The organism is Kitasatospora sp. NPDC051705, assembly GCF_044453265.1.
In the GTDB taxonomy this organism is placed as follows: Bacteria; Actinomycetota; Actinomycetes; order Streptomycetales; family Streptomycetaceae; genus Kitasatospora.
Window position 1 is genome coordinate 115,344 of record NZ_JBITCO010000015.1, and the last position, 57,671, is coordinate 173,014.

43 protein-coding genes, 1 pseudogene and 1 riboswitch (2 of these 45 cut by a window edge) are annotated in these 57,671 nt (G+C 73.0%); of the genes and pseudogenes, 33 read left to right on the forward strand and 11 right to left on the reverse strand.

Going from position 1 to position 57,671, the window contains the following annotated elements; all coding sequences use genetic code 11:
* The 3 genes from ACIA8Q_RS20540 to glgX all read right to left on the reverse strand — a co-directional run.
* Positions 1–1,097, reverse strand: partial view of an ABC transporter ATP-binding protein gene (locus ACIA8Q_RS20540; protein WP_360204723.1) — the 5' portion only. Its footprint begins 736 nt before the window's first position; only the first 1,097 of its 1,833 coding nucleotides appear in the window; the start codon lies at positions 1,095–1,097; its stop codon lies off the left edge, out of view.
* Positions 1,094–2,941: an ABC transporter ATP-binding protein gene (locus tag ACIA8Q_RS20545; protein WP_360204726.1), complete on the reverse strand. Its 1,848-nt coding sequence runs from the start codon at positions 2,939–2,941 to the stop codon at positions 1,094–1,096. The genes ACIA8Q_RS20540 and ACIA8Q_RS20545 overlap by 4 nt, the downstream gene beginning before the upstream one ends.
* A 124-nt stretch (positions 2,942–3,065) precedes the next feature.
* Positions 3,066–5,282: a glycogen debranching protein GlgX gene (gene glgX / locus ACIA8Q_RS20550; RefSeq protein ID WP_396317521.1), complete on the reverse strand. Its 2,217-nt coding sequence runs from the start codon at positions 5,280–5,282 to the stop codon at positions 3,066–3,068.
* Between the two features lie 399 nt (positions 5,283–5,681).
* On the opposite strand from glgX, the gene ACIA8Q_RS20555 reads away from it, so the two are divergent.
* From ACIA8Q_RS20555 to ACIA8Q_RS20575, 5 genes are all read left to right on the forward strand, one after another.
* Complete coding sequence (locus tag ACIA8Q_RS20555; RefSeq protein WP_360204730.1) at positions 5,682–6,956, forward strand: Ig-like domain-containing protein; 1,275 nt, start codon at positions 5,682–5,684, stop codon at positions 6,954–6,956.
* Between the two features lie 332 nt (positions 6,957–7,288).
* A complete protein-coding gene (locus ACIA8Q_RS20560; protein WP_360204733.1) occupies positions 7,289–8,506 on the forward strand; it encodes an Ig-like domain-containing protein in 1,218 nt (405 codons plus the stop codon).
* Between the two features lie 322 nt (positions 8,507–8,828).
* Positions 8,829–9,326 (forward strand): ATP-binding protein, encoded by a 498-nt coding sequence (locus ACIA8Q_RS20565; RefSeq protein WP_360204735.1) that lies wholly within the window; start codon positions 8,829–8,831, stop codon positions 9,324–9,326.
* Positions 9,327–9,914: 588 nt separating this feature from the next.
* A complete protein-coding gene (locus ACIA8Q_RS20570) occupies positions 9,915–10,907 on the forward strand; it encodes a DMT family transporter (protein ID WP_396317522.1) in 993 nt (330 codons plus the stop codon).
* 791 nt (positions 10,908–11,698) lie between these two features.
* Positions 11,699–11,929 (forward strand): hypothetical protein, encoded by a 231-nt coding sequence (locus ACIA8Q_RS20575; protein ID WP_396317523.1) that lies wholly within the window; start codon positions 11,699–11,701, stop codon positions 11,927–11,929.
* Here the strand turns inward: ACIA8Q_RS20575 and ACIA8Q_RS20580 are convergent.
* The 7 genes from ACIA8Q_RS20580 to gcvT all read right to left on the reverse strand — a co-directional run bounded on the left by ACIA8Q_RS20580 (position 11,904) and on the right by gcvT (position 20,049).
* On the reverse strand, positions 11,904–12,650 hold the full coding sequence (locus tag ACIA8Q_RS20580) for a hypothetical protein (protein WP_396317524.1): 747 nt from the start codon (positions 12,648–12,650) through the stop codon (positions 11,904–11,906). The two genes, ACIA8Q_RS20575 and ACIA8Q_RS20580, sit on opposite strands and share 26 nt — an antisense overlap.
* 184 nt (positions 12,651–12,834) lie before the next feature.
* Complete coding sequence (locus ACIA8Q_RS20585; RefSeq protein ID WP_396317525.1) at positions 12,835–13,380, reverse strand: hypothetical protein; 546 nt, start codon at positions 13,378–13,380, stop codon at positions 12,835–12,837.
* 70 nt (positions 13,381–13,450) lie between these two features.
* Positions 13,451–15,274 carry a hypothetical protein gene (locus ACIA8Q_RS20590; RefSeq protein ID WP_396317526.1) on the reverse strand — a complete coding sequence of 608 codons (1,824 nt, stop codon included), beginning with the start codon at positions 15,272–15,274 and terminating at the stop codon, positions 13,451–13,453.
* Between the two features lie 269 nt (positions 15,275–15,543).
* Complete coding sequence (locus tag ACIA8Q_RS20595) at positions 15,544–16,911, reverse strand: L-serine ammonia-lyase (protein WP_387902195.1); 1,368 nt, start codon at positions 16,909–16,911, stop codon at positions 15,544–15,546.
* 158 nt (positions 16,912–17,069) lie between these two features.
* A complete protein-coding gene (gene glyA, locus ACIA8Q_RS20600; RefSeq protein ID WP_360204752.1) occupies positions 17,070–18,338 on the reverse strand; it encodes a serine hydroxymethyltransferase in 1,269 nt (422 codons plus the stop codon).
* Positions 18,339–18,464: 126 nt separating this feature from the next.
* Entirely contained in the window at positions 18,465–18,839 is a 375-nt protein-coding gene (gene gcvH / locus ACIA8Q_RS20605) for a glycine cleavage system protein GcvH (RefSeq protein WP_360204755.1), read from the reverse strand.
* Positions 18,840–18,927: 88 nt separating this feature from the next.
* Positions 18,928–20,049: a glycine cleavage system aminomethyltransferase GcvT gene (gcvT, locus tag ACIA8Q_RS20610; protein WP_396317527.1), complete on the reverse strand. Its 1,122-nt coding sequence runs from the start codon at positions 20,047–20,049 to the stop codon at positions 18,928–18,930.
* A 232-nt stretch (positions 20,050–20,281) separates the two neighbouring features.
* Positions 20,282–20,387: riboswitch (glycine riboswitch) on the reverse strand.
* A gap of 188 nt (positions 20,388–20,575) precedes the next feature.
* Between gcvT and ACIA8Q_RS20615 the strand changes: the two genes are divergently transcribed.
* From ACIA8Q_RS20615 to ACIA8Q_RS20650, 8 genes are all read left to right on the forward strand, one after another.
* Positions 20,576–21,379, forward strand: a complete 804-nt coding sequence (locus tag ACIA8Q_RS20615) for an enhanced serine sensitivity protein SseB C-terminal domain-containing protein (protein WP_360204760.1) — start codon at positions 20,576–20,578, stop codon at positions 21,377–21,379.
* A 116-nt stretch (positions 21,380–21,495) separates the two neighbouring features.
* Positions 21,496–22,425, forward strand: a complete 930-nt coding sequence (locus ACIA8Q_RS20620) for an enhanced serine sensitivity protein SseB C-terminal domain-containing protein (RefSeq protein ID WP_360204763.1) — start codon at positions 21,496–21,498, stop codon at positions 22,423–22,425.
* Positions 22,426–22,897: 472 nt separating this feature from the next.
* On the forward strand, positions 22,898–23,887 hold the full coding sequence (locus tag ACIA8Q_RS20625) for an ABC transporter permease (protein ID WP_360204765.1): 990 nt from the start codon (positions 22,898–22,900) through the stop codon (positions 23,885–23,887).
* A gap of 52 nt (positions 23,888–23,939) precedes the next feature.
* Complete coding sequence (locus tag ACIA8Q_RS20630) at positions 23,940–25,706, forward strand: ABC transporter substrate-binding protein (RefSeq protein WP_360204767.1); 1,767 nt, start codon at positions 23,940–23,942, stop codon at positions 25,704–25,706.
* A 98-nt stretch (positions 25,707–25,804) separates the two neighbouring features.
* Positions 25,805–26,815, forward strand: a complete 1,011-nt coding sequence (locus ACIA8Q_RS20635; RefSeq protein WP_360204770.1) for an ABC transporter permease — start codon at positions 25,805–25,807, stop codon at positions 26,813–26,815.
* Positions 26,812–27,888: an ABC transporter ATP-binding protein gene (locus ACIA8Q_RS20640; RefSeq protein WP_387902190.1), complete on the forward strand. Its 1,077-nt coding sequence runs from the start codon at positions 26,812–26,814 to the stop codon at positions 27,886–27,888. Before ACIA8Q_RS20635 ends, ACIA8Q_RS20640 begins: the two co-directional genes overlap by 4 nt.
* A 34-nt stretch (positions 27,889–27,922) precedes the next feature.
* Positions 27,923–28,969, forward strand: coding sequence for a dipeptide ABC transporter ATP-binding protein (locus tag ACIA8Q_RS20645; RefSeq protein WP_360204772.1), 1,047 nt, complete (start codon positions 27,923–27,925; stop codon positions 28,967–28,969).
* Between the two features lie 212 nt (positions 28,970–29,181).
* Positions 29,182–29,841, forward strand: coding sequence for a trimeric intracellular cation channel family protein (locus tag ACIA8Q_RS20650; RefSeq protein WP_360204775.1), 660 nt, complete (start codon positions 29,182–29,184; stop codon positions 29,839–29,841).
* Here ACIA8Q_RS20650 and ACIA8Q_RS20655 read toward each other — a convergent pair.
* Positions 29,747–30,535 (reverse strand): IclR family transcriptional regulator, encoded by a 789-nt coding sequence (locus ACIA8Q_RS20655; RefSeq protein ID WP_360204777.1) that lies wholly within the window; start codon positions 30,533–30,535, stop codon positions 29,747–29,749. The two genes, ACIA8Q_RS20650 and ACIA8Q_RS20655, sit on opposite strands and share 95 nt — an antisense overlap.
* Positions 30,536–30,799: 264 nt before the next feature.
* Here ACIA8Q_RS20655 and ACIA8Q_RS20660 point away from each other — a divergent pair, with 264 nt between their 5' ends.
* The 20 genes and pseudogenes from ACIA8Q_RS20660 to ACIA8Q_RS20755 form a co-directional block, all read left to right on the forward strand.
* Positions 30,800–31,981 (forward strand): cysteine desulfurase family protein, encoded by a 1,182-nt coding sequence (locus ACIA8Q_RS20660; protein WP_360204780.1) that lies wholly within the window; start codon positions 30,800–30,802, stop codon positions 31,979–31,981.
* Positions 31,982–32,043: 62 nt separating this feature from the next.
* Complete coding sequence (mnmA, locus tag ACIA8Q_RS20665; RefSeq protein WP_360204783.1) at positions 32,044–33,180, forward strand: tRNA 2-thiouridine(34) synthase MnmA; 1,137 nt, start codon at positions 32,044–32,046, stop codon at positions 33,178–33,180.
* Between the two features lie 95 nt (positions 33,181–33,275).
* Positions 33,276–33,701: pseudogene (locus ACIA8Q_RS20670) on the forward strand (GlxA family transcriptional regulator); the annotation flags it as partial.
* 143 nt (positions 33,702–33,844) lie between these two features.
* A complete protein-coding gene (locus tag ACIA8Q_RS20675; protein WP_360204786.1) occupies positions 33,845–34,369 on the forward strand; it encodes a TIGR00730 family Rossman fold protein in 525 nt (174 codons plus the stop codon).
* Between the two features lie 12 nt (positions 34,370–34,381).
* Positions 34,382–35,071: an SDR family oxidoreductase gene (locus tag ACIA8Q_RS20680; protein WP_360204788.1), complete on the forward strand. Its 690-nt coding sequence runs from the start codon at positions 34,382–34,384 to the stop codon at positions 35,069–35,071.
* 35 nt (positions 35,072–35,106) lie between these two features.
* Positions 35,107–36,117 carry a methionine synthase gene (locus ACIA8Q_RS20685; protein ID WP_360204791.1) on the forward strand — a complete coding sequence of 337 codons (1,011 nt, stop codon included), beginning with the start codon at positions 35,107–35,109 and terminating at the stop codon, positions 36,115–36,117.
* Positions 36,118–36,136: 19 nt separating this feature from the next.
* Positions 36,137–38,434 carry an NAD-dependent DNA ligase LigA gene (gene ligA, locus ACIA8Q_RS20690; protein WP_360204793.1) on the forward strand — a complete coding sequence of 766 codons (2,298 nt, stop codon included), beginning with the start codon at positions 36,137–36,139 and terminating at the stop codon, positions 38,432–38,434.
* 295 nt (positions 38,435–38,729) lie between these two features.
* Positions 38,730–40,724 carry a bifunctional diguanylate cyclase/phosphodiesterase gene (locus ACIA8Q_RS20695; RefSeq protein WP_360204795.1) on the forward strand — a complete coding sequence of 665 codons (1,995 nt, stop codon included), beginning with the start codon at positions 38,730–38,732 and terminating at the stop codon, positions 40,722–40,724.
* Between the two features lie 163 nt (positions 40,725–40,887).
* On the forward strand, positions 40,888–41,184 hold the full coding sequence (gene gatC / locus ACIA8Q_RS20700; RefSeq protein WP_360204798.1) for an Asp-tRNA(Asn)/Glu-tRNA(Gln) amidotransferase subunit GatC: 297 nt from the start codon (positions 40,888–40,890) through the stop codon (positions 41,182–41,184).
* Between the two features lie 14 nt (positions 41,185–41,198).
* Positions 41,199–42,698 carry an Asp-tRNA(Asn)/Glu-tRNA(Gln) amidotransferase subunit GatA gene (gene gatA, locus ACIA8Q_RS20705; RefSeq protein ID WP_387902331.1) on the forward strand — a complete coding sequence of 500 codons (1,500 nt, stop codon included), beginning with the start codon at positions 41,199–41,201 and terminating at the stop codon, positions 42,696–42,698.
* The gene (locus ACIA8Q_RS20710; protein ID WP_360204803.1) at positions 42,695–42,934 is read left to right on the forward strand and encodes a hypothetical protein; all 240 of its coding nucleotides are present in this window, start codon (positions 42,695–42,697) and stop codon (positions 42,932–42,934) included. Before gatA ends, ACIA8Q_RS20710 begins: the two co-directional genes overlap by 4 nt.
* 77 nt (positions 42,935–43,011) lie before the next feature.
* Positions 43,012–44,523 carry an Asp-tRNA(Asn)/Glu-tRNA(Gln) amidotransferase subunit GatB gene (gene gatB / locus ACIA8Q_RS20715; protein ID WP_360204806.1) on the forward strand — a complete coding sequence of 504 codons (1,512 nt, stop codon included), beginning with the start codon at positions 43,012–43,014 and terminating at the stop codon, positions 44,521–44,523.
* A gap of 309 nt (positions 44,524–44,832) precedes the next feature.
* Positions 44,833–44,991: a hypothetical protein gene (locus tag ACIA8Q_RS20720; RefSeq protein ID WP_360204809.1), complete on the forward strand. Its 159-nt coding sequence runs from the start codon at positions 44,833–44,835 to the stop codon at positions 44,989–44,991.
* Positions 44,992–45,125: 134 nt separating this feature from the next.
* A complete protein-coding gene (locus ACIA8Q_RS20725) occupies positions 45,126–48,182 on the forward strand; it encodes an AAA family ATPase (RefSeq protein ID WP_396317528.1) in 3,057 nt (1,018 codons plus the stop codon).
* 474 nt (positions 48,183–48,656) lie between these two features.
* Positions 48,657–51,590 (forward strand): EAL domain-containing protein, encoded by a 2,934-nt coding sequence (locus ACIA8Q_RS20730; RefSeq protein ID WP_360204873.1) that lies wholly within the window; start codon positions 48,657–48,659, stop codon positions 51,588–51,590.
* A gap of 333 nt (positions 51,591–51,923) precedes the next feature.
* Positions 51,924–53,777 (forward strand): acetolactate synthase large subunit, encoded by a 1,854-nt coding sequence (locus tag ACIA8Q_RS20735; RefSeq protein ID WP_360204813.1) that lies wholly within the window; start codon positions 51,924–51,926, stop codon positions 53,775–53,777.
* 76 nt (positions 53,778–53,853) lie between these two features.
* Positions 53,854–54,378 (forward strand): acetolactate synthase small subunit, encoded by a 525-nt coding sequence (ilvN, locus tag ACIA8Q_RS20740; RefSeq protein WP_030302941.1) that lies wholly within the window; start codon positions 53,854–53,856, stop codon positions 54,376–54,378.
* A gap of 114 nt (positions 54,379–54,492) precedes the next feature.
* Positions 54,493–55,491, forward strand: coding sequence for a ketol-acid reductoisomerase (gene ilvC, locus ACIA8Q_RS20745; protein WP_360204818.1), 999 nt, complete (start codon positions 54,493–54,495; stop codon positions 55,489–55,491).
* Positions 55,492–55,720: 229 nt separating this feature from the next.
* Complete coding sequence (gene serA, locus ACIA8Q_RS20750; RefSeq protein WP_360204821.1) at positions 55,721–57,304, forward strand: phosphoglycerate dehydrogenase; 1,584 nt, start codon at positions 55,721–55,723, stop codon at positions 57,302–57,304.
* A 282-nt stretch (positions 57,305–57,586) separates the two neighbouring features.
* Positions 57,587–57,671, forward strand: partial view of a hypothetical protein gene (locus ACIA8Q_RS20755; protein ID WP_360204824.1) — the 5' portion only. Its footprint extends 77 nt past the window's final position; only the first 85 of its 162 coding nucleotides appear in the window; the start codon lies at positions 57,587–57,589; the stop codon falls past the right edge of the window.

A 57,671-nucleotide genomic window follows, 5' to 3' on the forward strand; every position in this document is an offset into this window, starting at 1 on the left:
TTGCCGGCGGCCGGCGGCAGGTCGGCGGGCTCGGCGGGCTCGGCCACCGTCGGCTCGTGGGCGAGCAGACCGGCGATCTTCTCCAGCGCGGCGGCGGCCGACTGGTAGCTGTTCAGGAACATCGCCAGCTGGTCGATCGGGTCGTAGAGCCGGCGCAGGTAGAGCACGAAGGCGGTGAGCACGCCCAGCTCCAGCGTGCCGTCGGTGACCAGGTAGGCGCCGAGCAGCACCATGCCGGCGGTCCACACGTTGGCGGTGGCGCGGGAGAGGCCGACGTACCGGGCGATCTCCAGCAGGCCGTCCGCGGTCGCGGTGGCGGAGCGCTCGTTGACCACGGCGAAGGCCGCGTCGTTCGCCCGCTCGCGGCGGAAGGCCTGCACCGGGCGGATGCCGTTCATGGTCTCGGTGAAGCGGACGATCAGCGAGGCCGCCGAGGTGCGCGAGCGGCGGTAGACCCGGCGGGAGCGGCGGCGGAAGGACCGGGCGATCAGGGCCAGCGGCAGGATCGACACCAGGGACACCAGACCGAGGCGCCAGTCCAGCACCAGCAGCAGCACCGAGATGTAGCAGAGCGACAGGAAGACGGTCAGCAGCTCCTGCAGGCCCTCCGAGAGCAGCTCCCGCAGCGCGTCCACGTCGCTGGTGGCGCGCGAGATGATCCGGCCCGAGGTGTAGCGCTCGTGGAAGTCCAGGCTGAGCCGCTGGGCGTGCCGGAAGATCCGGCCGCGCAGCTCCAGCAGGATGTCCTGGTTGACCCGGGCGCTGATCTTGATGAACGCCCACTGCAGCAGCGGGCTGAGCAGCGCGCAGCCCAGGTAGGCGCAGACCACCGCGACCAGCGGCCCGGCGTCGTGGCCGCGCAGCGCCGGGATGCCGCGGTCCATCGCGACGGCGACCAGCAGCGGGCCGGACTGCAGGGCGGCCTGCTGGACCAGGATCACCACCATCGCGACGGCGATCCGGGCCCGGTGCGGGCCCAGCAGCGAGCGCAGCAGTGCCCCCGGCGCGCCGGGCGGGACGGGGATGTCCTCCTCGTCGGCCGGGGGAGGCGGCAGTTCCTCCTCCGCGACCGGCGCGGGCTCGACGGTGGTGGTCATCGGGCAGGCCCCTTCTCCAGCACGAGGGGGCCGTCCGGCAGGAGGGCGGCCTCGCCCGACATCAGTTCGCGGTAGTGCGCGCAGTCGCGCAGCAGGTCCTGGTGGGTGCCGACGGCCTCGATCCGGCCGTCGGCGAGCACCGCGACCCGGTCGGCGAGCAGCACGGTGCTCGGGCGGTGGGCGACCACCAGGGCGGTGGTGGAGCCGAGGACCTCGCGCAGCGCCCGCTCGACCAGCGCCTCGGTGTGCACGTCGAGCGCGGAGAGCGGGTCGTCCAGCACCAGGAAGGCCGGGTCGCCGACCACGGCGCGGGCCAGCGCCAGCCGCTGGCGCTGCCCGCCGGACAGGCTCAGGCCCTGCTCGCCGACCTCGGTGTCCACCCCGGCCGGGAGCTTGTCGACGAAGCCGGCCTGGGCGGTGGACAGGGCGGAGCGCAGCCGTTCCTCGCCGGCGCCGGGGGCGCCCATCAGGACGTTCTCCCGGACGGTGGCGGAGAACAGGGTGGGCTCCTCGAAGGCGACGGCGACCAGCTCGCGCAGCCGCTCCCGGGACAGCTCGCGGATGTCCCGGCCGTCCAGGGTGATGGTGCCGCCGGTGGCCTCGTAGAGGCGGGGGAGCAGTGCGGTGAGCGTGGTTTTGCCGCTGCCGGTGGCGCCGACCAGGGCCATCGTCTCGCCGCTGCGGACGTGCAGGTCGATGCCGGCCAGCAGGTCGGGGGTGTCGTCCGGGGCGTCGGGGTAGCGGAAGCGGACGCCGCTGAACCGGATGCCGTCGGCGGTGGGGCCGGAGCCCTGTCCGGAGGTCGGGCCGGGGCCGTCGGCGGTGTGGCGGTCGGCGTCCTCGGGCTCGTCCAGCACCTCGAAGAAGCGGTCGGTGGCGGTGGCGGCTTCGTTGGCATAGGCGAGCAACCAGCCGAGCGACTCGACCGGCCAGCGCAGCGCGAGCGCGGTGGAGAGGAAGGCGACCAGGGTGCCGGCGCTCAGCTCGTCGTGGGCGACCAGGTAGGCGCCGGCGGCGAGGGCGCAGCCGAGGGCGAGCTCCGGCAGGCCGACGATGACCGCCCACAGGTTGGCCAGCAGCCCCGCCTTGCGCAGCTCGGTGCGGCGCAGCTCGTGGGACTGCGCGCGGAAGCGCTCGGCCATCGAGCGGTGCCGGCCGAAGGCCTTGAGGATGCGGATGCCGAGGACGGACTCCTCGACGACGGTGGCGAGGTCGCCGTTCTGGTCCTGGGCGAGCCGGGAGGCGCCGGAGTAGCCGTGCTCGAAGCGCCGGGTCAGCAGGAACAGCGGGACGGCGGGCAGCAGGGTGATCAGGGCCAGGCGCCAGTCCTGGGTGAACATCACCGCCGTGCCGGCCAGGAACATCACCGAGTTGACGATCAGGAAGACCAGCGGGAAGGCCAGGAACAGCCGCATGGTGTACATGTCGGCGGTGGCCCGGGAGAGCAGCTGGCCGGATCCCCACCGGTCGTGGAAGGAGATCGGCAGCCGCTGGAGCTTGGCGAAGAGGTCGCCGCGCATGGCCGTCTCCAGCCCGGCCAGCGGGCGGGCCAGGACCACCCTGCGGGTGTAGAACAGCGCGGCCTCGACCAGGCCGAGGAGCAGCAGCAGGCCGACCAGGGGCCAGAGCCCGGCGAGGTCGTGGTGGGCGAGCGGTCCGTCGACGATCCGGCCGAGGACCAGCGGGACGGCGAGGACGCTCAGCATGGCCAGCACGGCGGAGCCCACCGAGACGGCCAACCGGCGCCGCACGGCCCGCGCGTAGGGCCACAGGCGCAGCAGGGAACGGACCGTGGAGCGGCGGCGCCCGGTCGTGGTGTCGTCGTCTTGTCTGTTCTCGGCCATCGTCGTGAGGGTAGGACGAGGCGGCGTCATTTCTCATCCGGTTTTTCACCCCTGTCAGGGCGGTGCGGCGAGAACCGGCCACCCGTGCCCGCGGGCACGGGGCGCCGGACGCCGACGACCGGCGCTACGCGTGCGGGGCGGGGGCGCGCAGCAGGTGCAGCGAGCGCCCGCCCAGCACCACCGCGCCCCGCGGGAACCGCTCGCCGGAGCCCGCGGCGGCCGTGTCGACCACCGTCTCGTACGCCTCCTCCGGGGCGGCCCAGGGCTCCCCGGGCAGCGTGAACACCACCGGTTCGTGGCCGGCGTTGAGCAGCAGCAGGAAGCTGTCGTCCCGGGCCGGGCACCCGGTGCCGTCCCGCTCCGACATCGCGGCGCCGGACAGCAGCATGCCCAGGCAGGCCGTCGGGGAGAACCAGTCGGCCTCGGTCATCTCCTTGCCGAGCGGGGTGAACCAGGCGAGGTCCGGCTGGCCGCCCGGGGCGGTGGCCCGGCCGGAGAAGAACGCCCGCTGCCGCAGGACGGGGTGGGCCCGGCGGAGCCGGATCAGCCGGGCCGTCAGCCCGCACAGCTCCCGCCAGCCGGGATCGGCGTCCTCGGCGAGCAGCGACCAGTCCAGCCAGCTCGTCGGGTTGTCCTGGCAGTAGGCGTTGTTGTTGCCGCCCTGGGTGCGGCCCAGCTCGTCCCCCGCCGTGATCATCGGGACGCCGGTGGAGAGCAGCAGGGTGGCCATCAGGTTGCGCAACTGGCGCAGCCGCAGGGCGTTGACCTCGGGATCGGTGGTCTCGCCCTCGGCGCCGTGGTTCCAGGAGCGGTTGTCGTCGGTGCCGTCCCGGTTGGCCTCGCCGTTGGCCTCGTTGTGCTTGCGGTCGTAGCTGACCAGGTCCCGCAGGGTGAAGCCGTCGTGCGCGGTCACGTAGTTGACGGAGGCGTACGGGCGGCGCCCGCCGCGCTGGTAGAGGTCGGAGGAGCCGGACAGCCGGTAGCCCAGCTCGCGCACGTCCGGGCGGGCGCCGCGCCAGAAGTCCCGGACGGTGTCCCGGTACTTGTCGTTCCACTCGGCCCACAGCGGCGGGAAACCGCCGACCTGGTACCCGCCCGGGCCGACGTCCCACGGCTCGGCGATCAGCTTCACCCGGCTGAGCAACGGGTCCTGGGAGACGGCGGCGAGGAACGGGTGGTCCATGTCCACCCCGTCGGTGCCGCGGACGAGGGCCGCCGCCAGGTCGAAGCGGAAGCCGTCCACGCCCATCTCGGTGACCCAGTACCGCAGCGAGTCGGTGACCAGCCGGACCACCTGCGGTCGGCGGGTGTCCAGGGTGTTGCCGCAGCCGGTGTAGTCGGCGTAGCCGCGCGGCCGGTGCGGGGCCGTCCGGTAGTAGGCGGCGTTGTCGATGCCGCGCAGCGAGAGCGTCGGGCCGAGCTCGGCGCCCTCGGCGGTGTGGTTGAACACCACGTCGAGGATCACCTCGATCCCGGCGGCGTGCAGCGCGCGCACCATCCGCTTGAACTCGCCGACCTGGCCGCCGCGCGAGCCCGAGGCGGAGTAGCCGGCGTGCGGGGCGAAGTAGCCGACCGTGTTGTAACCCCAGTAGTTGACCAGGCCGCGGGACTGCAGGTGGTCCTCGCTGGCGAACTGGTGCACCGGCAGCAGCTCGACGGCCGTCACGCCGAGTCCGGTCAGGTGGGCGATCGCGGCGGGGTGGGCCAGGCCCGCGTAGGTGCCGCGCAGCTGCGGCGGGACGTCGGGGTGGCGCATGGTGAAGCCGCGCACGTGCAGCTCGTAGAGCACCGTCTCGGCCCAGGGCGTCTTGGGGCGGTGGTCGTCGTACCAGTCGTCGTCGTCGTGGACGACCACGGATCTGGGCACGTAGCGGGCCGAGTCGCGGTTGTCCCGGACGGTGTCGGCGACGTCCCGCTCCGGCCAGTTGCGCACCGCCGCGCAGACCGCGTCGTGACTGGTGTAACAGCCGTCGACGGCGCGGGCGTACGGGTCGAGCAGCAGCTTGGCCGGGTTCCAGCGGGCGCCCGTCCACGGGTCCCACCGGCCGTGCACGCGGAAGCCGTACCGGGCGCCGGGGAGCACGCCGGGCAGGAAGCCGTGCCAGATCTGGAAGTCCTGCTCGGCCAGGCGGTGCCGGCTCTCCCGGCCCTCCTCGTCGAACAGGCAGAGGTCGACCGCCTCGGCGCCGGCCGCCCAGAGCGCGAAGTTGGTGCCGCGGCGGCCGAGGTGGTCGGTGCGGTGGCGGGCGCCGAGCGGCTGCCAGCTGCCGGGCCACGGTGGTTCGGCGGCGACCCCGCCGGACGCCCGCGCACCGGCTTCCAGCTCCTGCCCTGACGCCATGGCCGTACCCTCCCTGGCGGGGTGTCCCGGACCCCGTGCACTTCCTCTTTCCCGGATTGCGCTGATCGGAAGCAGCTGAACGGCGGCTTACCGGCGGATGGCGGTCGGGATGCGCGTGTCCGCCCGGTGGCGCCCTCGGTGGTCCGGCTGTCGGGCCTGCGGGCTTGTGGGCCTGCGGGCGCCCGGGTGCCGCGCCCGGGCGCGGCGCCGTGCCGGTGGCTTCGGACGATCGTCACCGCCGGTTCACCGCGTCTCCACCCACCTCCGCTCGGGATTCCCTCATACGGCCCGGCTATCCTGCTCCGGCGCACCGCACACCGGTGCGAAAGATCGGCGTCCGGTGCAACTCATGGGGGCACTCAGCGCGTCAAGAGAGTGGACACCGGGAGGGGAGAAACCGTGAAGACGGGTAAGACGGCCGACGCCGCGATACGCACCGCCAGCCGCTACGGGCGCAGGGGGGCGATGGCGTTGGTCATGGGCGGGGTGCTGCTGCTCACCGCGGCCTGCAACGACGACAAGGGCGGCTCGGGCGGTTCGGGGGGCGGCGGCGACAACGCCGCGCCCGCGGCGACCGCGGGCGCGAACGGGACGGCGGCGCCGGCCGGCTCCTCCGCGGAGCCCAAGACCTCGGCCGCGGTGCTCGCCGTGGAGCCGAAGGACGGTGCCCAGGACGTCGCCCCGAGCAACGCCCTGCAGGTCTCCGTCTCGAACGGAAAGCTCACCACGGTCGAGGTGACCGACAAGAACGGCAAGCCGGTCGAGGGCGCGATCACCCCGGACGGCACCGGCTGGAAGCCCGCCGCGACGCTCGCCGTCGGCATGGCGTACAAGGTGAACGCGCAGGCCAAGGACGCCGAGGGCCTGGTGGCCGCGTCCACCACCTCGTTCACCACGCTGACGCCGGACAAGAAGGTCTCCACCAACGACAACATCAGCGACGGCTCCACCTACGGCGTCGGCATGATCGTCTCGGTGAACTTCAGCAAGAACGTGAAGAACAAGGACGCCGTCCTCAAGGGCATCACGTTCGAGACCAACAACGGCACCGAGGTGAAGGGCCACTGGTTCGGCGACAACCGGCTGGACTTCCGTCCGGCCGAGTACTGGAAGCCGGGCACCAAGGTCACCATCAAGTACCGGCTGAAGAGCGTCGAGGTCGCCCCGGGCGTCTACGGCGACGTGGACAAGGACGAGCCGTTCACCATCGGCCGCTCCCAGATCTCCACCGCGGACGCCAAGTCGCACCAGATGACCGTGGAGCGGGACGGCAAGTCCACCACCGTCCCGGTCACCCTGGGCGCGGACGCCACGCCGTCCTGGGGCGGGACGATGGTGATCATGTCCAAGGAGAAGGTCACCCGGATGAACTCGCAGACCGTCGGTCTCGGCGGCGAGTACGACATCCAGGACGTCCCGCACGCCATGCGGCTGACCACCTCCGGCACCTTCGTGCACGGCAACTACTGGGCCAACCCGTTCGGCAAGACCAACGCCAGCCACGGCTGCGTCTCGATGGCGGACGAGAAGGGCGGCAGCGACGCCTCCGTCGCGGGCAAGTTCTTCAACGACTCGATGGTCGGCGACGTCGTCAAGATCGTGAACACCAAGGAGAAGACCGTCTCGCCCTCCAACGGGCTGGGCGGCTGGAACGTCAGCTGGGCGAACTGGTAACTCCTGCCCGCCGGCGGGCCGGGTAGTCCCGGTTCGTCAGCACAGTTCGGACGAGCGGCCCGATCCTCACCCGTTGGGGTCGGGCCGCTCGCGTTCCCGGGGCGCACCGGCCCCCGGATGGCGCAACCTTTCCGGTGGCCGGTGCGTGTAGTGGTCAGGTCCGTCGTGTTCGCGCGGCTTCCGCCGTGCGTACGGGGTGTCAGGCTCGGGGCCTTCCGGCCCGGGGTCTCCGGGGCCGGTGGCTCCGGGGTCTCCCGGGCCGTGGCTCCGGGTGCGGGGTCTTCATCGCGGGGTTTCAGAGGGAGGGATCGACGTTGAGGTCGATACGCAGAATGCGCAGGGTGGCCGCCGTCGGTCTGGTCGGCGGGGCGATGGCCCTGACGGCCGCGTGCGGCGGCGGGGGCGGCGGGAACGCCGCGGGCAGCGCGGCCAAGGCCGACCTGGGGGCCGGCGCGGCCGCCTCCCCGTCCGCGGCGGCGCCCACCAGCACCGTGCCGAAGGTGTCCAGGGCCGTGGTGGACATCCAGCCCAAGGCCGGCTCGGTGGACGTCGCGCCGAACGCGCTGAAGATCGGGGCGACCGGCGGCAAGCTCACCACCGTCAAGGTCAGCGACAAGTCCGGCAAGGAGGTGCCCGGCACCATCGCCGCCGACGGCTCCAGCTGGACCCCGTCGGCCGCCCTGGCGGTCGGCACCGCCTACCAGGTGAGCGCGATGGCCGCGGACACCGACGGCGCGGTCGCCACCGCGGACAGCAGCTTCACCACGCTGACGCCGACGGCCCTCGCCAAGGCCTCCGACAACGTGGACGACAACGCGACGTACGGCGTCGGCATGATCGTCTCGGTGGACTTCAGCAAGGACGTCAAGAACAAGGCCGACGTCGCCAAGGGCATCACCTTCGAGACCGACAACGGCACCGAGGTGAAGGGCCACTGGTTCGACGACCGCCGGCTGGACTTCCGCCCCGAGAAGTACTGGAAGCCCGGCACCAAGGTGGTCGTGCACTACCGGCTCAAGAACGTCGAGATCGCCCCCGGGGTGTACGGCACCGACCGGGACGAGCCCTTCACGATCGGGCGATCCCAGGTCTCGACGGTTGACGCCGCCGCGCACACGATGACCGTCGACCACGGCGACGGCCAGCCGTCCCGGATCGACATCACCTCCGGCTCGCCCGACCACCCCACCTGGAACGGGACCATGGTCGTCATGGCCAAGGAGGGCGTGGTGCGGATGCAGTCCAGCACCCTCCCCGGCATGACCGGCGCCCCCTACGACCTCCAGGTCCCGCACTCCATGCGGCTGACCACCTCCGGCACCTACGTGCACGGCAACTACTGGAGCGACGCCTTCGGCGAGGACAACGTCAGCCACGGCTGCGTCGGCCTCAAGGACGTCAAGGGCGGCGGGGACTCCACGTCGATGGGCAAGTTCTACGACAGCTCGATCGTCGGCGACGTGGTGATCGTCAAGAACTCCACCAAGAAGGAGACGCTCGACCCGGCGAACGGCCTGAGCGGCTGGAACCTCGCCTGGAGCGCCTGGTAGCAGCGCCGGCAGGAACCCGCCGGTGGGCAACGTCCCGGTCGGAACTGCCTGGCCGGAGTGCGTTCGTGGCAACCCGGGCTTGACGCGCGAGCGGCCCGGGTCGCCCGCTCCACCGGCCCGGGGCGGCCGGGGCGGCCAGGGGCCGCGGGTCTCCTCCCGGCGGTGCGGCGCCCCCCGTCCGGCCGTCGGCTTGCACCCGGCATATGCCGACGCGGGGGAGATCGTTTGCTCATTGTCCGTACGCGGCTGCTTGCGTTCCGCAATGATGGACCGCATGGCGGGTTGGGGCGAAACAGATCAGTCATCGGTTCCCGGGGCCGGCTTGGTCGCCGAGACGTCGTGGATCGATGTCCAGGGCGCGCTGGCGGCACTCGAGCGGCTCAGCTCCGAGGAGCTCGAGGAGATGTACTGCGGCAGGCTGTGCGACCCGTCCGCGCCGAACGAGGTGCGGCTGCCGTCCCGGCCCGAGTCCGGCCCGGTGGCCCGCCGGCTGGTGCTCTCGGCCCTGGAGGCCTGGGACCTCCACCAGCACCTGGAAGCCGGTGAGTTACTCACCAGCGAACTCGTCTCCAACGCCGTCCGGCACGCCGCCGGCCGCACCATCGGCCTCCAGGTCAGCCGCAAGCCGGGCTGGCTGCGCGTCGAGGTCCGCGACTCCTCCCGGGCCCTGCCCTGCATGATCCTCGCCGAGCCGCGGCCGGTGAACGAGCGGGGGCGGGGGCTGCGGGTCATCGACGACCTCGCCGACCGCTGGGGCGCCGACCTGCTGCCGCGTGGCAAGGGCGTCTGGTTCGAGCTGAAGGTCCGCGAGCGGCACTGAGCCGGTCCTGGTCCTGGCGCGGCCGTGGTCCCGGCCCCGGCGCGGCAGGGCCGGACGGGCGTGCGGGGGCTGCGCGAGGGCGCGTGGGGCGGAGCGCTCGAGCCGGAAAACACGCGGGGCCCCCTGCGTCGCCGTGGTCCGGCGTGTGGGGGCCCCTGCAAGTCATCGCGCCGGCCAAGGGGGTGCGTGCCGCGCGATGGGCGTCGACTGCGCCAGGTCGGGCCAGTCGAAGTTCGATGCCCTGACTATCGCACGGATCTCAGCATGTGGGCAAACCGGGCGTCTTGGATTACAAGGTTTGTAACCTAGTTCACCTTTGGATTTTGCATAGGTTAACGCTGTTACCTGTGAATATTCATGATCGACCCACTCCTGCCGCCCGGCGACCGCCGACTGGGTAGCATCGGGCCCGTGAACCCGTACTGGCGCGTCTCGCTGCCACCGCTGTCCACCTGAGCGGGCGCCCGCGCTGGTGGTCCCAGCCCGACGAAACCCCGTGCCCGGCTTCCGCCGGCGCCGGGTCGACGACGTGCGCCCGTTCCGCATCCGACTCCTCCTGACGGATTCCGACGACGGAAGTTCACGATCGTGCCGAACCGCACCAGCGCTCCCGCGCGCCTCGTTTCCCGCACCTCCCGCACCTCCCGCACCGGCGCCACCCGCCGGAACCGGCCCCTCGACGGGCCGCTGCCGATCCTGACCGCCGCCCTGATCTGGGGCACCACCGGCACCGCCGCCTCGCTGGCCCCCGCGGGCGCCTCGGCGGTCGGCATCGGCGCCGCCGCGCTCGTCCTCGGCGGACTGCTGCTCCTCCTCTCCACCCGCAGCGCCAGGAACCTGCCCCGGGCGTGCGACCGCCGCGAACGCCGGCTGCTCGCGCTCGGTGCGGTGGCCGTCGTCGGGTACCCGGTCGGCTTCTACCCGGCGGTGACCCGGACCGGCGTCGCCGTGGCCACCGTGATCGCCCTCGGCAGCGCACCCGTCTTCGCGGGCCTCCTCGGCTGGCTCGCCCGGCAGGGGCGGCCGAGCAGCCGCTGGGCCGGCGCCACGGCCACCGCCGTCCTGGGCTGCGCCGTCCTCGTCCTCGGGCCCCAACTCGACGGCGGCGCAACGACCGTGGACCTCGTCGGCGTGCTGCTGGCCGCACTCGCCGGGCTCTCCTACGCCGCCTACTCGCTCGTCGGCAGCGAGCTCATCACCCGCGGCCACCCGTCCGCCGGTGTGATGGGGGCGATGTTCGGCGGGGCGGCGCTGCTGGTCCTGCCGGTGCTGCTGCTCGGTGACCTGGGGTGGCTCGCCACGGCTCGGGGTGCGGCCGTGGTGCTCCACCTCGGCGTCGTCACCACCTTCCTCGCCTACCGGCTCTTCGGTCACGGCCTGCGCCACACCTCCGCCCGGACCGCCACCACCCTCACCCTCGCCGAACCCGCGGTCGCCGCCCTCCTCGGCGTCGTCGCGCTCGGCGAACGCCTCCCCGCCGCCTCCTGGGCCGGCCTCGCCATCCTCGCCGCCGCCATCACCGTCCTCACCCTCCCCACCTCCGGCCGCCGGCGCCGCCCCGACCGCTCACCCACCACCTGACCGCCGCCTCCGCCGCCGGCCCCGGCGCGCGCCTGGCCGTGACCCCGCCCCGCCTCTGCCGCCGGTCCCGGCGCGCCCGGCCGTAACCCCGCCCCGCCCGTGAGGCCCCGGTCCCGGCGCGCCCCCGGCTGTGACCCCGTCCCGCCCGTGAGGCCCCAGCATGGGAAGTCGGACTGATCGACTTCCCATGCGGCCGCCTGTCGGCTCAGGCGGGCAGGGCGGAAGGAATATGTAGACCGGTCTAGAGAAAGTCTGCCGCCAGCGGAGATCGACGTGCACGGGAAGTCGACCCGGCAGACTTCCCGTGCGCGCCAGGGGTGAAATATGCCGACCGGTCTACATGTGGGGTGGGGCCTTGTGCGGCAGGTCGAGGCGCCGCACAGGAAGTCGGCCCGGCCGACTTCCTGCACGGTCGGCGCGCGCCGACGGGCCTCGGCCGCGTCGTCGGCCGAGGCGTCGGGCGTGCCGGCGCCGGGGTCCGTGGCTCCGGCGCCCGTGAGGTCATGGCCCGGCCGCTCTGCACGGGAAGTCGGTTAGGTCGACTTCCCATGCGGCCGCCTGGCGGCCTGGTGGGAGGGTGGGAGGAATATGTAGACCGGTCTAGAGAAAAGCTCCCGGGCGGCGGGTTCGGTGCGCAGGAAGTCGGGCCGGCCGACTTCCTGCGCCGCGAGGGTGATGTGTAGGCCGTCTACGTGTGGGGCGGGGCGTGGTGCCGCATGGTGGGCCTGGGGTGGCTGAGGGGGAATATATCGACCGGTCTACATAGTTTTCGGCGGCGCCGGGACTCGGGCGTGTCCGCGGGCACTCACCCGTCTCGCATCGCTGTTCCGGACGCCGATCCGGAGGACCCGCTTCACCGCCTCCACCGCCTCGACCGCCTCGACCGGACGCGCTGGACGGGGCCGGACCGGGGCGGCCAGTTCGCTGCGGTGGAGGAGCCGGACCTGCTGATCGCCGACATCAGGGCCTTCTTCGGGGACCTGACGGCGGTGGGAGTCAGCCCGACGGGCAGTGCCCGGTGAGGCAGAAGGAGCCGACCACGGAGTGCAGCAGGTCCCCGGACGGGCTGGGCCAGCTCGCCTCAGGCCCGGCCACCAGCAGGGCGTGGGCCTGCCCGTCCGGGCCGACCAGGATGTGGTCGACCACGCGGCGCACTCCGCCGCCCAGGTTGTAGGCGTACTCGAGTTCGGCCCCGCCGCCGGGCGTCTGCTCCAGCCGGATCCGGTGGTAGCCCGGGAAGCCGGACGGGTTCCGGGCGAGGTCGGCGTCGGTGGCCACGGCCCGGTCGTACGGGGTGAACTCGCCCATCGGGAACACCTGGATCAGGCCGGTGCCGTCGGGGGAGTCGTAGAAGACCGAGGGGTCCTTCGTGCGCCGCTTCCAGCCGTCCGGTACGAGGAGGTCGAAGCCCGCCGGGTCCTGGACGAGTCTGAGCTGCGGTCCGGTGGGGGTCGGCGTGGGAGCTGGTGTGGCGGTGGCCGGGTCGGTCGGCGCCGCCGACGGGGAGGCTGCCGACGGGGAGGGCGTGGACGGGGCGGGCGCCGCCGGTGCCGCGGTCGTGGCCGAGCCCGGCCCGGCAGCCGCGCCCGAACCCTCGTGCCGCGTCAACAGGTACCCGGCGCCGCCCCCGAGCGCTCCGATCAGCACCCCGAGGACGGCCGCCAGCACGATCGTCCGCCGCTTCCGCAGCCCCGGGGGCCCGCCGCCCTCGGCGCGCGGACGGCGTTTCGGCGGCTTCGGCACGGTCGGCGACTTCGAAGGCCCGGACGTCGTCAGCGGGGGAGGCTCGGCCGGCGCCTGCGGAGGCAGTGGCGGTGGTGGTGGCGGTGGCGATGGCGCACCCCCGTCGGGCACCGTCACCCACTGCTGCCGGTCCGCGTCCCAGTGGATCCCCACGCCCGCTCCCCCCGTCGTCCCTCGTCCCGGTTCAGCCCAGCAGTCCCTCGATCGCCTGCACGACGGCGAGCGCCGAGGCGAGGCCGGACACCACGGTGGCCGAGCCCCGAAGGAGGTCCCGCAGCCGTTCCAGGCGGGTGCGGGGGGCGGTGCCCGTCTCCTCGACGGCCGTGCGGACGGCGTCGAGCTCGTGTGCCACTTCGTCCACGCCGTCGCCCTCGACCCTTGCGAGCAGGGGGAGTTGGGCGCTCAGTTGCCGGACGGAGGTGAGCAGCAGGCGGGTCTGCGGGTCGAGGTGGACGGAGGAGTCGACGGCCCGCGCGCCGGGGCCGGAGGCGACCGCGCCGCCGCTCATCGCGCCGACCGCGATCCCGCCGGGGACCGCGGTCGGCACCTCCACGCCCGCCGGAGGCCCGGCGGCGGGTGCGGCCGCTCCGGAGTGCTGGGACCGGTCCTCCGCACTCGCCCGGTCGCCGGCCGCGACGGCCCCGCCGGACAGGTGCCCGATCGACACCCCGCCGCTCACCCCGCCCTGCTCGGCCTGCCCGGGCTGTCGCCCGTCCGTTCCACCGTTCATCGCCGGTCTCCCCGCTCCCTCGTCAAGCCGTCCACTCGTCAAGCCGTTCCCTCGTCACGCTGTCCACGCGTCACGCGGTCTTCTCCCCGTGCGGTGCCTCGGGCGTGGGGCTGTGCCGGGCGGTGGCGCCGGGGCCGGAGGCGACCGCGCCGCCGCTCATCGACCCGATGTGGATCCCGCCGTCCAGGACCTGGACGACGGTCTGTTCGAAGCGTCCGGTCTCGTAGCCCTCGGAGTGCAGTGCCTCGCGGACGCCGTCGATGATCCGTTCCTCGATGGTCTTCACGTAACGGTTGACGTCCAGTTCCTGGAAGAGCGAGACCGTCGGCTCGGCGGCGAGCTCGCGTACGGAGACGACCGGCCGGGCGGCCACCACGGCCTCGCCGTCCCCGCCGGCCGCGCCGCCCGGGTGCCGGAGCGCGCGCAGTGCGGCGGGCCCCGCGGTGAACGCCGACACGGCGGGGCGTCCGCCGTTCAGCCGGGTGCCGCGCAGGGCGGCCGCGTCGGCGAGCAGCTCGTAGTCGCGGCGGACGGGGCCGAGGACGTGCGGCACGACCTCCACCACCAGCAGCCGGCCCTGGGTGTGCACCCGGAGCAGGACGGACAGCACGACCTGTTCGTCCCAGGCGCCGACCCGCACCCGCAGGAAGTGCCGGCGCCGTTCGGCGCCCTCGTCGACCGCCGCGGCCAGGTGCCGGGCGACGGTCTCCTGGTCGCGCGGGACGTCGGCGCGGCGCGGGCCGTACGGCAGGAAGACCAGTTCCTGGACCTCCATGTCCCGCAGCCGGTCCAGGCTGGTCGAGGCGGCGGCCTGCCGCAGGGCGAGCAGCCGCGGGACGATCAGGTCGAGGACGGCGCGGGCGGTGAGCTCCCCGGCCGGGGAGGCCGCGGCGGCAGCGGTCGGGGCGGGAGCGGCCGTGGCGGGATCGGGCGTGGCGGAGGCCGACCCGGTCCTGCGGCGCTTCAGCTCCAGGACGAACGACCAGGGCTGGTACGGGGTCCCCGCGCCGAGGAACGGGTCGGCGGGGTCGTAGACGACGAGCGGCGAGTACTGCTCGGCGCCGATCGCGGCGCCGATCCGGGCGTAGCGCGGTCCGGCGGGTAGTTGTCGTGGCCGGAGCCGGAGGAAGTCCTCGCGGTTGAGTTCCCGGCGCACGGTGCCGGCGACGAGCAGCCGGTGCACCCAGACGGTGGCGGCGAGCGCCAGCGGGAAGAGCACGCCGAGGAGGTGGGAGTCCCGCAGCGCGAGCAGGGCCACCACCCAGTAGAGGGCGTGGGCGACGCCGGCGGCCAGCGACAGCAGCCCGTTGGCGGGGCGCCGGGCGGCGGGCCGGGCGACGGCGGGGGCGGCGGGCGCGTACAGGGCGTCCTCGCGGACGTCCGGGGACTTGGCGTACCAGGACAGCAGGCAGGCGAGGGCGTACAGGAGGGCGGTGTTCGCCAGGTAGGGCGTCGCGTACCGGGTGAGGTCGTCGAAGGTGTTGCCCGCGGAGGAGTCGCCGACGACGCGGTACGGGCGGGAGGAGCCGTAGCCGGAGGACGGCGGGTGGGTGAGCAGCGGCAGGTAGGCGGTGACGAAGAAGCCGGCCCAGACGGCCGCCAGGACGGCGCCGGTGCGGAACTCCAGCGCCCGGGCCCGGAGCGCATGGGCGAGGACGGTGACGAGGTCGAAGCCCAGCGAAGGCGGGACGGAGCGCTCCTCGTGCTCGACCAGTTCGGAGACGACGCGCCGGCGCAGCTCCGGGTCCAGGTACACCCCGGCGGACAGCAGTCTGGTGGCCTCGGAGAAGGCGTGGCCGGGCGGCCCCTGCGTGGCTGTGGCGGCTTGCGCGGCTGTGGTGGCCGGTGCGGTCGCGGTGGCCCGCGCGGCGGCGTGGTACGGCTGGTAGGTCATCCACTCCCCCCGGTGGTGAACCAACTCGCGCAGATTATGGCCCAGTTGTCCGCGGCCGGCCAGCGGTACGGCGGTATTTCCGGCAGCGCACCAGAGGCCCGCGAGAACCGGCGAGACACCCGTGAGGGGCCCACGAGGAGCCCACGAGCGGCCCTGCCGAGGGGGAGGGCGAGAGGGGGAGGGCAAGAGAGAGGGCGAGGGAGCCCCCGGAACGCCCGAGCCCCCGGACGGTTCCCGTCCGGGGGCTCGGCGCTGCGGTGGTAAGCCGCTCAGCACTCGATGACGTTGACGGCGAGGCCGCCGCGCGAGGTCTCCTTGTACTTGATCTTCATGTCGGCGCCGGTCTCCTTCATGGTCTTGATCGCCTTGTCGAGCGAGACGTGGTGGCGGCCGTCGCCGCGCAGCGCCATCCGGGCCGCGGTGACGGCCTTGACCGAGGCCATGCCGTTGCGCTCGATGCAGGGGATCTGGACCAGGCCGCCGACCGGGTCGCAGGTGAGGCCGAGGTTGTGCTCGATGCCGATCTCGGCGGCGTTCTCGACCTGCTCGGGGGTGCCGCCGAGGACCTCGGCGAGGCCGCCGGCGGCCATCGAGCAGGCGGAGCCGACCTCGCCCTGGCAGCCGACCTCGGCACCGGAGATGGAGGCGTTCTCCTTGAACAGCATGCCGATGGCACCGGCCGCGAGGAGGAAGCGGACGATGCCGTCCTCGTCGGCGCCCGGGATGAAGTTCAGGTAGTAGTGCAGGACGGCGGGGATGATCCCGGCCGCGCCGTTGGTCGGCGCGGTGACGACCCGGCGGCCGGAGGCGTTCTCCTCGTTGACCGCCATCGCGTAGAGGGTCACCCACTCCATCGCGTTGGCCGGCCCGATGCCCTCGGCGCGCAGCGCCCGGGCGGCCGCGGCGGCCCGGCGGCGGACCTTGAGGCCGCCGGGCAGGATGCCCTCGCGGGACATGCCGGCCCGCACGCACTCCTGCATGACCTGCCAGATCTCCAGCAGGCCGGTCCGGATCTCCTCCTCGGAGCGCCAGGCCTTCTCGTTCTCCAGCATCAGGCCGGAGATCGACAGCCCGGTCTCCCGGGTGAGCCGCAGCAGCTCCTCGCCGGTGCGGAAGGGGTAGCGCAGCGCGGTGTCGTCGGGCTTGACCCGCTCCGCGCCGATGGCGTCCTCGTCGACGACGAAGCCGCCGCCGACCGAGTAGTAGGTCTTCTCCAGCAGGGTGGTGCCGTCCGCCGCGAAGGCCCAGAGGGTCATGCCGTTGGCGTGGTAGGGCAGCGAGCGGCGGCGGTGCAGCACGAGCTGGGTGTCGGGGTCGAAGTCGATCGGGTGGTCGCCGAGCAGGTTGATCCGCTTCTCGGCGGTGATCCGCTCGACGTCCTTGTCCGCCTGGTCGACGTCGACCGTGCGGGGGGAGTTGTTCTCCAGGCCCAGCAGGACGGCCTTCGGCGTGCCGTGTCCGTGGCCGGTGGCGCCCAGCGAGCCGTACAGCTCGGCACGCACGCTCGTCACCCCGTCCAGCATGCCCTCGGACCGCAGGCGGCGGGCGAACATCCGGGCCGCGCGCATCGGGCCGACGGTGTGGGAACTCGACGGGCCGATGCCGATGGAGAAGAGGTCGAAGACGCTGATGGCCACGGGGGACGTCCTTGTCTGGTCTCGTGGAAGTACGGGCGGGCGGGGGACGACACGGGTCGGGGCACCGCGCGCACCTACCAGTGTGCGCGGTGCCCCGGGGTCCCAGGTGCCGTGGCGGGGTGAGGCCGGTCACCCCGCCCGGGCGATCACCGGAGTGATCAGAGGTTCGGGTACAGCGGGTACTTCTCGGCCAGCGCGGTGACGCGGGCCTTGAGCGCGGCGGCGACGGTCTCGTCGAAGGCGGGCTTGAGCGCCTCGGCGATGATGTCGGCGACCTCGCGGAAGTCCTCGGCCTGGAAGCCGCGGGTGGCGAGGGCCGGGGTGCCGATGCGCAGGCCGGAGGTGACCATCGGCGGGCGCGGGTCGTTCGGGATGGCGTTGCGGTTGACCGTGATGCCGACCTCGTGCAGCCGGTCCTCGGCCTGCTGGCCGTCGAGCTGGCTGTTGCGCAGGTCGACCAGGACGAGGTGGACCTCGGTGCCGCCGGACAGCACCGAGGCGCCGGCCTCGGCGACGTCGGCCTGGAGCAGGCGCTCGGCGAGGATCCGGGCGCCGTCCAGGGTGCGCTGCTGGCGCTCCTTGAACTCCTCGGACGCGGCGACCTTGAAGGCGACGGCCTTGCCGGCGATCACGTGCTCCAGCGGGCCGCCCTGCTGGCCGGGGAAGACCGCGGAGTTGATCTTCTTGGCCCACTCGGCCTTGGACAGGATGACGCCGCCGCGCGGGCCGCCCAGGGTCTTGTGGGTGGTGGTGGTGACCACGTCCGCGTAGGGCACCGGGTTGGGGTGCAGCCCGGCGGCCACCAGGCCGGCGAAGTGCGCCATGTCCACCATGAGCAGGGCGCCGACGGCGTCGGCGATCCGGCGGAACTCGGCGAAGTCGAGCTGGCGCGGGTAGGCGGACCAGCCGGCGATGATCAGCTTCGGCTGGTGCTCCTTGGCGAGGCGCTCGACCTCGGCCATGTCGACCTGGCCGGTCTTCTCGTCCACGTGGTACGCGGCCACGTTGTAGAGCTTGCCGGAGAAGTTGATCTTCATGCCGTGGGTCAGGTGACCGCCGTGGGCCAGGCTCAGGCCCAGGATGGTGTCGCCCGGCTGGATCAGCGCGAACATCGCGGCGGCGTTGGCCTGCGCGCCCGAGTGCGGCTGGACGTTGGCGTGCTCGGCGCCGAACAGGGCCTTGATCCGGTCGATCGCGATCTGCTCGACCACGTCGACGTGCTCGCAACCGCCGTAGTAGCGGCGGCCGGGGTAGCCCTCGGCGTACTTGTTGGTGAGCACCGAGCCCTGGGCCTCCATGACCGCCACCGGGGCGAAGTTCTCGGAGGCGATCATCTCCAGCGTGGTCTGCTGGCGGTGCAGCTCGGCGTCGACCGCGGCGGCGATCTCCGGGTCGAGGGAGTGCAGGGACTGGTTGAGAACCGTCATGGTGTGGTCTTCCCGGTGGAGGAGGATCAGGGGTGCCGTGCGGAGCGCGCCCTCGGAAGGGTGGCGGGCGACGGGTGGTCGGCGCGGGCGGGCCGCCGCGCTGCGGCCCGCCCGGTCACGAGCGGGTCAGGCCTTGATGAAGGCGTTGTACTCGTCCGCGGTGAGCAGCTTGCCGGTGGACGCGACGCGCACCTTGAACAGCCAGCCGCCCTCGAAGGGGGCGCTGTTGACCAGGCCGTTGTCGTCCAGGACGTCCTGGTTGGTCTCGACGACCTCGCCGGTCACCGGGGAGTACAGGTCGCTGACCGACTTGGTGGACTCCAGCTCGCCGCAGGTCTCGCCGGCGGTCACTTCGTCGCCGACCTCGGGCAGCTGCACGTAGACGATGTCACCGAGCGCGTCGGCGGCGTGCTGGGTGATGCCGATCGTGGAGACACCGTCCTCGGCGGCGGTCAGCCACTCGTGCTCCTCGGTGTACTGCAGGTGCTGGGGGTTGCTCATGGCGTCATTCTCCAGGATGGGAAGCGGGTACGACGAAGCGGGCCGCCGCGCGGACGGCTTCGACGTGGGTCTTCGGGGGAGTGGGGGTTCAGCGGGCGCGCTTGTAGAACGGCAGCGCCACGACCTGGACCGGCTCGTGCTTGCCGCGCACGTCCACCGCGACGGTGGTGCCCGGGGCGGCGTGGGCCGCGTCCACGTAGGCGATCGCGATCGGCTGTCCCAGGGTGGGGGACGGCGCGCCCGAGGTGATCCGGCCGATCGGCGCACCGTCGGCGGAGACCACGGTGTACTCGGCGCGCGGCACCCGCTTGCCCTCGGAGACCAGGCCGACCAGCACCCGCGGCGGGTTGGCCTCGGCCTCGGCGGCGGCCTTCTCCAGGGCCTTGCGGCCGACGAAGGCGCCCTCGTTGGTGGTCTTGTCGAAGCGGACGACCCGGCCCAGGCCGGCGTCGAACGGGGTCAGGTCGGTGGAGAGCTCGTGCCCGTACAGCGGCATGCCCGCCTCCAGGCGCAGCGTGTCCCGGCAGGACAGGCCGCAGGGGACCAGGCCGTGGGCCTCGCCGGCGGCGGTCAGCGCCTGCCAGACGGCCTCGGCGTCGCCCGGGTTGCAGAAGATCTCGAAGCCGTCCTCGCCGGTGTAGCCGGTGCGGGCGAGCAGCACGTCGCGGCCGGCGACCTGGGCCGGGAGGATCGCGTAGTACTTCAGGCCGGGCAGGTCGGCCTCGGTGGTCTTCGCCAGGATCGCGGTGGACTCCGGGCCCTGGACGGCGATCAGCGCGTAGGTGTCGCGGTCGTCGGTGACGACGGCGTCGAAGCCCTTGGCGCGGGCGATCAGCTCGTCCAGCACCAGCTGGGCGTTGGAGGCGTTGGCGACGACCAGGAAGGCGTCCTCGCGCAGGCGGTAGACGATCAGGTCGTCCAGGATGCCGCCGTCCTCGGCGCAGATCATGGTGTAGCGGGCGCGCAGCACGCCCAGCGCGGAGACGAAGCCGACCAGCGCGTGGTCCAGCATCTCGCCGGCCTGCGGGCCGGTGACGGTGATCTCGCCCATGTGGGAGAGGTCGAACAGACCGGCGCGGTTGCGGACGGCGAGGTGCTCCTCGCGCTCGCTGCCGTAGCGCAGCGGCATGTCCCAGCCGGCGAAGTCGGTCATGGTCGCGCCGAGGGCGCGGTGCAGCGCGTCGAGCGCGGTCAGGCGGAGGGACGACATGGCCAGGAACTCCTCGGTCGGGGCACTCAGGGGTGCACGCGCCGGAACCGGGCCCGCTCGGGGACCGACCCCTGCGCGCGGGCATGCGGCGGCGTGGGTCTCCCCATCTGTCGTCGAACCTGAGAGCTTCACCGCCCACCTGCCCGCAGCTGTTTCCAGCATCCAGGACAGCATGGCGGCTTGCACCGTGGGTGGGCGCGCGACAGGGCCGTGCGCCGCTTTCCAGATGTGCCTAACCCGTGCGGTAGGGGGGCCTGAGAGATTCCGGGGAGGACTTGCTCCTTCGGCGCCGGCTGTACCACCTGAGGGGGTACTCCGGGCTCTCCCGCGCGGGTTCGAGCGGCCGGTATGGAGTTGTGGGGCCCGGCGGCCCACTGCGCCGTCGAACGCGCACATCATGGCACGTCCGGGCCGCGGGCGGGAGAGGGGCCCCGGTCACGCCGCGTGATACCGAACACGGGCCCTAAACTGCTCCGCGTCGGCGTAGCACAGGGCGGCCGAGCGGCAGAGGGCGGATCAGGCGCGCATGGGGTACCCGGTGGAGCAGCAGCAGGGGTGGGGCGGGCCGGAGTCGGCGCCGCCGGGCGGCGGGTGGCCGGCCAACGAGCTGGAGCAGGTGCTGACCGCCGCGCTGGGCGACCCGGGCGCGACGCCCCGGGTGATCGAGGTGCTGGCCCGCAGCCAGGTGTGGATCCCGCTGCCGGCCGGCGGCGACCCGCAGGGGCAGTCGCTGGACCTGCCGACCGTCGAGCTGGCCGGTGACCCGTACGTCCCGGTCTTCTCCTCGCAGGAGGTCTTCCTGCAGCAGGCGCCGGGGATGGCGTTCGCGGTGGCACCGGCCTGGGAGTTCGCCCGCGGCCTGCCGCTGGGCGTCGGCATCGCCGTCAACCCGGAGGCCGCGGTGGGCATCCCGGTGCCGCCGCAGGGCGTGGCGGAGCTGCGCCGCGGTCCGCGGGAGGACCGCTGGGACGCCGCCGGCGAGGCCCTGGCCCCCACCGGCGGCCGGGTGGCGCTGCGCGAGCCGGTGCCGGGCGAGGACCCGGAGCACTTCCTGGCCGCCTGCCGCGCGGAACTGTCGCTCCTCCCCGGAGTGTTGACCGCCCGCCGGGCGCTGGCCAGCATCGAGGGCGAGCCGACCGTGATGTTCGTGGGCGTCCAGTTGGATCCGGCGGCCCCGGCCGACCCGGCCGCGGTCAACGAGGCGCTCGGCCGGGCCCTGGGAACCGCACCGCTGCCGGGGGGCGTCCACCTCGTACTGCTCGATCTCGCCGACGATCCGGTGGTCGAGTGGCTGCTCGCCCGGGTACTGCCTTTCTACGCGCGGGTGTGAGCGGCGTTCGTTCGTAGGCACGTCGCCGTGGCGGTGGCCGGTGCCGCGCCATAGGGTGCGTGCAGACGGCCGACGGGCCGGCTGGGTTGAGGAAAGAGGCGCGGCGAGGTGGGCGCATGAGTGCGGGAGCGGTAGCGGGCGGTGCACCGGGGCCCTGGGGCCAGGCGTCCGCCGGGCGCCCCGGGGCGGATCCGGGCGCGCTGGAGCGTGCCCTGCGCGAGGTCGTGCCGGAGCGCTACGACGCGTACGAGCAGCTGCTGCACGCGCTGGCCGACGGGCAGGTGTGGATGCTGCTCTGGCACGGTACGCCGGGCAGCCCGGACGCCCAGTACGGGAACATGGAGATCAGCGGCCACGGCTACGCGCCGGCCGTCACCTCGCCCGAGCAGCTGGCGGCCTCCGGCTGGGCCCGGGCCCACGAGGTCATCTCCGGGCGGGAGATCGCGGCCTCGCTGTACCGGACGCGCTGGGGTCTGTGGCTGAACCCGCACGCGCCCGGCGGCGGGGTGGGCGTGCCGTGGGCGGACCTGCGCCGGATCGCGGCGGGCCTGGACCGGCTGCCGGCCGGTCCGCTGAAGCTGAGCGAGCCGCAGGTGAACGCCCAGCCGTTCTTCGCGCTGCTGGAGCGCCAGGCGGGTGAGGTGCGCGCGGTGCGCGCGCTGCGCCGGGCCTGGGTGCAGCCGGCGGTGGGGGAGCCGTACCTGGCGATCGGTCTGGACCTGTACGAGAGTTCGCCGCCGGCGGTGGAGGCGGTGCGCGCGCTGATGCAGCGGGCGATCGCGGTGGCCCCGGAGGGGCTGGCGGTGTCCACCGTGGCGATGGCGGACGAGTACGACCCGGTGGCGCTCTGGATGCGGGCCAACGCCCGCCCGTTCTACGACCGCGAGGGCGGCCGGCCGCCGGCGGCGACCGGGCCGTACCCGCCGGTGCCGCCCCCGGCGTACCACTCGCAGCAGGCGCCGGGCTACGGCTACGGCACCCAGCCGCCCGGGCCGGGCTGGCACGGGCAGCCGCAGCAGCCGTGGCCGGGCTACCCCGGGCGCTGATTGCCGGAGCGACTGCGGTCAGCGACTCCGGTCGAAGTCATTTCCGCGAAGCCGACTTGATTGTCCGTCAAGTCGGCTTCGATGCTTTCCGGACGAATTTCCGATTCGGCCGTCCGGTCATCTTGACATGCCTGCTGCAGTCGTGTGAAGAGCGATATGCCGCAGATCGATGACGTGCATGCCAGCAGATCACAGTTGGGCATCTGTCGGTTGTCAGGTCTGGCGTAAGCCAAGTCGCATGGCAGAGAGTTCTGCGCAACGCACCGCGCATTGGAACCCCACAAAGGTGAGCGCGTACGCCGACCCGCTCGTCCACGCGAAGCCCATCCCGCGTGGTGGCAGTGCCTGTGCACGACGCACTGCCGCGAACACCCGCTCCTGCTAGCACCTTTCGCACGTCCGCAGCCGCACCGCCGAAGCCGGCGACCGGCACCCGTGGGCCGGCCACCGTCGGCGAGGGGACCAACTGACCATGACCGCATCCGTGACCACCGCCGGGAACGAACCGGAGGCAGCAGCCCCCGCCGGCCCGGCCAAGAAGATCGAGGGCCGCTCCCTCGGTCAGATCGCCTGGACCCGCTTCAAGCGGGACAAGGCCGCCGTCGTCGGCGGCGTCGTGGTGATCCTGCTCATCCTCCTCGCCGTACTGGCCAAGCCGATCGAGTCGCTGTTCGGGCTCGACCCGGACGCCCTCCACCAGGACCTCCTGGACGCCGACCTCGGCGGTCTGCCGTTCGGCGACTGGGGCGGCATGAGCTGGGACCACCCGCTCGGCGTCGACCCCCTGCAGGGCCGTGACCTGCTCACCCGCGTCATCGAGGGCTCCTGGGTCTCCCTGCTGGTCGCCTTCGGCGCGACCGTGCTGTCCAACACCATCGGCACCGTGCTCGGCATCATGGCCGGCTACTACGGCGGCTGGGTGGACACGCTGATCAGCCGCGTCATGGACGTCTTCCTCGCCTTCCCGCTGCTGCTGTTCGCCATCGCGATCTCGACCTCGCTCCAGGGCGGCGCGTTCGGCCTGCACGGCCTGCCGCTGCACATCCTGGTGCTGATCTTCGTGATCGGCTTCTTCAACTGGCCCTACATGGGCCGGATCGTGCGCGGACAGACGCTCTCGCTGCGCGAGCGGGAGTTCGTCCACGCGGCCCGCAGCCTCGGCGCCCGCGGCCCGTTCATCCTGTTCAAGGAGCTGCTGCCGAACCTGGTCGGTCCGATCCTGGTCTACTCGACCCTGCTGATCCCGACCAACATCCTCTTCGAGGCGGGGCTGAGCTTCCTCGGTGTCGGCATCCAGCCCCCGCAAGCCTCCTGGGGCGGGATGCTCCAGGACGCGATCCGGTACTACCAGGTGGACCCCCAGTACATGGTGGTCCCCGGTCTGGCGATCTTCATCACCGTGCTCGCCTTCAACCTGCTCGGCGACGGGCTGCGCGACGCCCTCGATCCCAAGAGCAACTGACGTTGCGTCAGGACCCTCCCTCCTCCACATCCTCAAGGGGTTGATCTCACCCATGCGTAGGTCCCGTACCGTCGCCCTGACCGCGGCGGCCGCCGCCGCGGTCCTGGTGGTCACCGGTTGCTCCAGCTCCTCCAAGAGCGGCGACTCCTCCTCCTCGTCCTCCTCCTCCGGTGGCGGCGGAGCCAACGCGGCCACCAAGAACATCGTCAACGCCTCGGACAAGAAGGGCGGGACGGTCACCTTCGAGATGAAGGGCACCCCGGACTCGCTCGACCCGGGCAACACGTACTACGCGTACATCTACAACTTCTCGCGCCTGTACGCCCGTCCGCTCACCACCTTCAACCCGGCCGCCGGCGAGGAGGGCAACAAGCTCGTCCCGGACCTCGCCGAGTCGCTCGGCGCGCCCAGCGCGGACGGCCTGAGCTGGACGTACAAGATCCGCAAGGGTCTGAAGTACGACGACGGCACCCCGATCACCTCGAAGGACGTCAAGTACGCCGTCGAGCGCTCCAACTTCGCGCCGGACGTGAACTCCAACGGCCCGACGTACTTCCACGACCTGCTGGTCGACAACGACACGCCGTACGCCGGCCCGTACAAGGACAAGACCGGCGACCTGAAGTCGATCGAGACGCCGGACGACACCACCATCGTCTTCCACCTGAAGCACCCGTTCGCGGACTTCGACTACCTGGTGAGCGCCCCGCAGACCGCTCCGGTCCCGCAGGCCAAGGACACCGGTGCCGACTACGTCAAGCACATCGTGTCCTCGGGCTCCTTCAAGTTCGAGTCCTACGAGGACGGCAAGCAGGCCGTCCTGGTCCCGAACACCAACTGGGACAAGAGCACGGACCCGATCCGGAAGCAGCTGCCGGACAAGATCCAGCTCAAGATGAACATCGACCAGGCCACCATCGACAAGGACCTGCTGGCCGGCAACGCCCAGGTCGACCTGGTGGGCGGCGGCGTCGACCCGCAGACCCAGGCGCAGATCCTGCAGAACCCGAAGCTGAAGGCCAGCACCGACAACGCCTACGGCGGCCGTCTGGTCTACCTGGCGATCAACTCCAAGGTCGCGCCGTTCGACAACGTCGACTGCCGCAAGGCCGTCCAGTTCGCGATCGACAAGGTCTCGGTCCAGACCGCCGAGGGCGGCCCGATCCGCGGCCAGATCGCCAACACGGTGCTCCCGCCGGACATCCCGGGCCACCAGGACTTCAACCTGTACGAGACCAAGGACAACAAGGGTGACGAGGCCAAGGCCAAGGACGCCCTGAAGGCCTGCGGCAAGGACGGCATCAACACCGTCATCTCGGCCCGCACCGAGCGCGCCACCGAGGTCGCCGCCGCCACCTCGATCCAGGCCGCGCTGAAGAAGGTCGGCATCAACGCCGAGATCCAGCAGTACCCGCAGGGCAAGTACCTCACCGACAGCGCCGGTGCCCCGCAGTTCACCCAGGACCACAACATCGGTCTGATGATGATGCAGTGGGGTGCGGACTGGCCGACCGGCTACGGCTTCCTGCAGCAGGTCGTCGACGGCCGCGCGATCAAGCCGTCCGGCAACAGCAACCTGTCCCAGCTGGACGACCCGGCCGTCAACAAGATGATCGACGACGCCGCGATCAACCCGGACAAGAACGCCCGCGAGAAGATCTACGGCGACATCGACAAGAAGGTCATGGAGCAGGCGGTCATCGTCCCGCTGACCTACTTCAAGGTCTTCCTGTACCGCCCGGACAACGCCACCAACATCGCCTCCACCCCGGCGTTCTCGGGTGAGTACGACTACCTGAACATCGGCACCACCAAGTAAGAGCCTGGCTCCGCATCCCTGAAGGCAGGTGAAGGCAGCGGCGCCCGCCGCCGTCCGGAGGATCCCGGACGGCGGCGGGCCGCCGGAGCCGCCCAACTGTGTTTGCCTACATCATCCGCAGGATCCTCGCGGCGGTGATTCTGCTGCTGGTCGTCAGCGCCGTCACCTTCGCGATCTTCTTCCTGCTCCCGCGCATCGCCGGCGAGACGGCCGACCAACTGGCCGCCCAGTACATCGGGAAGAACCCCTCCCCGGAGGCGATCGCGGCGGTCAAGCAGAACCTCGGCCTCGACCAGCCGCTGTACACCCAGTACTGGAACTTCCTCAAGGGCCTCGTCAGCGGCGCCGAGTACAAGTTCGGGCCGGAACCGGCCACCTGCCACGTCCCCTGCTTCGGCTACTCCTTCAAGAACCACCTGGAGGTCTGGCCCGAGCTGTCCAAGCGGATCCCGGTCACCATCTCGCTCGCCACCGGCGCGGCCGTGCTGTGGCTGGTCTCCGGCGTCGCCACCGGCGTCGTCTCCGCCCTCAAGCCGCGGTCGATCTTCGACCGGCTCTCCATGGGCGTCGCCCTCGCGGGCGTCTCGCTGCCGGTCTTCTTCACCGGCGCGCTGCTGCTCACGCTGTTCAGCTACGAGTGGCCGATCCTGGACAACCTGCAGTACGTCGACTTCACCGACAACCCGCTGATGTGGGCCCGCAATCTGATCCTCCCCTGGATCTCGCTGGCCTTCCTCTACTCCGCGCTCTACGCCCGGCTCACCCGCGCCGGAATGCTGGAGACCATGAGCGAGGACTACATCCGCACCGCCCGGGCCAAGGGTCTGGCCGAGCGCAAGGTCGTCACCCGGCACGGGCTGCGCGCCGCGCTCACCCCGATCGTCACCATCTTCGGCATGGACCTCGGGCTGCTGCTCGGCGGCGCGCTGATCACCGAGCAGGTCTTCTCGCTCCAGGGCGTCGGCCAGTTCGCCGTCCAGGCGATCTCCGACAACGACCTGCCCAAGATCCTCGGCGTCACCCTGCTGGCCGCCTTCTTCATCGTCGCCTGCAACCTCGTGGTCGACCTCCTGTACGCCCTCGTCGACCCCCGGGTGAGGCTCTCGTGACCGAGCTCCAGAAGACCACGGCAGCCGCCGCCCCGCAGTCGGCACCGACCGGCGACCCGTTCCTGTCCGTGCGCGACCTGCGGATCCACTTCGACACCGACGACGGCCTGGTCCGCTCGGTCGACGGGGTCAGCTTCGACCTGCACAAGGGGCGCACCCTCGGCATCGTCGGCGAGTCCGGCTCCGGCAAGTCCGTCACCTCGCTCGGCATCATGGGCCTGCACCGCTCCAAGCGGGCCCGGATCAGCGGCGAGATCCTGCTCAACGGCGAGGACCTGATCGCCGCCGGCCCGGACCGGGTGCGCCAACTGCGCGGCCGCGAACTGGCGATGATCTTCCAGGACCCGCTGACCGCGATGCACCCCTACTACACGGTGGGGCAGCAGATCGTCGAGGCCTACCGGGTGCACCACCCCGAGGCCAGCAAGAGGCAGGCCCGGGCCCGCGCGATCGAGATGCTCGACCGGGTCGGCATCCCGCAGCCCGACCGCCGGGTCGACGACTACCCGCACCAGTTCTCCGGCGGCATGCGCCAGCGCGCGATGATCGCCATGGCCCTGGTCAACGACCCCTCGCTGCTGATCGCCGACGAGCCCACCACCGCCCTGGACGTCACCGTCCAGGCGCAGATCCTGGACCTCATCCGCGACCTCCAGGAGGAGTTCGGCTCCGCCGTCATCATCATCACCCACGACCTCGGGGTCGTCGCCGAACTGGCCGACGACATCCTGGTCATGTACGGCGGCAAGTGCGTCGAGCGCGGACCGGCGGAAACCCTCTTCGACGCGCCCGAACACCCCTACACCTGGGGCCTGCTGGGCTCGATGCCGCGCCTGGACCGGGAGCTGCAGGACCGGCTCGTCCCGGTCAAGGGCACCCCGCCCAGCCTGATCAACGTGCCGACGGGCTGCGCCTTCCACCCGCGCTGCCCGTACGCCGCCCTGACCGACGGGCGCTCCGGCAGCGAGCTCCCGGTGCTGGCCGAGGCCGCGCCCGGGCACTACGCGGCCTGCCACCTGCCGGCCGCCGAGCGGCACCGCATCTTCGCCGAAGAGATCGCGCCCCGGCTGTGAGCCCGGCCTCGTACCACCTTTCTGGAGAGAACCGATGACGGACACCCAGACGGCGCCGATCCCGTCGCCGGCCCCCGCCCCCGACCGCGAGCCGCTGCTCCGGGTGACCGGCCTGACCCGGCACTTCCCGATCCGCAGCGGGCTGATGCGGCGCCAGACCGGTGCGGTCCGGGCCGTCGACGGCATCGACTTCACCGTCAACGCCGGCGAGACGCTCGGCGTCGTCGGCGAGTCCGGCTGCGGCAAGTCGACCATGGGCCGACTGGTCACCCGGCTCGACGAACCGACCGGTGGGAAGATCGAGTTCGAGGGCACCGACATCACCCACCTGAGCGTCGGGGCGATGCGGCCGCTGCGCCGCGACATCCAGATGATCTTCCAGGACCCGTACTCCTCGCTGAACCCGCGGCACACGGTCGGCACCATCGTCGGCGCCCCGTTCAAGCTGCAGAACGCGGTGCCCGCGGGCGGGCTCAAGAAGGCCGTCCAGGAGCTGCTGGAGCTGTGCGGCCTCAGCCCCGAGCACTACAACCGCTACCCGCACGAGTTCTCCGGCGGCCAGCGCCAGCGCATCGGCATCGCCCGGGCGCTCGCCCTCAAGCCGAAGATGATCGTCGCGGACGAGCCGGTCTCCGCCCTCGACGTCTCCATCCAGGCCCAGGTGGTCAACCTGCTGGACGACCTCCAGCAGGAGCTCGGCCTGACCTACCTGATCATCGCGCACGACCTCTCGGTGGTCCGGCACGTCTCCGACCGGGTCGCCGTGATGTACCTCGGCAAGGTCGTGGAGATCGCCGACCGGGACTCGCTCTACCGCAGCCCGATGCACCCGTACACCAACGCGCTGATGTCCGCGGTGCCGGTCCCCGACCCGCGCCGCCGCCAGCGCGCCGGCCGCGAGCGGATCCTGCTCACGGGCGACGTCCCCTCCCCGATCAACCCGCCCAGCGGCTGCCGCTTCCGCACCCGCTGCTGGAAGGCGCAGGACGTCTGCGCCAGCCAGGAACCGCCGCTGACCGCGCTGAAGACCGGGCACCAGGTGGCGTGTCACTTCCCCGAGCAGGGCGAGGGGAACGACTAGCGGGGTCCCGAGCAGGGCGAGGGGAACGACTAGCGGGGGTCCCGAGCAGGGCGAGGGGAACGAGTAGCGGGGTCCCGAGCAGGGCGAGGGGAACGAGTAGCGGGGTCCCGAGCAGGGCGAGGGGAACGGCCGGCCGGGGCCCGCCCCCCCTGCCGGCCGTTCCCGCACCCGCCCGCGGAGGGGAGGGTTCCGCACAGGTCATAGTTGTTCCCGTGACCTCGCAGATCTTCCCCTCCGACGTGCAGCAGTCGCTCGACCTCGCCGGCATCTTCGTCTTCGCCCTCTCCGGAGGGCTGCTCGCCGTCCGCAAGAACATGGACATCTTCGGCATCTGTGTCCTGGCCGAGGTCACGGCCCTCGGCGGCGGCGTGATGCGCGACCTGGTGATCGGCGCGACGCCGGTCGCCGCCTTCAGCAACTTCGGCTACTTCGTCACGCCGCTGGTGGCCGCGTCCGTGGTGTTCTTCCTGCACCCCGAGGTCGAGCGGATCAACCGGGCCGTCCAGACCCTCGACGCCCTCGGCCTCGGCCTGTTCTGCGTCACCGGCACCGCCAAGGCCCACGACTACGGCCTCGGCGCCGTCGCGGCCGTCGCCCTCGGCATGGTCACCGCGGCCGGCGGCGGCGTCATCCGCGACGTGCTGGCCGGCGAGATCCCCTCGCTGCTGCGCTGGGACCGCGAGATCTACGCCGTCCCCGCCCTCGTCGGCGCCGCCCTCGTCGCGGTGCTGATCGGCGCCGACCGGCTCACCGGCCTCACCGGCACGGCCGCCGCGCTCACCGCCTTCGTGCTGCGGATGCTCGCCCTGAAGTACGGCTGGCGCGCCCCGCGGGCGTGGCACCGCAACGGTTCTCGCACCAGCGAGGAGTAGGCGAGCCGCCGTACGCGAGCGAGATCGCCTCCGCCGTGCAGAGCAGCTCCGGCACCATCCGGGCCAGCTCGGCCGGCGGCACCCGGCTGGCTGGGGCGCTCAGCGCGCAGGCCGCGACCGTCCGGCCGCCGCTGCCCGCCACCGGCGCGGCCACGCACGTCACCGGCTCCCGGTGCTCGGCCGACTCGGCCGCCCAGCCCCGCCGGCGGACCGCCGCCAGCTCGGCCGGCAGCTCCTCCTCGGGGGTGCCGTCCTCCGGCAGCCCGGCCAGCAGCACCCGGCCGATCGCCGTCCCGCCGGCCGGCGCCCGGCGCCCGATCCGGGACGTCCAGCCGGCGCCGGGGGCCGCCCAGTCACCGGCCACCTCGTCCAGGTACAGCACCTCGCCGTCCTGCAGCACGGCCAGCTGGACGGTGACCCCGCAGCGCGCGTTGAGCGCAGCCAGGTACGGCGCGGCGACCTGCCGGACGTCGATCTCCTCCAGCGCCCGGTGCGCCAGCGAGAGCACCCGGCCGCCGACCCGGTAGCGCAGGTCCGGCAGGCGCTGGGCGAAGCCGTGCTCCTCCAGGGTGCGCAGCAGCCGCAGCGCCGTGGACTTGTGCACCCCGATGCTGGTCGCCGCCTGCTCCAGGGTGACCGGGCCGTCGCCGAGCGACCCGAGCAGCGTCAGGGCGCGATCGACCGACTGCGACATGGCGCCCCCGCTCCTGTCCGCGCCGATGGTTCCGCGCCGATGGTGAAGTGCCCCGCGACGCGTCCGTCGGACCGTCCGCGGGAGGTGTCCGTCAGGCTAACCGCTCGGGCACACAACGGGTCAAACGGGGACCGGACGCCACCGTCCGCTGGCCGCGGCCGCCCGGGCCGGCGCGGAGGTGGCCGGATCGGTGCGCACGCGGGTGGCCGATAGGTGCGCACACCGGGACGGGCCCGCGGGCGGGCCCACTACAATCGGGGGGTTATGCCATACCTGGACCATGCGGCGACCACGCCGATGCTGCCCGAGGCGTTCGCCGCGATGACGGCGCACCTGGGGGTGGTCGGCAACGCCTCGGCCCTGCACGCGGCCGGCCGCCGCGCCCGCCGGGTGGTCGAGGAGGCCCGCGAGTCGCTGGCCGACTCGCTCGGCGCCCGCCCGAGCGAGATCGTCCTCACCGGCGGCGGCACCGAGTCCGACAACCTGGCCGTCAAGGGCCTGTACTGGGCCCGCCGCGACGCCGACCCGGGCCGAACCCGGGTGCTGTGCAGCCCGGTCGAGCACCACGCGGTGCTGGACGCGGTGCACTGGCTCTCCGAGCACGAGGGCGCCGACGTCGAGTACCTGCCGGTCGACGCGTACGGCCGGGTGCACCCCGAGGTGCTGCGCGCCTCGATCGAGCGCGACCCGGCGTCCGTCGCCCTGGTCACCGTGATGTGGGCGAACAACGAGGTCGGCACCGTCCAGCCGGTGCGCGAACTCGCCGCCGTCGCAAGCGAGTACGGCATCCCGATGCACGCCGACGCGGTGCAGGCGCTCGGTCAGGTCCCGGTCTCCTTCGCCGAGTCGGGGCTCACCGCGCTCACCGTCACCGGGCACAAGATCGGCGGCCCGTTCGGCATCGGCGCGCTGCTGCTCTCCCGCGGCGCCTCGCCCGTCCCGCTGCTGCACGGCGGCGGCCAGGAACGCGACGTCCGCTCCGGCACCCTGGACGCGCCCGGCGCGGCCGGCTTCGCCGCGGCCGCGGCCTCGGTCGTGAAGCACCGCGAGGAGCACGCGGCGACGCTCGGCGCGCTGCGCGACGAACTCGTCGCCGAGGTGCTCGCCGCCGTGCCGGACGCCGTGCTCAACGGCGACCCGTCGGCCGGCGGCAGGCTGCCCGCCAACGCCCACTTCTCCTTCCCCGGCTGCGAGGGCGACGCGCTGCTGATGCTCCTCGACGCCCAGGGCATCGAGTGCTCCACCGGCTCCGCCTGCTCGGCCGGGGTGCCCCAGCCCAGCCACGTGCTGCTCGCCATGGGCGTCGACCCGCTGCTCGCCCGCGCCTCGCTGCGCTTCTCGCTCGGGCACACCTCGGTGCGGGAGGACGTGACGGCGCTGGCGGAGGCCATCGGGCCGGTCGTCCAGCGGGCGCGCAACGCCGGGCTGGCGTCGGTGCGCAGGTAGGCGTTCCCGGGCGGGCGTTCCCGGCCGGGCATGTTCGGCGGCCCCGTACTCTTGTAGTCACCATGACTGACTTCCCGGGTGCCCCGACCACACCGTCCACCGGCCGCCTGCGCGTGCTCGCGGCGATGTCCGGCGGAGTCGACTCCGCCGTCGCCGCCGCCCGCGCCGTCGAAGCGGGTCACGAGGTGACCGGCGTCCACCTGGCGCTCTCCGCCAACCCGCAGTCCTTCCGGACGGGCGCCCGCGGCTGCTGCACCATCGAGGACTCCCGGGACGCCTGGCGGGCCGCCGACGTCATCGGCATCCCGTTCTACGTCTGGGACCTCGCGGAGCGCTTCCGCGAGGACGTCATCGACGACTTCGTCGCCGAGTACGCGGCCGGGCGGACCCCGAACCCGTGCCTGCGCTGCAACGAGAAGATCAAGTTCGCCGCGCTGCTGGACAAGGCCGTGGCCCTGGGCTTCGACGCCGTCTGCACCGGCCACTACGCCCGGATCGTCGACCTGCCGGACGGCTCCCGCGAGCTGCACCGGGCGGTCGACGGCGCCAAGGACCAGTCCTACGTCCTCGGCGTGCTGGACGCGGACCAGCTCGCCCACTCGCTCTTCCCGCTCGGTGACACCACCAAGGAGGAGATCCGGGCCGAGGCCGAGCGCCGGGGCCTCGCGGTGGCGAAGAAGCCCGACAGCCACGACATCTGCTTCATCGCCGACGGAGACACCCAGGGCTTCCTGGCCAAGCACCTCGGCACCGCCACCGGCGACATCCTGGACACCGACGGCACCAAGCTCGGCGAGCACGACGGCGCGTACGGCTTCACCATCGGCCAGCGCAAGGGCCTGCGGATCGGCCGCCCGGCCGCCGACGGCAAGCCGCGCTACGTCCTCGACATCTCCCCGGTGAACAACACCGTGACCGTCGGCCCGGTCGAGGGGCTCGACGTCACCGGCCTCACCGCCATCCGCCCCCGCTGGTGCGGCACCGAGCCGCTCGCGGACGGGCGTTACACCGCCCAGCTGCGCGCCCACGGCGAGGAGGTGCCGGTCTCGGCCTCGGTGGTCGACGGCGAACTCCGGGTCAGCCTCGACACCGCCGTGCGCGGCATCGCCCCCGGCCAGGCCGTGGTGCTCTACGACGGCACCCGCGTCGTCGGCTCCGCCACCATCGCCACCACCGAACGCCCGGCCGTCACCGCGTAGGCGGGCCTCCCGGGCGCGGGGGTTCCCCTCCGGGGCGGCACGGTCAGAGCGGCGGGTTGGCGTCGGCCGTGAACGGGGCGCCGTGGCCGGGGACGAACCGCATCGCCCGCGACATGGTGCTGCCCTCGCACCGGGACGGCGGGCAGGCCCAGTACCTGGCGGCCCCCGTCCCGGAGGACGGCGAGGACGAACGCCTGGCCGGGGTGCTGGCCTGGGCCCGGGAGCACCTCCACGAGCCGCTGCCGGTGGCGGAGTTGGCCCGGCGGGCGATGATGAGCAAGCGTTCCTTCGCCCGCCGATTCGCCGCGGCCACCGGGACCACCCCGCACGCCTGGCTGCGGGAGCTGCGGCTGGGCGCCGCCGAGGAACTCCTGGAGACGACGGGCCTGCCGGTCGAGGAGGTCGCCCGTCGGGTCGGCTACGGCAGCGCGGCCGTCCTGCGCGAGCAGTTCGTCCGCCGCCGCGGAGTCCCGCCCCGCACCTACCGCCGGGCGTTCACCCGCGTCGCGCACGAGGACTGACCTCCCGCCGCGGCCGCCAGCGCACCTCGCCGTACCAGCGGCGGTGCACCGGCGGTCGCGCCGACCGGCAGGGCGGGTGGTCCGCCGTCGGCGGGTAATGCCGGTGAGCCCCGGCCGCGGGCCGTGATAGACCAGGGAGCACTATGAACATCACCGTCTTCTGCTCCGCGTACTCGCTCGACGACCGCTACTCGGCCCCCGCCGCCGAGTTCGCCCGGCTCCTGGGGGAGGGCGGGCACACCCTCGTCTGGGGAGGGTCGAACGCCGGGCTGATGGGGCTGCTCGCCGACGAGGTGAAGGCGGCCGGCGGCCGGCTGGTCGGCGTGATGGTCGAGATGCTGAAGCACAAGGGCTACGTCGGTGCGGACGAGCTGGTGATGACCGCCGACCTCGCCGCGCGGAAGGCGGAGCTGGCCGCGCGGGCGGACGCGATCGTCGTCCTGGTGGGCGGGCTGGGCACGCTGGACGAGGTCACCGAGGTGCTGGAGCTCAAGAAGCACGGCATGTTCGAGAAGCCGGTGGTCGTCCTGGACACCGAGGGCTTCTACACGGGCCTGCGGACCCAGCTGGAGCGGATGGACGCCGAGGGCTTCCTGCCCCGCCCGCTCGCCGAGCTGATCGGCTTCGCCGACACCCCGGCGCAGGTCTTCGAGCAGCTCAAGGCCTGAGAGGATCGGGCCATGGCTGCACATCTGATCACCGGCGCCGGCTCCGGCATCGGCGCCGTCCTGGCCGGGAAGCTCGCCGAGCGCGGGGACGACCTCTGGCTGCTGGCCCGTGACGCACGGCGGGCCGCCGAACTGCGGGAGCGCTTCCCCGGGGCGCGGACCCTGGTCGGCGACCTCGGCGACCCGGCGAAGCTGTCCTGGGCCTTCGGCCACCAGGCGCTGCCCGGCGAGCTGGACTCGCTGCTGCACGTGGCGGGCGTCGTCGAGCTGGGCACGGTGGGGGACTTGCCGGTGAAGGCCTGGCAGGAGACGCTGAACGTCAACCTGGTCGCCCCCGCCGAGCTGACCAGGCTGCTGCTGCCCTCGCTCCGGCTGGCCAAGGGCCACGTCGTCTTCGTCAACTCCGGCGCCGGCCTGAACGCCCACGCGGAGTGGTCGGCGTACGCGGCGAGCAAGCACGGCCTGAAGGCGCTGGCCGACGCGCTGCGCCAGGAGGAGCACGCGGGCGGTGTCCGGGTCACCTCCGTCTACCCGGGCCGCACCGCGACCGCGATGCAGGTGAAGGTGCACCAGCAGGAGGGCCGGGAGTACGACGCCGGCCGCTGGATCGAGCCGGAGTCCGTCGCCAGGGCGGTGCTGGCCGCCCTGGACGCCTCCCGGGACGCGGAGATCACCGACATCACCGTCCGCCCCGGGCGCTGACCGCGGGGCCGGCGCCGCGCACTAGGCTCGGACGGGTGAGCACCCCACACCCCTTCCCCGACCTGCGCGGCGCCGCCACCGGCGTCGGTTCGCTGCCCGGCACCGACGCCCGGGAGGCCGCCAAGACCTCCACCGGGGCGCTGGAGCACCTGCCGTTCCTGCCCGAGCTGCCGGCGCGCGGCCCGGGCGCCGACATGATCGGCCGCGGCGCCGGCTTCCTGGTCGAGCTGTTCGCGCAGACCGAGCCCAGTGGCTGGCGGTTCACCGACCGCCCCGGCCGGGACACCCGGCGGGCCCACTCCTGGCTGGGCGAGGACCTGGACGCCCTGGAGGAGTTCACCCAGGGCTACCGGGGCGCGCTCAAGGTGCAGGCCGTCGGCCCGTGGACGCTGGCGGCGAGCATCGAGCTGAAGCACGGCGAGAAGGCGCTCTCCGACCACGGCGCCTGCCGGGACGTCGCCGGATCGCTGACCGAGGGCCTGCGCCGCCACCTGGCCGACGTCCGCAAGCGGATCCCGGGCGCTGAGGTCGTCCTCCAGCTCGACGAGCCGTCGCTGCCGGCCGTGCTGGCCGGTTCGGTGAGGACGGCCAGCGGGTTCCAGCGGCTGCGCTCGGTGGACCGGCAGGTCGCCGAGGAGGTGCTGCGCGAGGTGGTCCGCGCCCTGGACGCACCGGTCGTCGTGCACAGCTGCGCGCCCGACGTCCCGATCCCGCTGCTGCGCCGCGCCGGAGTGGCCGGGATCTCGCTGGACTTCTCCCTCCTCACCGAGCGCTCGGACGACGACCTGGGCGAGGCCGTGGAGGCGGGCACGACCTTCCTCGCCGGTGTCGTCCCCTCCACTGACCAGGGAGTGTCCGACCCGGCCGGTAGTGTCCAGGGTGTCAGGACCTTGTGGCGCAGGCTCGGGTTCGCCCCGGAGCTCCTGGGCCGCCGCGTGCTGGTGACGCCGACCTGCGGGCTGGCCGGGGCCTCCCCGGCGTACGCGCGCAGGGCGCTGTCGCAGAGCGTGCGGGCGGCGCAGAGCCTGGTGGACAACCCGGAATGAGATCGTAGGAGGGCTTGCGGTGGAGGCTGTCGAGGGCTGGGAGGACGTCGCGGCGGAGGTGCGCCGCCGGCACGCCGAGCTGGCGCAGGAGATCACCGACCACCGGGTCCGCTACTACGAGCAGGACGCCCCGGTCGTCAGCGACTCCGAGTTCGACGTCCTGATGCGCGAGCTGGAGGCGCTGGAGGCGGAGCACCCGGCCCTGGTCACCCCGGAGTCCCCGACGCAGCGGGTCGGCGGCGCGCCCACCGGGCTGTTCGCCGCGGTCGAGCACCGCGAGCGCCTCCTCAGCCTCGACAACGCGATGGACGACGAGGAGCTCGCGGCCTGGGCCGAGCGCGTCGCCACCGAGCTGCACGGCATCGACTACCACTACCTGTGCGAGCTCAAGGTGGACGGCCTGGCCGTCAACCTCACCTACGAGAACGGCCAGTTGGTGCAGGCGGCGACCCGCGGCGACGGCCGGGTGGGCGAGGACATCACCGCGAACGTCCGGACCATCAAGGAGATCCCGCAGCAGCTGAAGGGCGAGAACGTCCCCGAGCTGGTGGAGATCCGCGGCGAGGTCTACTTCCCGACCGAGGCCTTCGAGGCGCTGAACGCCTCCTTCGTGGCGGAGAACGAGCGCCGGCGCCTGGAGAACGAGGAGCGCGCCCGGGAGGGCAAGCGGCCCCGGGCCCTGATCCGGCTGTTCATGAACCCGCGCAACGCCGCCGCCGGCTCGCTGCGCCAGAAGGACCCGCTGGTCACCGCCTCCCGCCCGCTGCACATGGTGGTGCACGGCATCGGCGCCCGGGTCGGCTTCGACATCGACAACCAGTCGCACGCCTACCGGCTGCTGCACGACTGGGGCCTGCCCACCGCCCGGCACAACGAGGTGGTGGGGACGCTCGACGAGGTGCGGGCGTTCATCAAGCACTTCGGCGAGCAGCGGCACTCGGTCGAGCACGAGATCGACGGCGTGGTCGTCAAGGTGGACGAGATCGCCCTGCAGGGCCGGCTCGGCGCCACCTCCAAGTCCCCGCGCTGGGCGATCGCCTGGAAGTACCCGCCGGAGGAGGTCACCGGCAAGCTCGCCGAGATCAAGGTCGGCATCGGCCGGACGGGTCGGGCCACCCCGTACGCGGTGCTGGCCGAGCCGGTGAAGGTGGCCGGCTCGATGGTGCAGTACGCGACGCTGCACAACCAGGAGGTGGTGAAGGCCAAGGGCGTGCTGCTGGGCGACACGATCGTGCTGCGCAAGGCCGGTGACGTCATCCCGGAGATCCTCGGCCCGGTGGAGAGCCTGCGGGACGGCACCGAGCGGGAGTTCGTGATGCCCTCGCACTGCCACGAGTGCGGGGCCGAGCTGCGCCCGATGGCCGAGGGGGACATCGACCTGCGCTGCCCCAACGCCCAGTTCTGCCCGGCCCAGATCCGCGAGCGGATCGCCTTCCTGGGCGGGCGCTCCTCGCTGGACGTCGAGGGCCTCGGCTACGTCGCGGCCACCGCGCTGACCCAGCCGCTGGAGCCGGCCGAGGCGCCGGTGAAGGACGAGGGCGACATCTTCGGGCTGTCGATGGAGCAGCTGCTGCCGATCCAGGTGCTGGTGCGGGACCAGAAGACGGGCATGCCCAAGCTGGACGACCGCACCGGCGAGGAGAAGCGGGCCACCTTCTTCGCCAACCAGAAGGGCGAGCCCAAGAAGACGGCCGGGATCCTGCTGGAGAACCTGGAGCGGGTGAAGGACCGTCCGCTCTGGCGGTTCCTCAACGGCCTCTCGATCCGGCACGTGGGCCCGGTCGCGGCCCAGGAGCTGGCCCGCGAGTTCCGCGACCTGGACCGGATCTTCTCGGCCACCGAGGAGGAGCTGGCCGCGGTCGAGGGCGTCGGGCCGATCATCGCCCGTTCGGTGGTCGAGTGGTTCCAGGAGGACTGGCACCGGGAGATCCTGGAGAAGTGGCGTGCCGCCGGCGTCCGCTTCACCGAGGAGTTCGCGGACGAGGAGGAGGCGGAGCGCCCGCTGGAGGGGCTGACGGTGGTGGTCACCGGCACCCTGGCCGGGCACACCCGGGACGGCGCCAAGGAGGCGCTGACCTCGCGTGGTGCGAAGGTGACCGGCTCGGTGTCGAAGAAGACCGATTTTGTCGTCGCCGGTGACAACCCCGGGTCCAAGTTCGACAAGGCCGTTCAGCTCGGCCTGCCCGTCCTGGACGACGCGGGCTTCGCGGTGCTGCTCGCCGACGGCCCGGCCGCGGCCCGCGCCCACCTGGGCCTGCCCGAGGCCGGGGAGGCCCCCGCCGGGGCCGCGGAGGAGGCCGCCCCGAGCGCCGGGTGACCGAATCCGTCTTGTTATCGTCCTGATGCAACGTCACCGGGTGTCGCGCCGTGAAAGCGGGCATTGTGTCACTGTGCGACATCCAGGCGCGGTGGCGCGTTTCCGGTTGTCCGAAAGTCTGCCCACCGGGTGGGCCCCGGCATACCCTGGAGCGCAACAGAGTGTCAGCAGGGGTGGGGGCACCGGCTGAGCCGGTACTCCGCGGGGTCGCTCCATGCCCGGCAGCTGTCGGTACCGGCACGGTGCCTCACCGTAAGGCGGCCTGACGGGGCGGGCCCGACGGAGGACAGGGCTTATGGATCGTACGACCGGCGGTGCGCCCACACGCCCGCCGCAGGGGGTGGCGGGTGCGGTCCTGCTGCTCGGCGTGCTGCTGGCCGGTGCTGCGCCGCTCATCCCGCTGGCCGTCCTGGTCTACCGGTACGAACCCGAACTGCTGCCGCTGTTCGCGGTGCCGCTGGCGGTGCTGGTCGCCGCCTGGCGGATCGCCCGCGACCGCGCCCGCGACCAGCTGACCGACCCGCTGACGGACCTGCCCAACCGTCAGGCCCTGCTGATGGCGGCACAGGAGGCGATCGCGGAGCGCGAGGACGGCTACAGCGTCGGTCTCATCCTGCTCGACCTCGATCGGTTCCGGTCGCTCAACGACACCCTCGGCCACACCGCCGGGGACCGGCTGCTGGTGCACATCGCCCGCCGGCTGCACCGCGCGCTGCGCTCCGGCGGCCCGGCCGGCAGCGCCACCCGGGAGTCCATCGACGACGTCTTCGCCGGCCTGCCCCGGCACTACCGGCGCGGCCGCCCGATGGTGGCCCGGATGGGCGGCGACGAGTTCGCCGTGCTGCTGCCCGGCATCAACTGCCCGGACAGCCTGGAGCGGGTCGCCAAGGCGCTGATCGCCGAACTCGCCGCACCGATCCGACTGGACGGGCTGCTGCTGGTGCTGGAGGCCAGCGCCGGGGTCTGCGTCTACCCGCAGCACGCCCAGGACGCCGAGTCGCTGCTGCGCCGGGCCGACGTGGCGATGGGCCACGCCCAGCGCGGCTGCAGCGGCGTCGCCCAGTACGACGAGACCCAGGACGCCGACACGCCCTACCGGATAGGGCTGCTGGGGGACCTGCGCCGGGCCCTGGAGACCGGCGAGGTGCAGCTGCACTACCAGCCGAAGGTGGCCTTCGACGGCCGGGTGGTCGGCCTGGAGGCGCTGCTGCGCTGGGAGCGCCCCGGCCAGGGGCGGGTCTCGCCGGACGAGTTCGTCGGGCTCGCCGAGTCCAGCGGCCTGATGCCGCGGCTCACCGACTACGTGCTGGAGGCGGCGGTCGGCCAGCTCGCCTACTGGCGGGACCAGGGCCTGCAGGTGCAGGTCGCGGTCAACGTCTCGCCGCGTGACGTGCTCAACCCGGGCTTCGCCCAGCGGGTGGCCGGCCACCTCGTCCGCCACCAGGTGCCGGCCCACGCGCTCCAGTTGGAGATCACCGAGCGGCTGCTGCTGGACGACTCCCGGCGGGCCGCCGACACCCTCGCCGAACTGCGCGGCTACGGCGTCGGGATGTCCCTGGACGACTTCGGCACCGGCCACTCCTCGTTGGTGCGGCTGCGCAGCCTGCCGGTCGGCGAGCTGAAGATCGACCGCTCGTTCGTCTCCCGGATGGTCGCCGACGACCACGACGCGGCGGTGGTCCGCTGCTCGGTGGAGCTGGCGCACTCGCTGGGCCTGACGGTGGTCGCCGAGGGCGTCGAGGACGACGAGACCTGGGAGCGGCTGCACTGCATGGGCGTGGACGCCGTCCAGGGCTGGCTGGTGTCGGCCGCGCTGCCGGCCGAGCAGGCCACCGCCTGGCTGCGGGTGCACCGCACCGGGGCCCCGCCGGTGGAGCGGCTGGCCACCCCGTCGGGTCAGCTGCCGTCCGGACTGAAGGCGGTCCAGGGCGGGTCCGCGCTGCCCGGCCAGTCGGTGCTGCCGCCGGCCCGCAAGGCCGTCCACCCGGTGCCGGTCGTGCAGGGCGTCCCCGCGGTCCAGGGCGTCCCGGTCGCGCAGGCCGTCCCGGTCGTGCCGCCGGCCGTCCAGCCCGCCGTGCCGCCGGTGCTGCCGCCGGCCCTCCCCCCGGTGCTGCCGCCGGCCGCGCAGGCGGTCCAGGGCGCGGCCGCCGTCCATCCGGTGCCCGTCGTCCATCCGGTGCCCGCCGCGCAGGCCGTCCAGACCGCGCCCGTGCCGCACCAGATGCCCGGCGCACCGCGGGAGATCAAGGCGCCGGGGGCGCAGAGTTGGGCCCGCAGCGGGCCGCAGTGACGGCCGCGCGGCTCACTCGTTGGCCGGTGGCCGGGCCGGGCCCCATAGGATGGGGTCCCAAGACCATGAGGAAGGAGCGCCGGGACCGGCTGCTCCTGCCCGGGCCCGGTGCCGCCTGAGGGTGGCGGCGGGCCTCACCAGAACTCACCCTGAGGATCGCTGCATGCCTGGCATCACGCGCGAGGAGGTCGCCCACCTCGCCCGGCTGTCGCGTCTTGAGCTGAAGCCCGAAGAGCTGGACCACTTCGCCGAGCAGCTCGACGTGATCATCGGCGCGGTCGCCCGCGTTTCCGAGGTCGCCGGACAGGACGTCCCGCCGACCTCCCACCCGCTCCCGCTGACCAACGTCATGCGCGCGGACGAGGTGCGCCCGTCGCTCACCCCGGACGAGGCGCTGTCCGGCGCCCCGGCCGCCGAGGAGCAGCGTTTCCGTGTGCCGCAGATCCTCGGGGAGGACTGACCGAGATGACCGAGATGACCCCCACTCCGATCATCAGGTGGACGGCCGCCGAGACGGCCGCCGCCATCGCCACCGGCGAGGTGTCCGCGGTCGAGGTCGCGCAGGCGCACCTGGACCGCATCGACGCCGTCGACAAGAAGGTCAACGCCTTCCTGCACGTCGACACCGAGGGTGCGCTGAGCGCGGCCCGGGCCGTCGACGAGAAGCGCGCCAGGGGCGAGGAGCTGGGCCCGCTGGCCGGTGTCCCGCTCGCCCTGAAGGACGTCTTCACCACCAAGGGCGTGCCGACCACCTGCGGCTCCAAGATGCTCGAGGGCTGGATCCCGCCCTACGACGCCACGCTGACCAGCCGTCTCAAGGACGCCGGCGTCGTCATCCTCGGCAAGACCAACATGGACGAGTTCGCGATGGGCTCCTCCACCGAGAACTCGGCCTACGGCCCGACCGGCAACCCGTGGGACCTCTCCCGGATCCCCGGCGGCTCCGGCGGCGGTTCGGCCGCCGCGCTGGCCGCCTTCGAGGCCCCGCTGGCGATCGGCACCGACACCGGCGGCTCGATCCGCCAGCCGGGCGCCGTCACCGGCACCGTCGGCGTCAAGCCGACCTACGGCGCGGTGTCCCGCTACGGCCTGGTCGCCTTCTCCTCCTCGCTGGACCAGGGCGGCCCGTGCGCCCGCACCGTGCTGGACGCGGCGCTGCTGCACGAGGCCATCGCCGGGCACGACCCGCTGGACTCCACCTCGATCGACGCGCCCGTCCCGGCCGTGGTCGAGGCCGCGAGGATGCGCGACGTCCGCGGCATGCGGATCGGCGTCGTCAAGGAGTTCTCCGGCGAGGGCTACCAGTCCGGCGTGATGCAGCGCTTCGACGAGTCGGTGGAGCTGCTGCGCGAGCTGGGTGCCGAGGTCGTCGAGGTCTCCTGCCCGTCCTTCACCCTGGCGCTGCCGGCGTACTACCTGATCGCGCCCAGCGAGTGCTCCTCCAACCTGGCCCGCTTCGACGCGATGCGCTACGGCCTGCGGGTCGGCGACGACGGCTCCCGCTCGGCCGAGGAGGTCACCGCGCTGACCCGCGAGGCCGGCTTCGGCGACGAGGTCAAGCGCCGCATCATCCTGGGCACCTACGCGCTGTCCTCGGGCTACTACGACGCCTACTACGGCTCGGCGCAGAAGGTCCGCACGCTCATCTCGCGCGACTTCGACGCGGCCTTCGCCGGCGTGGACGTGCTGGTCTCGCCGACCACGCCGACCACCGCCTTCCCGATCGGCGAGCGCGCCGACGACCCGATGGCGATGTACCTGGCCGACCTGTGCACGATCCCGTCGAACCTGGCGGGCAACGCGGCCATGTCGCTGCCGGTCGGCCTGGCGCCGGAGGACAATCTCCCGGTCGGCCTGCAGATCATCGCACCCGCGATGGCGGACGACCGCCTGTACCGCGTGGGCGGCGCCGTCGAGGCCGCACTCAACGACAAGTGGGGGCACCCCCTGCTGGAGGAGGCACCGGCACTGTGAGCAAGATCGAGAAGGCCAAGGGCTTCAAGCACTCGAAGCCCGGTCTGTGGCTGTCCATCGGCACCAGCGCCTTCGGCGCGATCTCCGTGGCCAAGGACGTCCGGAAGGCCCGCGAGGAGAGCGACACCCTCAAGCTGGTCAACGCCCTGGTCGGCGCCGCCGCGCTGATCACCGGCACCGCCCTGCTGGTGCGCGAGCTGCGCCGGCTGGGCTCCGACGACGTGCTGCTGGGCTGAGCTGAGCGCCCCGGCCCGGCCCCGCGCGAGCGGCGGCCGGGCCCGTACCTCCCAAGACTTTTAGTGAAGGGGACGCTGTGAGCGTCATGAACCTGGTCTCCTACGAGGACGCTCTCGCGTCGTACGACCCGGTGATGGGCCTTGAGGTCCACGTCGAGCTGGGCACCAAGACCAAGATGTTCTGCGGTTGCTCGACCGAGCTGGGCGCCGAGCCGAACAGCCAGACCTGCCCGACCTGCCTGGGCCTGCCCGGCTCGCTGCCGGTGGTCAACGCGATCGGCGTGGAGTCGGCCGTCAAGATCGGCCTGGCGCTGAACTGCGAGATCGCCGAGTGGTGCCGGTTCGCGCGGAAGAACTACTTCTACCCGGACATGCCCAAGAACTTCCAGACCTCGCAGTACGACGAGCCGATCGCCTTCAACGGCTACCTCGACGTGCAGCTGGAGGACGGTTCGACCTTCCGCGTGGAGATCGAGCGCGCCCACATGGAGGAGGACACCGGCAAGTCCAGCCACGTCGGCGGCGCCACCGGCCGCATCCACGGCGCGACCCACTCGCTGCTGGACTACAACCGGGCCGGCATCCCGCTGATCGAGATCGTCACCAAGCCGATCGTCGGCGCCGGCGAGCGCGCCCCCGAGGTCGCCCGGGCGTACGTCGCCGAGCTGCGCGAGCTGATCAAGGCGCTCGGCGTCTCCGAGGCCCGGATGGACAAGGGCCAGATGCGCTGCGACGTCAACCTGTCGCTGCGCCCGAACGGCACCGAGACCTTCGGCACCCGCTCGGAGACCAAGAACGTCAACTCGCTGCGCAGCGTGGAGCGGGCGGCCCGCTTCGAGATCCAGCGGCACGCCACGGTGCTGACCGACGGCGGCACCATCGTCCAGGAGACCCGTCACTTCCACGAGGAGGACGGCAGCACCACCTCCGGCCGGATCAAGGACAACGCCGAGGACTACCGCTACTTCCCCGAGCCGGACCTGGTGCCGGTCGCGCCCGCCCGGGCGTGGGTCGAGGAGCTGCGGGCGGGCCTGCCCGAGCTGCCGCGGGTGCGCCGCGCCCGGCTGCAGGCCGAGTGGGACCTGTCCGACAAGGACATGCAGGCGGTGCTGAACGCCGGCGCCGTCGAGCCGATCCAGGAGACCATCGCCGCCGGCGCCCCGGCCGACCAGGCCCGCAAGTGGTGGATGGGCGAGCTGGCCCGCCGCGCCAACGAGACCGGGACGGAGCTCAGCGAGCAGCCGATCACCCCGGCGCAGGTCGCCCGGGTCACCGCGCTCGTCGCCGAGGGCAAGCTGAACGACAAGCTGGCCCGTCAGGTCATCGAGGCCGTGCTGGCCGGCGAGGGCGAGCCGGACGAGGTCGTCGAGAAGCGCGGCCTGGCCGTCGTCTCGGACGACTCGGCGCTCGGCGCCGCGGTCGACCAGGCCATCGCCGAGAACGAGGCGATCGCCGCCAAGATCCGCGACGGCAAGGTCGCGGCCGTCGGCGCGCTGGTCGGCGCGGTCATGAAGGCCACCCGCGGCCAGGCCGACGCCGCCCGCGTGAAGGACCTGATCCTGGAGCGCCTCGGCGTGGAAGGTCAGTAGGCACTGTCTGGAGCGCCTCGGCGTGGAAGGTCAGTAGGCACCGTCTGGAGCGCCTCGGCGTCACCGCCTAGAGGACCCTAGGGACTTCCTAAGGCATCTAAGGCGTCTAAGGCCCCCTAAGTAGGGTCTAAGGCCCGGTTTCACCTCCGAATCGGAGTGAGGCCGGGCCTTTGCCGTGTTCCAGGGGCCCGTCTAAGGCATCCGGGGCCCGGAAGATCGGTCAGGCTTCCGATGTGGCGACCCCCGCTGGGGGAGGAAGCTCTTACTCGACAGCGAAACGCAGTGCGAAACCCGAAGTGGGGAACCGAAGTGATCGAGTACGAGCTCATCCAGCAGCAGGGCCTCGAGCTTGCCGCCCGCGCCGAGCACCAGCGCCTGGTACGCGAGGCCAAGGAGGCGCGCCGTCTGCGGCAGCGTCCGGTGGCCGCCCGCTTCCAGCGGCGCGCCGTGCGCCAGCGCGAATGCTGACGGACCGGCACCACGTCGGTGCCGAAGGGATTCCGGAGGGGGAGGCGCCGCAGACGAGCGCCTCCCCCTCCGGGCTTCCAGCGGGCGGGATATCCCCTCGGCCCGCCGGGTCCGGCTATGGCATGCTCGCCTCCATGCAGCAGATATCGGTGAGTCCCGTCTTCGTCGGTCGCGGCAGCGAGATCACCGAACTGACCGTCGCCCTGCGCAGGGCCGGCACCGGCAGCCCGCAGGCCGTCCTGATCGGCGGCGAGGCAGGCGTCGGCAAGACCAGGCTGCTGGAGGAGTTCCTGCAGCGGGCCGCGGACGGCGGGGCGCTCACCACGCTCGGCAGCTGTCTGGAGGTCGGGGCCGAAGGCCTGCCCTACGCCCCGCTGGCCACCGCGCTGCGCAGGCTGCACCGTGCGCTGGGCGCCGAGTTGGAGGCCGCGGCGGCCGGCAGCGAGGGCCACCTGGCGCGGCTGCTGCCCGAGTTCGGCGAGGCCGACGGCGAACCCAACGACGAGTACGGCCGGGCCCGGCTGTTCGAGCACACCGCGAGGCTGTTCGAGCGGCTCGGCGCGGAGCGTACCCTCGTGCTCGCCGTCGAGGACCTGCACTGGTCCGACCGCTCCACCCGCGAGCTGCTCGCCTTCCTGGTCCGCACCCTGCACCGGTCCCGGGTCCTGCTGATCGCCACCTACCGCACCGACGACCTGCACCGCCGGCACCCGCTGCGGCCCTTCCTCGCCGAGCTGGAACGGCTGCGCACCGTCCAGCGCCTGGAGCTGGCCCGGTTCGGCCGCCGCGAGGTCGCCGCCCAGCTGGCCGGCATCCTCGGCACCGCCGTCCCCGACCGGCAGCTGGTGGACCGCATCCACCGCCGCTCCGAGGGGAACCCGTTCTTCGTCGAGGAGTTGGCCACCGCCTTCGAGGACGGCTGCGGCGCCGGGCTCACCGACTCGCTGCGGGACATCCTGCTGGTCCGGGTGGAGACCCTGGACGAGGAGGCCCAGCGGGTGGTGCGGATCGCCGCCGAGGGCGGCTCGCACGTCGAACACGCCCTGCTGGCCGCCGTCCTGGACGACGACGAGGAGGCGCTGATCGAGGCGCTGCGGGCGGCCGTCGGGGCCAACATCCTGCGCCCGGACGGCGACGGCGAGGGCTACCGCTTCCGGCACGCGCTGGTCCGCGAGGCGGTCTCGGACGACCTGCTGCCGGGCGAGCGGCACCGGATCAACCGCAAGTTCGCGCTCGCCGTCGAGGCGCAGCGGCACCTGGTCTCCTGCGACGCGCTGCCGGCCCGGCTGGCCAACTACTGGTACCACGCGCACGACCCGGCGAAGGCGCTGCCCACCGCGCTGGACGCGGCCCGGGCCGCCCGCCGCCGCAACGCCTTCGCCGAGCAGCTGGGCATGCTGGAGCGGGCGCTGGAGCTGTGGGACATGGTCTCCGAGGACGTGCTGGCGCACACCCTGCGCCCGTACGACTGGGCCGAGACGTACCCGCCCGGCTCCTGCGACCACGGGGCCGCCGACCCGGAGTGCGACCGGATCCAGCTGATCGACGTGCTGGCCGAGGCGGTGGTCGCGGCCCGGCGCTGCGGTGACCGCGAGCGCGGCCTGAGCCTGGCCAAGCGCGGGCTGCGGCTGGTCGACGAGTCGGTGCACCCGGTGCGCGCGGCCTGGTTCCGGATCAACCGGGCCCGGATGCTGGGCAACCTGCGCCGCTCCGGCGACGACGAGGAGATCCTGCACGCGCACCAGCTGGTCGAGCACCTGCCGCCGTCCGCCGTCCAGGCCGAGGTGTTCGCGCTCGGCGCCGGGGTGGCGATGCTCAAGAAGCCCGGCCCCGAGCACATCGAGCTCGCCCGGCGGGCGATCCGGATCGCCGAGGAGGTCGGCGCGCACTCGGTCGAGGTGCACGCCCGGATGACGCTCGGCGGCCTGCGCTACGACGTCGAGGGCGACGCCGAGGGCGGGCTGGCCGAGCTGGCCGGCGCGGTCGAGCGGGCCCGCCTGCTGGGCGTGCCCGACCTGCTGCTGCGCGGCATCAACAACCTGGCCAGTCTGCAGCGCGGGCTGGGCCGGTCCGAGGAGGCGGTGGCGCTGGCCCGCGAGGGCCTGGACTACGCGGACGGCAGCGGGCTGCTGCGCAACATCGGCACCATCCTCACCGGCAACCTGGCCGAGGCGCTCACCGACCTGGGCCGGGTGAAGGAGGCCGACGAGGTGCTGTCGGCCTGCGAGCTGACCAGCCTGAGCGGCACCCACGCCGAGTTCCTGGACCGGATGCGCGGCGAGCTCGCCCTGCTGCGCGGGGACCGCGCCGGGGCGGCGACCATGCTGGCGCAGGCCCGGGCGGCCAACCGGGTCGGCCAGCTGCAGCACAGCGTGCCGATCAGCCGGCTGGCGGTGCGGGTCGCCGCGCTCGGCGGGCGGCCGCTGGAGGCCCGGGCCGAACTGCTCGCGGCGCTGGCCGAGGACGCCCGGCCAGGGTACGAGTCCGACGTCTACCCGCTGCTGGTGGAGGCCGCCGCCGTGGAGGCGGACAGCCGGGGCCTGCCGGAGGCCGGGCCCGGCCGGGCCGGGGTGCTGGCCGCGATCGCCGCCGCGGCGGCCCGGCTGCGCCCGCGGGCACCGCTGCACGACGGCTGGGCGCTGCTGCTGGCGGGTGAGCTGGCCCGTGCGGAGGGCGCCGACACCCCGGAGCACTGGGCGGCCGCGGTCGCCGTGCTGCGGCCGACCGGTCTGCCGTACCCGCTCGCGGCGGCCCTGCTGCGGGCCGGCGAGGCGGAGGTGCAGGCCGGGCGGCGCGAGGCCGGGGCCGAACTGCTGCGCGAGGCGCGGGAGCTGGCGGCGGCCCGGGGGGACCGCCCGCTGCTGGCGGAGATCACCGGGCTGGCCGACCGGGCCGGGCTGGCGCTGGCGCCGGCCGCGGCCGGGGGAGCGGCCCCGGCGGCATCGGTGGCGGTGCCCGTGCCCGGGGAGTCCTTCGGGCTCACCCCCCGTGAGCGGGACGTGCTCCGGTTGCTCGCGCGCGGCTGGACGAACCGGCAGATCGCCGAGGAGCTGTACATATCTCCGAAGACCGCGAGCGTGCACGTGTCCAACATCCTGGGCAAGCTCGCGGTCGGCGGCCGGGGCGAGGCGGCCGCGCTGGCGCACCGGTTGCGGTTGTTCCCGGACGACCTGACCCCGGCCGGCCGCTGATCCACGCCCGGCCGCCGGGCCCCCGACCGCCGCGGTCCGGGCGGTCCGGCGGCCGGGCGCCGTCACGTGCTCCCGTGCGCGCCGCGTGAGCCCCTCCCCGCGCGCCGCCGCCAACCGGGCCGATCCGCCGGATTAAGGTGCTTTACCCCTCCTCCTCGCCATTACTCTAAGTTGAGTGTGCGTGTCATTGAGTGACGGATTTGGTGTAGGGTCCCGACTGGGAACATCGGTGCGGTGCGGCGGCCGGAAGGCCGCCCGCCCCCTGGGCCACCGTCCTGACGGGGCGCCAGGCCGCCGCGTACGGCCGAGAGGTGCGCGGCCGGTGGCCCGTGGCCGGGGCGCCAGGCCCCGCGCCGGAGGGGGAGAGGCCGAGTGAGCTCCACCGATACGGTGCTGCCCGGAGCCGGACGGTCGGGTGCGCCGCCCGCCGACGCGTCCGGCACCGACCCGGCCGGACCGGCCCGCAGCCGCCCGCTGCGCCGGCTCCGGGAGAGCCGGGCGCTGCCCGGGCTCGCCCTCGGCGCGCTCTGCCTGGCCTACGCCCTGGGCGCGGCGGCCGGCTGGGGATCCCGCCAAGTCTCCAACTTCATGGGGGACTTCGGACTGGCCGCGGCAGCCCTCGCGGCCGCGCTGTCCTGTCTCGTGTACGGCTGCACCGTCGGCGGGCACGCCCGCCCGGCCTGGCTGCTGTTCGGCCTCTCCTCGCTGATGGTCGCCTTCGGCAACGGCACCTGGGGCTGGTACGAACTGGTCGCCGGGACGGACCTGCCGAAGGACTCGCTCGCCGAGTACGCCTTCCTGATGTTCGCCCCGCTCGCCATCACCGGCCTCCTGGTGCTCGCCCAGCGCCCGCGCTCCGCCGCCGGCTGGCTCTGCCTGCTGCTCGACGGCTGGTTGATCGCCGGCTCGCTGTTCACCCTCAGCTGGAGCCTGGCGCTCGGCCGGATCGCCGCCGGCGAGGACGGCTCGCCGCTTCGCCTGGCGCTCAACCTCGCCTACCCGGTGCTGGACATCCTGCTGGTCAGCCTGGTGGTCGGGCTGCGCTTCGGCGGCCGGGACGGCAACCGGGCCGCGGTGCACACCGCGATGGTGGCGCTCGCCGTCACCGTGCTGTGCGACGCCCTGTTCACCTCCCCGGAGCTGCGCAGCACCTACCACTCGGGCGGACTGCTGGACGCCGGCTGGTTCTCCGGCAGCCTGCTGCTGGCCTGGGCGCCGTGGTCGCAGCGCTGGCGCCGTCCGCTGCGCGAGCACCCCTCGGCCGGCGGCCCGCCGCGCCGCCGGGTGGCCACCACCTTCAGCGCGCTGACCCCGTACGCGGCCGCCGCGGTCTGCACCGCCGGGATCCTCTACAACGCCCTCGGCGGGCGGCAGTTGGACCGGGTGGTGGCCGCGGCCGCCTGCACCGTGGGGCTGGCGCTCATCCTGCGCCAGGGGGTGATGCTGCTGGACAACCTGTCGCTCGCCCAGGAGCTCGGCCACAAGGAGGCGCACTTCCGCTCCCTGGTGCAGGGCTCCAGCGACGTCATCATGATCGCCGGCGCCAACGGGGTGCTCTCCTACGTCTCCCCGGCCGCGCTCGGCGTCTACGGCCGGGACCCGGAGGAGCTGGTCGGCGGCAACCTGCTGGACCTGGTCCACCCCGAGGACGTCGACCGGGTGCTCGCCGAGGTCCGCCGCTACCTGGCGCGGGTCCGGCTCACCGCCCACCGCTGCCCGGGCACCGCCGAGCCGTCCGCCCGGGTGGAGTGCCGGATCAGCTCCGGCGGCGGCGAGTGGCTGCACGTCGAGTCGACGGTCAGCCGGCACCGCGACGGCCTGATCCTCAACAGCCGGGACGTCACCGAACGGGTCATGCTCCAGGCGCAGTTGCAGCACAACGCCTTCCACGACCCGCTGACCGACCTGCCCAACCGGGCGCTGTTCGCGCAGCGGCTGCGGGCCGCCCTGGCCGCCCGCGGGCAGCAGGGCGAGGCCGGCGCCGGGGTCGCGGTGCTCTTCCTCGACCTGGACGGCTTCAAGGCCGTCAACGACACGGCCGGCCACCAGGTCGGCGACGAGCTGCTGGTGCAGGCCGCCCGCCGCCTCCAGGGGGCCGTCCGCTGCGGGGACACCGTGGCCAGGTTCGGCGGCGACGAGTTCGCCGCCCTGGTCTGCGGCCCGCTCGGCCGCCTCCAGGTCCAGGAGCTCGCCGAGCGGCTGCGGGTCGCGCTCTCGGCGCCGTACTGGATCGGCGGCGCCGAACTCGGGGTCGCCGCCAGCATCGGCATCGCCTTCGGCACCCCCGAGCGGGGCCCGGCCGCCGACCCGAAGGCCGCCACCGACGAGCTGATGCGCAACGCCGACCTCGCGATGTACCGCGCCAAGTCCGAGGGCAAGGGGCGCGTGGTGCTCTACGCCCCCGCCATGCGGGCCGACCTGGAGCGCCGCACCGAGCTGGAGGAGCGGCTGCGGGTCGCCGTCCGGGAGGGCGGCTTCACCCTGCTCCACCAGCCCGTGGTGGACCTCGCCAGCGGTGCGGTGACCGGGGTCGAGGCGCAGGCCCGCTGGCGCTCGGCGGGCGGACTGCTGCTCACCCCGGCCGAGTTCCTGCGCTCGGCGGAGTACGGCGACGCGGCCACCCGGTTCTCCCGCTGGCTGGTCCAGGAGGCCGTGACGGCCGCCGCGGCCCGGCGCGGGGGGCCGGGCCGCAGCCGCACCGGGCCGGCCTGCGTCCCGGTGGCCGTCCGGCTCTCCACCGAGCGGCTCTGCTCACCCGGCCTGTACGAGACGGTGGCCGCGGCCCTGCGCGACAGCCGGCTGCCGGCCGGCGAGCTGGTGATCGAGGTGGCCCGGATGGGCCCGGACCCGCTCGCCGACGAGCTGGGCCGCCGGCTGGCCGCGCTCCGCCGCCTCGGGGTCACCACCGTGCTGGCCGGCTACGGCGCCGGCAGCGGCTCGCTCGGGGCGCTGGCCCGGCTGCCCCTGGACGGTCTCAAGCTGGACCGCTCGCTGGTCCGGGACCTCGGCGAGTCCGCGCTCAGCCGCACCCTCGCCGGGCACGCCCTGCGGCTCGGCCGCGACCTCGGGCTGGTCACCGCCGCGGAGGGGGTGGACCTGCCCCGGCAGGTCGCCGCGCTGCAGGAGCTGGGCTGTCGGCAGGGCCAGGGCTCGGCCTTCGCGCCCCCGCTGGACGAGACCCGGCTGCGCCGGGCGCTGGTGCGCCGCGGCTATCCGCTGCCGAGACCGCTGGGCTCGGTCTCGGCCCGGCGGGCGTACCTGGCCGCGGACACCCGTCCGGGTGTCCGCGGGGAGGGCGGTGCCGGGCGGGTCGCGCACCGCCACGGGGCCCCCGACCTGCCCGAACACCGCGCGGTGACCGGCCCGGGCTCCGGCTCGCATGGTGAGACGGCGATCCCACCTGCTTGACATGCGCCCCCGTGCAGGAGGAGGGTCGTTGCCATGCGCACCCGAATTCTCGTACTTGGCGGGCGCGTCGGCTGAGCGGGCTCGTAGGCCCTGCTCGTGACAGACCGACGCGCCACCCCTCGCATGCCCTGGGCACGAGGGGTTTTTTGTTGCACTGACGCTGTTCCACCACCGCAAAACCCTGGCCCCAAACGCTCCGGACCACCCCGATCCACCGGGGAGCGCGGGACGATTGAGGCAGAGCCGGCGATCGGCCCGGAACCGGGACCCCACCCTCGTACCACCGGGGCCCGCAGCCACCGGGCCGGCAAAAACCCGAGAAGAGACAGGCAGATGACCGAGCACGCCGCATCCCCCCGCCGCGGGGACAACCCGGCCGCCCACGCTCCCGCTCCCCAGCACGTCGTCGAGACCATGACCGGCGCCCAGTCGCTCATCCGCTCGCTGGAGGCCGTGGGCGCGGACACCGTCTTCGGCATCCCGGGCGGGGCCATCCTTCCCGCGTACGACCCGCTGATGGACTCCGCCAAGGTGCGCCACATCCTGGTCCGGCACGAGCAGGGTGCCGGGCACGCCGCCACCGGATACGCCCAGGCCACCGGCCGGGTCGGGGTCTGCATGGCGACCTCCGGCCCCGGGGCGACCAACCTGGTGACCCCGATCGCCGACGCCTACATGGACTCGGTGCCCGTCGTCGCGATCACCGGCCAGGTCGCCTCCAAGGCGATCGGCACCGACGCCTTCCAGGAGGCGGACATCTGCGGCATCACGATGCCGATCACCAAGCACAACTACCTGGTCACCGACCCGGCCGAGATCCCCCGGGTGATCGCCGAGGCGTTCCACATCGCCGCCACCGGCCGCCCCGGGCCGGTCCTGGTCGACATCGCCAAGGACGCGCTGCAGGCCACCACCACCTTCCGCTGGCCGGTGGAGACCTCGCTGCCCGGCTACCGCCCGGTCACCAAGCCGCACGCCAAGCAGATCCGCGAGGCCGCGAAGATGCTGGTGAGCGCCAAGCGCCCGGTGCTGTACGTCGGCGGCGGCGTCATCAAGGCGCAGGCCACCGCCGAGCTGCGGATCCTCGCCGAGCTGACCGGCGCCCCCGTGGTCACCACCCTGATGGCCCTCGGCGCCTTCCCCGACAGCCACCCGCAGCACCTCGGCATGCCCGGCATGCACGGCACCGTCCCGGCGGTCACCGCGCTGCAGAAGGCCGACCTGCTGTTCACCCTCGGCGCCCGCTTCGACGACCGCGTCACCGGCAAGCTGGACAGCTTCGCCCCGTACGCCAAGGTCGTCCACGCGGACATCGACCCGGCCGAGATCGGCAAGAACCGCCCGGCCGACGTGCCGATCGTCGGCGACGCCCGCGAGGTGCTGGCCGACCTGATCGTGGCCGTCCAGGCCGAGTTCGACGCCGGCCACAAGGGCGACTACGCCGAGTGGTGGGAGAAGCTCGACGAGTGGAAGAAGACCTACCCGCTGGGCTACGAGGAGGCCCCCGGCGGCCAGCTCTCCCCGCAGCAGGTCATCGAGCGGATCGGCCGGCTGGTCGGCCCGGACGCGATCTACGCGGCGGGCGTCGGCCAGCACCAGATGTGGAGCTCGCAGTTCATCCGGTTCGAGAAGCCGGGCACCTGGCTGAACTCGGGCGGCGCGGGGACCATGGGCTACGCCGTCCCGGCGGCGATGGGCGCCAAGGCCGGCCGGCCGGAGGCCACGGTCTGGGCCATCGACGGCGACGGCTGCTTCCAGATGACCAACCAGGAGCTGGTCACCTGCGCCCTGAACGGCATCCCGATCAAGGTCGCGGTCATCAACAACGGCTCGCTCGGCATGGTCCGCCAGTGGCAGACGCTGTTCTACAACCAGCGCTACTCCAACACCGTGCTGCACTCCGGCCCCGACCACGACGGCATCGAGCCGCCGGCCCAGGGCACCCGGATCCCCGATTTCGTCCTGCTGTCCGAGGCGATGGGGTGCGTCGGTCTGCGCTGCGAGCGCCCCGAGGACCTGGACGCGGTGATCAAGCAGGCGATGGAGATCAACGACCGCCCGGTCGTCATCGACTTCATCGTCCACCAGGACGCCATGGTCTGGCCGATGGTCGCGGCGGGCACCAGCAACGACGAGATCCAGTTCGCCAAGGGCGTGAGGCCCGACTTCGGCGACGACCTCGACTGAGCCCGCCCCGCCACCCGACCCCACCCTTCGTTCGTCCGGCTACGCCGGGCCCCTCTGGGAACGACTGAGGAACCCCATGTCCAAGCACACCCTCTCCGTCCTGGTCGAGAACAAGCCAGGCGTGCTCGCCCGCATCGCCGCGCTGTTCTCCCGTCGGGGCTTCAACATCGACTCCCTCGCCGTCGGCCCGACCGAGCACCCGGACGTGTCCCGGATGACCATCGTGGTCAACGTCGAGGACCTCCCGCTGGAACAGGTCACCAAGCAGCTCAACAAGCTCGTGAACGTGATAAAGATCGTCGAGCTCGACCAGTCCGCTGCGATCCAGCGGGAACTGGTCCTGGTGAAGGTCCGCGCCGACAACGAGACCCGGTCGCAGATCGTCGAGATCGTCCAGCTGTTCCGTGCCAAGACCGTCGACGTGTCCCCCGACGCGGTGACCATCGAGGCCACCGGCAGCTCGGACAAGCTGGAGGCCATGCTCCGGATGCTGGAGCCTTACGGCATCAAGGAGTTGGTCCAGTCCGGCCTGGTCGCCATCGGGCGCGGCGCCCGTTCGATCACGGACCGCTCGCTGCGCGCCCTCGACCGCAGCGCCTGAAACCCCCGAGACGCGGGCCGTCTCACCAGCTGAAGCGCAACCCCACACCCCCGCCGGTGCGCCTACCGTAGGTAGTGCGCACCCGGCAACCACCACGCAAGGAGATGTGCCCCCGTGGCCGAGCTGTTCTACGAAGACGACGCCGACCTGTCCATCATCCAGGGCCGCAAGGTCGCGGTCATCGGCTACGGGAGCCAGGGCCACGCCCACGCGCTGTCCCTGCGCGACTCCGGCGCCGACGTCCGCGTCGGCCTGAAGCCCGAGTCCAAGTCCCGCGCCAAGGCGGAGGAGGCCGGCCTGCGCGTCGTCACCCCGGCCGAGGCCGCCGCCGAGGCCGACGTCATCATGATCCTGGTGCCGGACCCGATCCAGGCCGACGTCTACGAGGCGGACATCGCCCCGCACCTGAAGTCCGGCGACGCCCTGTTCTTCGGCCACGGCCTGAACATCCGCTTCGGCTTCATCAAGCCCCCGGCGGACGTCGACGTCTGCATGGTCGCCCCGAAGGGCCCGGGCCACCTGGTCCGCCGCCAGTACGAGGAGGGCCGCGGCGTCCCCGCGATCGTCGCCGTCGAGCAGGACGCCTCGGGCAACGCCTTCGCCCTCGCGCTGTCCTACGCCAAGGGCCTGGGCGCCACCAAGGCCGGCGTCATCAAGACCACCTTCACCGAGGAGACCGAGACCGACCTGTTCGGTGAGCAGGCCGTCCTCTGCGGTGGCACCGCCGCCCTGGTGAAGGCCGGGTTCGAGACCCTGGTCGAGGCCGGCTACCAGCCGGAGATCGCCTACTTCGAGTGCCTGCACGAGCTGAAGCTCATCGTCGACCTGATGTACGAGGGCGGCCTGGAGAAGATGCGCTGGTCGGTCTCCGAGACCGCCGAGTGGGGCGACTACGTCACCGGCCCGCGGATCATCACCGCCGACACCAAGGCCGAGATGAAGAAGGTCCTCGCCGAGATCCAGGACGGCACCTTCGCCAACACCTGGATCGCCGAGTACAAGGCCGGTCTGCCCAAGTACAACGAGTACAAGAAGGCCGACGAGGACCACCTGCTGGAGACCACCGGCAAGAAGCTGCGCTCGCTGATGAGCTGGGTCAACGAGAAGGCCTGACCCCGCGCGGGAGTCCGCTCCCGTTCCGCAACTCCCTTGTACAAGTAGGCTGCTCCCGTCCGGGTGATTTCGCCGGACGGGAGCAGCCTGGTACCCAGCCCGTCGATACACTTCCGAGTGCGCGTCAGGCCCACAGCGTCGTGCGTCTACCTACGCGGCATGCCACCTTCCCCCCGCCTCCACGCCACCTCCGTGCCGGGGAGAACCGGACAGTTAAGGACACACTGTCGTGAGCAAATCCGTCGTTCTGATCGCCGAAGAGCTGTCGCCCGCCACCGTCGACGCCCTCGGTCCCGACTTCGAGATCCGCCACTGCAACGGTGCCGACCGCACCGAGCTGCTCACCGCGATCGCCGACGTCGACGCGATCCTGATCCGCTCCGCGACGAAGGTCGACGCCGAGGCGCTGGCCGCCGCCCGCAAGCTCAAGGTGGTCGCCCGGGCCGGCGTCGGCCTGGACAACGTGGACGTCTCCGCCGCCACCAAGGCCGGCGTGATGGTCGTCAACGCGCCGACCTCCAACATCGTCACCGCCGCCGAGCTCGCCTGCGGCCTGCTGATCTCCGTCGCCCGCAACATCGCCCCGGCCAACGCCGCGCTGAAGCAGGGCGAGTGGAAGCGCAACAAGTACACCGGCGTCGAGCTGAGCGAGAAGACCCTCGGCGTGGTCGGCCTCGGCCGGATCGGCGTCCTGGTCGCGCAGCGGATGTCGGCCTTCGGCATGAAGATCGTCGCGTACGACCCCTACATCCAGGCCGCCCGCGCCGCCCAGATGGGCGTCAAGCTGGTCACCCTCGAGGAGCTGCTCGAGGTCTCGGACTTCATCACCGTCCACCTCCCCAAGACCCCCGAGACGATCGGCCTGATCGGCGACGAGGCGCTGCACAAGGTCAAGCCGACCGTGCGCATCGTCAACGCCGCCCGCGGCGGCATCGTCGACGAGGAGGCGCTCGCCAGCGCCCTGCGCGACGGCCGGGTGGCCGGCGCCGGCCTGGACGTGTACGCCAAGGAGCCGTGCACCGACTCCCCGCTGTTCGCCTTCGACAACGTGGTCGCCACCCCGCACCTGGGCGCCTCCACCGACGAGGCCCAGGAGAAGGCCGGCATCGCCGTCGCCAAGTCGGTGCGCCTCGCGCTCGCCGGCGAGCTGGTACCGGACGCCGTCAACGTCCAGGGCGGCGTGATCGCCGAGGACGTTCGCCCGGGCCTGCCGCTCGCCGAGAAGCTCGGCCGGATCTTCACCGCGCTGGCCGGCGAGGTGGCCGTCCGGCTCGACGTCGAGGTCCGCGGCGAGATCACCCAGCACGACGTCAAGGTGCTCGAACTGTCGGCGCTGAAGGGCGTGTTCGAGGACGTGGTGGCGGAGACGGTGTCCTACGTCAACGCCCCGCTGTTCGCCCAGGAGCGCGGCGTCGAGGTCCGCCTGACCACCTCCAGCGAGAGCCCCGAGCACCGCAACGTGATCACCGTCCGCGGCACGCTCGCGAACGGCGAGGAGATCGCCATCTCCGGCACGCTGGCGGGCCCGAAGCAGACCCAGAAGATCGTCGGCGTGGACGCCTTCGACGTGGACGTCGCGCTCACCGACCACATGGCGTTCTTCAAGTACGAGGACCGCCCGGGCGTGGTCGGCGTGCTCGGCCGCCACCTCGGCGACGCCGGCGTGAACATCGCCGGCATGCAGGTGGCGCGGGACGGCGGCGGCGCGCTCGCCTCCATCACCGTGGACAGCCAGATCCCGCAGGACGTGCTGTCGGCGATCGCCGCCGAGATCGGCGCCCGCTTCGCCCGCTCGGTCGACCTGGGCGCCTGAGCCCGAAGGCCCACGGGGCCCGGACCGCCGTTCGCCGGCGGTCCGGGCCCCGCTGCGTTCCTCGGGGTGAGCCGCGTCTCAGATACTAGGAAATCCAAGTATTCGTGCAGACACGGCCCCGACCTGGTCGTACCGTGGAAGAGCCACACGATGTGCCGCCCCTGTAGCCAGGGCGCGCGGCCCGTGTGCGCGTGCGCCCCCACGGCAGGAGACCCCTGCTCCGCGCGTACCCCTCCCCAACCCTCTGCGTGCCCCTGCACGCATGCCCCCAAGGAGCCCGGTATGCCTACCACCGCAGACCGCCACGCCGCCCCCGCCCCCGCCGCCACCCCCGTCCGCGCCCCGCGCCGCCGCCGGACCGCCGAGC

Coding starts and splice junctions, on each gene's coding strand:
- ACIA8Q_RS20545 (WP_360204726.1), bottom strand. CDS start 2,941: ATGGCCGAGAACAGACAAGACGACGACACCACGACCGGGCGCCGCCGC.
- glgX (WP_396317521.1), bottom strand. CDS start 5,282: ATGGCGTCAGGGCAGGAGCTGGAAGCCGGTGCGCGGGCGTCCGGCGGG.
- ACIA8Q_RS20560 (WP_360204733.1), top strand. CDS start 7,289: ATGCGCAGGGTGGCCGCCGTCGGTCTGGTCGGCGGGGCGATGGCCCTG.
- ACIA8Q_RS20585 (WP_396317525.1), bottom strand. CDS start 13,380: ATGAACGGTGGAACGGACGGGCGACAGCCCGGGCAGGCCGAGCAGGGC.
- ACIA8Q_RS20590 (WP_396317526.1), bottom strand. CDS start 15,274: ATGACCTACCAGCCGTACCACGCCGCCGCGCGGGCCACCGCGACCGCA.
- glyA (WP_360204752.1), bottom strand. CDS start 18,338: ATGACGGTTCTCAACCAGTCCCTGCACTCCCTCGACCCGGAGATCGCC.
- gcvH (WP_360204755.1), bottom strand. CDS start 18,839: ATGAGCAACCCCCAGCACCTGCAGTACACCGAGGAGCACGAGTGGCTG.
- gcvT (WP_396317527.1), bottom strand. CDS start 20,049: ATGTCGTCCCTCCGCCTGACCGCGCTCGACGCGCTGCACCGCGCCCTC.
- ACIA8Q_RS20615 (WP_360204760.1), top strand. CDS start 20,576: ATGGGGTACCCGGTGGAGCAGCAGCAGGGGTGGGGCGGGCCGGAGTCG.
- ACIA8Q_RS20620 (WP_360204763.1), top strand. CDS start 21,496: ATGAGTGCGGGAGCGGTAGCGGGCGGTGCACCGGGGCCCTGGGGCCAG.
- ACIA8Q_RS20625 (WP_360204765.1), top strand. CDS start 22,898: ATGACCGCATCCGTGACCACCGCCGGGAACGAACCGGAGGCAGCAGCC.
- ACIA8Q_RS20630 (WP_360204767.1), top strand. CDS start 23,940: ATGCGTAGGTCCCGTACCGTCGCCCTGACCGCGGCGGCCGCCGCCGCG.
- ACIA8Q_RS20645 (WP_360204772.1), top strand. CDS start 27,923: ATGACGGACACCCAGACGGCGCCGATCCCGTCGCCGGCCCCCGCCCCC.
- ACIA8Q_RS20655 (WP_360204777.1), bottom strand. CDS start 30,535: ATGTCGCAGTCGGTCGATCGCGCCCTGACGCTGCTCGGGTCGCTCGGC.
- ACIA8Q_RS20660 (WP_360204780.1), top strand. CDS start 30,800: ATGCCATACCTGGACCATGCGGCGACCACGCCGATGCTGCCCGAGGCG.
- mnmA (WP_360204783.1), top strand. CDS start 32,044: ATGACTGACTTCCCGGGTGCCCCGACCACACCGTCCACCGGCCGCCTG.
- ACIA8Q_RS20675 (WP_360204786.1), top strand. CDS start 33,845: ATGAACATCACCGTCTTCTGCTCCGCGTACTCGCTCGACGACCGCTAC.
- ACIA8Q_RS20680 (WP_360204788.1), top strand. CDS start 34,382: ATGGCTGCACATCTGATCACCGGCGCCGGCTCCGGCATCGGCGCCGTC.
- ACIA8Q_RS20695 (WP_360204795.1), top strand. CDS start 38,730: ATGGATCGTACGACCGGCGGTGCGCCCACACGCCCGCCGCAGGGGGTG.
- gatC (WP_360204798.1), top strand. CDS start 40,888: ATGCCTGGCATCACGCGCGAGGAGGTCGCCCACCTCGCCCGGCTGTCG.
- gatA (WP_387902331.1), top strand. CDS start 41,199: ATGACCCCCACTCCGATCATCAGGTGGACGGCCGCCGAGACGGCCGCC.
- ACIA8Q_RS20725 (WP_396317528.1), top strand. CDS start 45,126: ATGCAGCAGATATCGGTGAGTCCCGTCTTCGTCGGTCGCGGCAGCGAG.
- ACIA8Q_RS20735 (WP_360204813.1), top strand. CDS start 51,924: ATGACCGAGCACGCCGCATCCCCCCGCCGCGGGGACAACCCGGCCGCC.
- ilvN (WP_030302941.1), top strand. CDS start 53,854: ATGTCCAAGCACACCCTCTCCGTCCTGGTCGAGAACAAGCCAGGCGTG.